We start from the raw sequence: 57,671 nt of genomic DNA on the forward strand, positions 1-57,671 counted from the left end.
GCCGTATAATCACAAAAAAGGTCGGTTTATACCTTTTTTGACAAACTCGAAGCGATGAGCGAGCCTCTGCAAGGTGTTAAGTCGCTATGAGTGGGTTTCTCATAGAGACGAGCAGAGAGAGAGCCATCGCCGTATAATCACAAAAAAGGTCGGTTTATACCTTTTTTGACAAACTCGAAGCGATGAGCGAGCCTCTGCAAGGTGTTAAGTCGCTATGAGTGGGTTTCTCATAGAGACGAGCAGAGAGAACCATCGCCCCTTAAAAGAGAAAAAAGGGAGGTTTGTCGAGGACGCTGAAAAAGTATCTCGAAGAAGCGCAATGGCTCCGCACGTTACACGCCTTTCTATGAGAAACCCACTCTTAGCCAGGCTTTTAAAAGAGGGTAACGGCTCTGCGCATTGCCTAAGGACCGATGAAAAAGGAATCCCCCTTTTTTATCGGTCTCGGTTTATACCTTTTTTTGATATACTCGAAGCAAGGAGGTGTAGCGTGAAAAAGAAACTAATTATTAGTTCAGCTAGTATCGTAGGTGCTATCTTTTTGTCATTTATTATTTATTTTCTTATTTTACTAGTTGGAAATTTTGTCATTGATGATCAAAAACTTGTAATGAATAGAACAACTTCACTTGTTAATCAGCAAGGAGAAGTTCTTACCCAACTTTTTGTTGAAAATAGAGAGCTTGTCTCAATTCATGATATACCTGAGCATGTCCAACAAGCATTTATTTCTGTAGAAGATAATCGCTTCTATGAACATCAAGGGATAGATCCTAGATCAATTGGTAGAGCGTTATATCGAGACATATTAGCAGGTGCAAAGGTTGAAGGGGGAAGTACAATTACTCAACAACTTGCGAAAAATGTCTTTCTAACGAATGAGAAAACAGTTCTTAGAAAAACAAAGGAAGTTCTCATTGCTATGAATTTAGAACGAAGATACAGTAAAAATGAAATATTAGAAATGTATTTGAACCGCATTTATTTTGGGCATGGTGCTTATGGGATTCAGGCAGCTTCAAAAATGTATTTTAACAAAGATGTACAAGAGTTATCTGTAGAAGAAGGTGCGTTACTAGCCGGCTTGCCAAAAGCGCCTAACTCGTATTCGCCAATTACGAATCCTGACAGAAGCAAACAAAGGCGAGATCTTGTATTGACTTTAATGGAGAGACAAAATAGTTTAAGTGCCGAAAAGGCAAAGCACTTACGTGGAAAAACTGTTGTTGTTGATCATAATAAAATCTCGGAAAATGAGGCATATTTGACCTATATTGATATGGTACTGGATGAAGCCCGAGAAAGGTATCATTTGACGAATGAAGAGGTGTTAACAGGGGGCTATCAGATTATCGTTCCAATGAATAAAGAAGTTCAAGAACTAACCTTTCATAAAATGCAGGATGATGAGTATTTTCCTGATGCTAATCATGATGCAGAGGCAGCGATCGTTCTGCTTGATAATCAAACAGGTGGAGTGATAGCTGTTCAAGGTGGAAGAGAATACGTTAGAAAAGGGATAAATAGAGTAAATGTAAAGCGTCAACCTGGTTCTACTATTAAACCACTAGCTGTGTTTGCTCCTGCCCTTGAACAAGGTTATTATCACCCCTATTCATTACTGGTGGATGAATTAATTGATTACGATGGTTATACACCAAGGAACTATGATGGAGCGTATACTGGGGAAATAACGATGTATGACGCGATAACTCATTCATCTAATGCGCCGGCAGTTTGGCTGCTTAATGAAATAGGAATCGATGAATCTGTTCAAGCTTTATCACGTTTTGGTATTGAAACAGAAGACAGTGGCTTGGCCATTGCATTAGGTGGAATGACAGAAGGGGTTACTCCACTTGAACTAGCTGCTGCGTATAGAACTTTTGCCCATGAAGGTGAAAGAATTTCCCCTTACTTTATAGAAGCAATTTATGATGAGAACGGACAAGAGTTACCTGCTCAAAATAGGTTGAGAGAAAAAGTGATAACTCCTCAGACTGCTTGGTATATAACAAGAATGCTTGAGTCAGTTGTCAAAAGTGGGACTGCTAGTATAGGTGAATTCGATACTTCTTTAGCAGGGAAAACAGGGACAACGTCTTACCCGGAAGTTGAAGGAGGCGTGATGGATGCCTGGTTTGTAGGTTACACGCCAAATGTTGTGGGGACTGTATGGATGGGATATGATGTTACATCAACAGAAAGATACCTTCAAGGTGGAAGTGCCTACCCGACTGTATTGTTTAAAGATATCGCTAATGAGTTGCCTAGCTCAATGCGTAATACAGCTTTTGTGAAACCCGGTGTGGCTGAAGAACTTCCCCCACCTGTTGAACTTCCGGAAATTACTGATTTAACAGCTACTTTTTCTATGGGAGGACGGGGATTAGCAAGTATTCTTCTCAATTGGGGTGGATATGATGATGAGAGAATTTACTATCATATTTATGAGAAGACTGATGAAGGAAAGGAACACCTCGCAACAGTTGTTGGACAAACGCAATATTTTATTAGCAGCTCCAACCCGTTCTCTACAAGGGAATTTGAGGTTGTTCCATATGATACAACTAGAAAACAAGAAGGAGATCCTTCTAATGTAGCAGAAGTGAAATTTCAGTTTGGTATTCATTAAAAGGGTGTCTTAGAAAGGTCTAAGACACCTCTGTCTGTTATCTATTGTTGAGATAGTAAGTTAGATTAATGAAAGAGTCGATCTTTTATCCACATATTTTAAATGGAGTGTACACATCTTTCATAATCGCAGCGTTATCGACAGCAAATTTACAACCGATCTCACGGTAACATTCATCAAATTTATGACAGTTTAGATTATTGGCTATACAGGGCATAATTCGGTCATTATAGTTAAAGTTGAATAAAAATGCATTTCAAAACGTATTCGAGTAGAATAGGTAATAGCGTGTTTAAAATTAATAACTATGCACTAACTTTAGTTAAGTAAGAAGGAGTGGCAGAATGAATCAACGTACATTTAACGATACCTTTTTAAAAGCTTGTAGAGGAGAGACTCATGACCATGTGCCTGTATGGTATATGAGACAAGCAGGTAGATCACAACCCGAATATAGGAAGATAAAAGAAAAATACTCGCTTTTTGAAATTACACATCAGCCGGAGTTATGTGCTTATGTGACTAAGTTACCCGTTGATCAATACAACAATGATGCAGCAATCTTGTATAAGGATATTATGACACCATTACCAGCAATTGGTGTAGATGTTGAGATCAAGTCAGGAATTGGTCCAGTTATTGATAATCCTATTCAATCGTTGAAAGATGTCGAGGGATTAGGGAAGATTAATCCTGAAGACGATATTGCTTACGTGTTAGATACCATTAAATTACTTCGTGAGCAATTAACAGTTCCATTAATCGGGTTTGGAGGTGCTCCATTTACCTTAGCGAGTTATATGATTGAAGGTGGACCTTCTAAAAATTACAATAAAACAAAAGCCTTTATGTATGCCGAACCTGAAGCTTGGCATTTGTTAATGGATAAACTTGGTGAAATGACCATTACATATGTGAAAGCACAAATAGCTGCAGGAGCTCAAGCGATACAGATCTTTGATTCATGGGTGGGAGCTTTAAATGTTGCTGATTATCGTATGTTTGTAAAACCGATTATGAATCGTATATTTACTGAATTAAAACAAACAAATGTTCCATTAATTATGTTTGGAGTCGGAGCAACTCATCTAGCAAATGAATGGAACGATTTGCCACTTGATGTTGTTGGACTTGATTGGCGCTTGTCAGTTCAGGAAGCTAGAGACTTAGGGATTAAAAAGACCGTACAGGGGAACCTTGACCCGGCCATTTTATTAGCTCCATGGGATGTTATTGAAGAACGTGCAAGAGCGATCCTAGACCAAGGAATGAAAAGTTCAAACTTTATCTTTAACTTAGGGCATGGAGTATTTCCAGAGGTCAAACCTGAAACACTAAAGAAGTTAACAGCGTTTGTACACGATTATTCAATGAACAAGTTGTAATTTGAGGTGAAAACATGACGAAGAAAAAAATCGGCCTACTTGTAATGGCATATGGTACACCGAGAAAGAAAGAAGAAATTGAACCGTATTATACTCATATTCGCAGAGGAAGAAAGCCTTCAGAAGAAGCGCTGAAAGATCTCACAGAGCGTTATGAAGCGATTGGTGGGATAAGCCCATTATCAAAGATTACTGAGGATCAAGCATTTGGACTTGAAAAGCAACTAAATAGTGAATTTGAGGATGTAGAATTTAAGGCTTATCTAGGTTTAAAGCATATTGATCCTTTTATTGAGGATGCAGTGAAACAAATGAAAGAAGATGGTATCCAAGAAGCTGTCAGTCTAGTGTTAGCACCTCACTTTTCTACATATAGTGTAAAGTCATACAATGGACGTGCGCAAAAAGAGTCAGAAAACGTCGATGGCCCGAAGATTTATAGCGTTGATAGTTGGTACGATGAACCTTCATTTATTGAATACTGGGTTAAACAAGTGAAGAAAACGTTTGAAAAAATAGAAGATAAAGATAAGTCCTGTGTGATTTTTTCGGCACATAGCTTACCTGAAAAAATCAAGGAAATGGGTGACCCTTATCCAGAACAATTGCAAAAAACCGCAGATTTAATCGCAAAAAAAGCTGGAATTAATCATTACACAATTGGGTGGCAAAGTGAAGGAAACACGCCAGATCCTTGGCTTGGCCCAGATGTTCAAGATTTAACAAGAGATCTTTATAAAGAGCATGGTTATACATCGATGGTTTATTGCCCAGTGGGGTTTGTTGCTGATCATTTAGAGGTTCTTTATGATAATGATGTTGAATGTAAGGTTGTGACTGATGAACTTGGTATTAACTACTATCGTCCTGAAATGCCGAATGCAAAACCGGAATTTCTTCAATGTTTAGCAACGGTTGTAAGAAAAAAGCTTGCAGAGAGTAGTGAAGGCTAGTGGAACGTAAAGAAAAAAGGATAGCAGTTATAGGTGGTGGCATTACGGGTCTCGCAGCAGCACATAAGCTTGAAAAAGCAAAGGCCTCTGGTGCCAACCTCACTTACGACCTTTTTGAGAAGGATGAAAAATTAGGTGGAAAAATCGAAACAAAGCGTGAGAATGGCTTCTTAATTGAGCTTGGCCCTGATTCTTATTTAGCCCGTAAAGACAGTATGACAAGACTTGCAAAAGAGGTTGGGCTAGAAAGTGACCTTATTTCTAATGATACGGGCCAGTCATATGTGTTAAAAGGTGAAAAACTTTATCCGATTCCGGGTGGAGCGATCATGGGTATTCCGACTGAAATTAAGCCGTTTATTTACACTCGTTTATTATCACCGATAGGCAAGTTGCGTGCTGCAGGAGATTTTTTCTATCCTAGAATCACTTCAAAAGATGAGGATATTTCTTTAGGTCATTTTTTCCGTCGCAGACTTGGAAATGATGTAGTCGATAGTTTGATCGATCCACTACTATCTGGAATCTATGCGGGTGATATCGATAAACTAAGTTTGAAGGCTACTTTTCCTCACTTTCAACAAGTTGAACAAAAGCATGGAAGTTTAATTCGGGGGATGAAACGTCCGGGGGCAAAACCCAAAAAAGAAACAGGTAAGAAAAAAGGAATGTTTCTAAGCTTTCGCAATGGATTGCAATCATTTGTAGATGCTATTGAAGCACAGTTAGAGTCGGATTCTATTCATAAAAAGAGTGGTCTGGTTCAAATACTGAAGCAAGGTAGCGAGTTTCAACTGCGATTTTCAAATGGTGAGACAGCTGTATATGATGATGTGATTATCACTACACCCCCAAAAGTCACAGCTGACCTTTTACGTGATTATCCATACTTTGCGTATTTAAGTGAAATGGAAGCAACTACTGTAGCGACAGTGGCGATGGCGTATAAACAAGATCATATAAAGAATGATCATCAAGGAACAGGTTTTGTTGTATCGAAAAAAAGTAATCATACAATTACTGCTTGTACATGGACAGATAAAAAGTGGGCACATTCGGCTCCAGAAGGCTATGCTTTGCTTCGTGCTTATGTAGGAAGAGCAGGAGATTCTGCAATTGTTTCACGATCGGATGAAGAAATATTAAGTGCGGTTCTATATGATTTAAAACAAATGATGACGATCGAAGGAGAGCCTGAATTTTTCTTCATAAAGCGTTGGCAAGAGTCAATGCCACAATATAATGTTGGTCACACATATAAGATGGAGAAAATTAAAGAGGATATTGCACGTAACTTACCAGGGCTTTACCTAGCTGGTGGAGGCTATGAAGGAATAGGCTTACCAGACTGTATTAACCAAGGTGAAGCGACTGTTGATAAAATTTTAGGAAATTAAGTTCCTGTCTTAGGTCAAAATGACAACACTATAGAAAAAGCCCGCTCAAAATATTTGAGCGGGCTTTTTCGCTTAATCATTTAAAATGTTATCAAGACGAGATGTGTCTACAAATCCATCTAGGTTAGGATCTTTATCCATAAATTTCAACTCATATGAAGCGTCTGCCCAAGCTTGTAATGCTTCTGGGTGAGTTTCTGTTGTAACGGCCATACGCTCCCAAGCATTTTCTAAAACTGTTTCCGGTAAACGGTTCTGTGTTAAATCATATAGATGATCATTAATGGTATTTAACGTATCTTCTGTATTTTCTTGAGTATAGTCTACAGCTTGCTTATGCCCACGCAAGACAGCATCTACAGCTTCCGGATTTTCTTCTAAGAAGCGTTTTGACGTAACGACAACAACACTTGCTAATTCTTCACCTAAAAACACATTGTTCCACTCTGTTACAACATTGGCATTAAGCTCTTCAACAAGGTAGGTTCCCCAAGGCTCTGGAGCTGCAGCTGCATCAATTTGTCCTTGCTCGAACATAGCTACCATATTTGCTGGTGCAATACGTGATTGGTGTTCAACTGTCCCACCTACACGGTTTGATTCAAGACCAATTTCTTTTAACATCATCTCAAGTTGAACATTGTGTGTGCATCCATTTCCAGGAGTACAAAATGATTTTCCATCAAAATCATCGAGTGATTTAATTCCAGAATCTTCACGAGAAACGATAAGCGTTGCGCCATTTGCAGCAGCGCCAAGGACAACGATATCTCCACCTGTTAAGAAGTAGTTAATAGCTGGACCAGGTCCAACATAACCAATATCTAAGTTGCCCGTTTCAAGTGCCTCGATAAAGTCATTCCCATTAGGATAGTGAGTATATTGAGCACCTCTTTCTCCTAATTCATCATCAAAATAACCCTTTTCCTTGCCGACAATAGCAGCAGCGTGGTCAAGGTTTGGAAAATAGCCGATTTTAACATCACTATCTGCGTCTGAACCACTTGTACTGCCTGCACCACATGCCGTTAATGTACCAATAACTAAGGCGATACCGGTTGCTTTTAACCATTTTTTCATCATGATCTCCCCTTTTTTAAAAATTACCTAATTAACTACAGTTGCTTATTTTGCATAGCCCCAACGGCTAAGTACTTTGCGCTCAATCGGATTAAAAATACAATATTCTACAATGAGACCAATAACAGCAATAATAATCATAATAGCAATAACAAGTTCCATGTTAAAGAAGTCACGTGCATCTAGTAATGTTCGACCTAGACCACCACTTCCAAGCAACTCTGCAGCCATTAGCGCACGCCAACCAAATGCCCATGATAAACGTACACCAGTTAGAGCAGAAGGAATGGAAGCTGGGATCATTACTTTCCAAATTAATTCATAGCCTTTGTACCCCATTGTTCGAGCTGCTCTAATAAGAAGAGGTTGGACGTTTTTAATCCCCATCCGAACATTCATCGTCATCGGCCACGTTCCACCAAGAATAATAACGAATAAAATAGCAGTATTACCACCTTGGAACATGACAAGTGCTAATGGGAGCCAAACAATACTTGGAACGGACTGTAAGGCAATTACAAGAGAGCCAAGCGTTTCATCGGCAACTTTTGAAGTAGCTAAGATAATACCAAGAAGTGCTCCGATAATAATTGCAAGGGCAAACCCGAGTCCAATACGTCCCAAACTCGTTGTCAGGGCAGCTGTTAAGATCCCTGTTTCGAAAAAACCTTTATACAACTCAACGAAAGAGAGGAGGGGAGATGGAAACATTCTTGTTCCAAAGACATCCAATCTATATATTATCTCCCATATCGCGATGAGAGCTGTAAAGAAGAGTAGCCTTCTGACTATGGTAATCATCACCCATTTCCTCCTTCATTACTTTTTCAATTTCACCAGCTAATTGCTTGCTGATTTCTTCCTCCAATTCAGCAAATGAATCGTCAGAGGGTTTTCTTGGGCGAGTTAGGGGAACATCAAAAATATTTAGAATCCCACCTGGTCTAACACCCATTAATACAATTCGATCTGATAGTAATATAGATTCACGTATGTTATGGGTAACAAAAATAATCGTTTTTCCTGTTTGTTCCCAAATAAATTGAACTTCCTTATGGAGCATGGAGCGTGTTTGCTCATCTAAAGCTCCAAATGGTTCATCCATAAGAAGGACTTCAGGATCCATCGCTAGTGCACGTGCAATGGATACACGCTGTTTCATCCCACCAGATAACTCATGTGGATAAGAATCAATGAATTTACTAAGATGTACCAGTTTCAGATAATCAATTGCTTTTTTTCTAGCTTCTTTTTTGCTATATCTTTTTTTGATAGAAAACATAACATTTTCGAGGACTGTCATCCATGGCATAAGAGCAGCTTCTTGGAAGACTACACCTCGATCAACACCAGGACCTTTTACTTTACGCTCTCCTACTAATACCGTTCCTTTGCTTGCTTGATCCAAACCAGCAATAATATTTAATAACGTTGATTTACCACAACCGGATGGCCCTAACAATGAAACGAACTCGCCTGACTTTACATGTAAATCAATGTTGTCAAAAACAGTATAGGAAGTTTGTTCTTGTTTATTTTCAAATGTCTTTCCGACATTTTCGATTTTAACTTCTGACATAGTACCCCTCCTTGCTGACATACAATAATTAGTAATTCATATCATTTTAGTTGGTTTTAGATGTTCTTAGTATATTTTCATCAGATGGATCTGTCAATCGTTTTCTTACATTTCCGAGTCGGTTAGTGAGGATTATGTCTGGTTTAGTTAAGAGGCATCCTTTCTACTATACTTAAGAGTAAGGTCTTAATCTAGGCAAAAAGGTGAAAATCGACCTTTTTCTATGTACTTGGGTTACTTTGTGGTAAGATAAGCCATGTAATTGACATGATCGAATCTTAATTTTTTACTAACGCAAGGGAGAGACTGAAATGGCTAGCCAATTAGATGTCTTAATGGCGCTTAGGCAAACGCGTCATGATTGGTTGAACGTTATGCAGTTAATAAAAGGGAATTTAGCACTTGGACGATACGATCGCATTGAAGAGATTATAGATCAGGTGACACAACAATCAATTTGTGAGAGCAAAATTTCAGAAATACAAGCTACTGATGTGGTTTATTTTCTTTTAACGTATAATTGGTTCAGCAGTAAAGTGAAATTAGAAATAGATGTAGCGGGTGAAGTTTTTTCTCTTAAAAAGGAAGAAGTTCGTTTGTTACGATTATGTGAGCAAATTACGGAGAAACTAACAGAAGAGAGTTCGACAGAATCAGAAAATCATTTGCTTGTTACATTTTTATTTACAGATGAAGAATGCAAAATAACTTTTGATTTTCAAGGAATGTTACAAATGAAAAGAGAAGAATGGCATCAATTTATTTCTGATTGGGAGCCAGATGTAAAGCTAGTTGAATTGAGAAACGATGAATGTGTATTAACTGCTAGTTTTGCAAGAAGTTGAGGTGAGTAGAATGTTTGTTGATAAGGTGAAAGTTTATGTAAAAGGTGGGGACGGGGGCAATGGCCAAGTTTCTTACCGTAGAGAGAAATACGTTCCAGATGGTGGTCCAGCTGGAGGCGATGGTGGACGAGGAGCTAGCGTTGTTTTTGAAGTAGAGGAAGGGCTACGAACGTTGATGGATTTTCGTTATAAGCGTCATTTCAAAGCACCAAGAGGTGAACACGGTAGGCCAAAAAACCAACATGGGAAAAACTCAGAAGATATGGTTGTCAAAGTTCCACCAGGTACGACCGTAATAGATGATGCGACTGGTCAAATAATTGCTGATTTGACCAAGCATGGGCAACGAGCTGTAATTGCAAAAGGGGGGCGTGGTGGAAGAGGTAACACTCGCTTTGCTACACCTGTTAACCCTGCTCCTGATATTGCTGAAAATGGGGAACCTGGTCAAGAACGTGATGTGGTACTAGAATTGAAAGTACTTGCTGATGTAGGATTAGTTGGTTTTCCAAGTGTAGGTAAGTCAACCTTGCTCTCGATCGTATCTGCAGCGAAACCCAAAATTGCAGATTATCATTTCACAACGATCACGCCTAATTTAGGGGTTGTCGAGACAGAAGATAGTCGTAGTTTTGTCATGGCTGATTTACCAGGTTTGATTGAAGGCGCACATCAAGGTGTTGGATTAGGTCATCAGTTTTTAAGACATATTGAACGAACGAGAGTCATTGTACATGTAATAGATATGTCTGCATTAGAAGGTCGAGACCCATACGAGGATTTTCTAATGATTAATGATGAGCTTAAGCAATACAATCTCCGTTTACTCGAGCGACCACAAGTTGTTGTCGCTAATAAAATGGATATGCCAGAAGCAGAAGAAAACTTACGGGTGTTCAAAGAAAAATTGAATGAAGAATACCCTGTCTTTCCGGTTTCAGCTGTTACGAAACAAGGACTTCGTGACCTTTTAATTACCGTTGCTAATAAGATTGAGGAAACACCAGAGTTCCCTCTGCATGAAGAAACGGAAGATTCAACGCGTGTTGTCTATCGTCATGAGAAAACAGAGGTACCTTTTACAATAACGAGAGCTGACGATGGTGCATTTGTACTTTCTGGTGCTGAGCTTGAACGCTTGTTTAAAATGACCGATTTTTCTCGTGATGAATCAGTTAAACGATTTGCTAGACAAATGCGAGGAATGGGTGTTGATGAGGCTCTTCGTGAAAGAGGAGCTAAAGATGGCGACTTAGTAAGAATCATGAAATTTGAATTTGAATTTATTGATTAATTTCAAATTCTGCAATACCACCGAGGAAAAGCTGTCTCTTTGGAAGAGACAGCTTTTCATTGTATAAAGACATTTCTTGTTGTCAAAAGGTTTCGCCAATTTTATAATGAGTATAGCTCTTCGTTGAAAGAAGGTGAATATGGAATGGAATCTAGGAAGTCATTTTATCTTGTTCGAGAGGATATGCTTACTGATGCGATGGAAAAAACACTGGCAGCAAAAGAGCTTCTTGAACTAGGAAAAGTGAAAAAGATTAATGAAGCTGTCAATAAAGTTGGGCTAAGCCGAAGTGCTTTTTATAAATATAAAGATGGGATCTTTCCTTTTCATAAGGTGATTAAAGAAAAAATCATTACATTATCAATTATTTTAGTCGATCGTTCTGGGTCTCTTTCGCAATTATTAGGTAAAGTGGCAGAGACAGGTGCCAATGTATTAACGATCAATCAGACGATTCCTTTGCAAGGAAGAGCGCATATGTCATTATCAATAGATACAGCCCCAATGCAACTTGATTTAAATCAGTTAATGGATTGGCTTGAAGGATTAGATGTCGTAGAAAAGGTTGAACTAGTTGGTACTGGTTCGTAGAAAGGAGTTTTCACATTGAAAATTGGATTTTTAGGTCCAAAGGGTACCTTTACAGAAATGGCGGCTAGAGGTTTATTTGAACAGGGAGAATTTATTCCATATCGAACAATTCCATCATGTATGGATGCGGTTAAAGAGGGAGAAATCACAGTCGCGGTTGTCCCTATTGAAAATGCAATAGAAGGTTCTGTTAATCTTACGTTAGATTACTTAATTCATAAGCAAAGGCTTCCGATTGTTGGAGGGATTACTGTACCAATCGAACAGCATTTCCTTCTTAATCCGGATAAGCCAGAGGAGATAAAGGTTGAGAAAGTGATCTCTCATCCTCATGCAATAGCTCAATGTCATGATTTTTTATTAAAGCATTACCCAGAGGCTGAATGGGAATATATGAATTCGACAGGAGCTGCAGCTGAATATGTCAAGAACAACCCTGAATTACCTATCGCTGCGATAGCGAATGAAATAGCAGCCGAAGAATATAAATTAAATACTGCACATAAAAATATACATGATTTCACTAATAATCGAACGAGCTTTGTTGTACTAAGCAAAGAATCCACTAAAATAACCTTTAGCAAAGGGAATCATGTAGAAGATAAAACAACATTGATGGTAACGTTGCCTTCAGATTATTCAGGGGCCTTGCACCAAGTGTTATCTGCTTTTTCTTGGAGAAAGCTCAATTTAACGAAAATTGAATCAAGGCCAACAAAAACAGGTTTAGGTAATTACTTCTTTATTATTGATGTTGAAGGGATAATGGACGATGTCCTCATTCCAGGTGTGAAATCTGAATTAGAAGCACTTGGTTGTGGTGTAGAAATACTCGGAAGCTACCCATGCTACAACCTAGCAAAAAGCAAAGTGAATGCATAAAGACAAACAGACCAGGCCACTTTTGGCTGGTCTTGTTTGTCGAAGCAACAGTAGTGTTTGCTGGTTACTTTTTAATCATTTAGTATAAAGCCTTTCTCATTTAACGCATTCACAGCTGCATCAATTTTGGCTTTGTTATCAGCTTCAATTACATGTAGGTGGACACCATCTGTTAATTCAGAAAGTAAGGAAGATTGAGTTCGCTCAAGTTTGTTACAAAAAGTTTCGACGTCTAGTCGAGTTGATAGCATAAGTGAAGCGCTAATTTCACCATAAATAGCATGTTCGACAATCACCTGTTGTACTGTAACACCATGATCTACTAAAATAAAGAGTTCTTCTTTTGTATGGTCAGGTGAATGTTTGCAGGCGATAATCTTTGAAACTCTCGGAGATGGATTATGTTTCATGTAGATGTATCCTTGTGCAGTAGCAATAATCGGGTGCTTTTTAGCTTTTAATATCGATATATCTTGAACGATCACTTGTCGACTTACATTAGCACGCTTCGCTAATTCACTGCCAGTTAAAGGTTCATCATGGTCTGTTAACCATTTAATAATGAATTCTCTTCTTTTTTCACCTAATATTTTTTTTTCGTCATTCACAATAAATCAAACCCCTTTTAAATCTAACAATACTTGTTTGAATGTATCAATAAAACGAATCACCTGCTCTTCTGTTGTCCAACGACCAAAGGTAATTCTAATGAGTTCATGTGCTTCGTCTCGCTTGCGTCCGATACTAATTAACGTACGCGGAGGCTCACTATCACCAACACGGCAGGCTGAACCAGTAGAAATAGCATACCCTTTTCTATTGCACTCAAGCATTGTTAATTGGCCCTCAACTCCTACAACCCGTAAACTAATATGAAAAGGCAGCCGACTACTAGGGTGCCCTTCAAAGTAAACTCTGTCATCATGTAAGAAAGCCTCGACAAACAAACGACGTAGTTCGTTTAATCTCTTCCTCTCGCTTGAAGCAAAAGGCTGGTATTCCTCAACAGCAGCGGCAAATGCAGCGATTCCAGGTACATTAACTGTACCAGCTCTGAAACCGAACTCGTGTGTAGTCCCAGGGAGAAATGGTTTCCAAGGAATCCTCTTATTCATATAAGCGGCTCCAACTCCTTTTGGTCCAAAGCACTTATGGGCACTCATGCTAATACTTGTTAAGAAATCAGTTGGAATAGGGATTTTGCCAAAAGTCTGGACACAATCACTATGAAAAAGTATATCATGCTTAGCGAGTAACTCACCAATTGCTTGTAAGTCTTGGATTGTACCTATTTCACTATTAGCATGAGCAATTGAAACTAAGACAGTGTCTTTTGTTAAGGTTGCTTCTAAGTCTTTAACAGTAACTTGTCCATAATGATTAACAGGAACATATAGAATCGTAAAACCAAACTGTTTTAAATAAGTCATCGCTTGTAAAACAGAGTGGTGTTCTCCTTTAGTTGTAATAATCGTTTTCCCTTTATGCATATGTGCAAATGCAAGTCCGGTTAAAGCTAGGAAGGTGGCTTCGGAACCAGAGCCTGTAAAGAAGATCTCATTTTTGTCTACATTTACAACATCTGCAATCGTTTTTCGACTTAACATTAAGATATCATCGCTTTCAAGTCCGCTATTATGCAAACTGCGACTGTTGGCAAAGAAATCTGTCGCAACCCGGTTATACGTTTCAAGAGCGTAAGGAGACATTGGAGTTGTTGCACTGTAATCGAAGTAAATCATTTTAGGACCCTCCTTCACTTTCGGAAAATTTCCATCATTTAATCAAAAAAAGCGCTTGTCACAACTCTTATTTTATGTAAAGATAAGTGACAAGACAACTGTAAATTGTATGGAGGAATGAAAATGGCTGATAAGGCAGTTGATGTCATCGTCATCGGAAGTGGGATTGCTGGTCTTATGACAGCTCATTTGCTAGCTGATCATATGAATGTGATAGTTATCACAAAGTCAGAACTAGATAGAAGCAATTCAAGTTGTGCTCAGGGAGGGATGGCAGCAGCCCTTAGTGAAGAAGACGATTGGAAAATTCATTTAGCTGACACTTTAAGGGCTGGTCAGGATCATCATAATTACAGTCATGTGCAAATGTTAGTAAAGCGAGCGCCGGCCATTGTTCAAACGCTAAATGAGCTAGGGGTACCATTTGATAAAAATGAAGATGGATCCATTGTTTTAGGAATGGAAGGTGCTCATCAAAAAAGGCGTATTGTCCATGTTAATGGTGATAAAACAGGTCAAGCTTTTACAAAGGCATTAATCAATGCAGTTTCAAATAGAATTACGATTTTAGAAAATACAATGGTTACAAAACTTCTGAAAAATGAAGGGAGAATTATTGGAGTACAAACCGAAAAAGAACGGATTTATGCAAAATCAACCGTTCTTGCAACAGGTGGAATAGGCCAATTATATTCTCACACTTCAAATGTTGATGAAGCAACTGGAGATGGCTTAGCACTTGCATTTCGCGCTGGAGCAACATTAATCGACATGGAATTTATTCAGTTTCATCCCACCTTATTAAAGGTTGAAGAAAATACGGCCGGATTAATAAGTGAAGCGGTCCGTGGTGAAGGGGCTCAGCTTATAGATGAGACTAACTCAAGGATAATGAAAAAGTATCGATTAAAAGAATTAGAATCAAGAGACACCGTTAGTAGGGAGATTCACCGATCATTAGAAAAAGGCAAGCAGGTCTTTTTAGATTGCCGTACCATTGATAATTTTTCACGGCGTTTTCCTGGGTTAACAGAGAGATGCGAACAAGCTGGAATTAACCCAGCTGTCACTCCTCTTCCTGTTGTCCCTGGTGCTCACTTTATTAGTGGAGGAATAGAGACTGACTCTTATGGACGAACGTCACTAGAAGGTCTTTATGCAGTTGGTGAAGTTGCATGTACAGGAGTTCATGGAGCTAATCGTCTTGCAAGTAACTCTTTATTAGAAGGTTTAGTTTTTGCTGAACAAGTTGCAAAGCATATTTCTGAGGCTAAATCCACTCTAAAACTAGCAAGGGTTTCAAAAGAAAAATTGATAACATTCTCGTTAAAACTTAGTTTACCTAATAAAGAAGAGATTAAACACTATATGACAAAATATGTTGGCATAGAAAGAGATCAACAAGGTCTCGAGGAAATGAAAAGGTGGTTAAATTCCTACATGCCATATTCCAGTCAAGTTGAATTGAATGATACACGTGACATGATTGAAGTTAAAAATATGTTGGTTGTCGCAGCATTAATAACAGAAGCCGCACTTCAAAGGACAGAGAGCAGAGGGGGTCATTACCGAAGCGATTTCTCAAGTCGTGATGACTCTAATTGGTTAGGTAACTATATTGCGCTTTCTAAAAGTAGAAGATCAGTAATTGTCGAGAAATCAAGAAGTCAACTATTAATGGAACATACCTAGGGGGAGAGGGAATGAACAGTTTAGTAGTAAAAAAACAATTGGAGAGTTTTTTTATTGAAGACATTGGCGAGGTCGACGTTACAAGTGAATCTGCTATATCACAAGAAGCTTATGGGAAAGCAAAAATTATTGCTAAAGCAACAGGAGTGATGGCAGGAGCCGAAATATTAGCAATTGGGTATGCCATTTTGAATTCAGATATTACTGTTCATGTCCTCGTGAAGGATGGAGAAGAATTCCAAAAAGGTGACACCGTTGCAACGTTACAAGGGAAGGTAAAAGACTTATTAGCAGGTGAAAGAGTACTATTAAATATTTTACAACGGATGTCAGGGATTGCAACGGTAACACGAACGGCTATTAACACATTAGACGATCAATCAATAAGAATTTGTGACACTAGAAAAACGACACCAGGTTTACGTATTTTTGAAAAATATGCAGTTCGCTGTGGTGGAGGATATAATCATCGCCGAGGGTTAAGTGACGCTGTTATGTTAAAAGAAAATCATTTGCTTGCTAGTGGTGGAATCACGAAGGCTGTTAATACTGTCCGAGCTCAAGTTGGCCATATGGTAAATATTGAAGTGGAAACAACGAATAGAGAAGAAGTATTAGAAGCGATCGAAGCGAAAGCAGACGTTATTATGTTTGATAATGCGACTCCTGAAGAAGTAGAAAAATATGTTCAATTAGTTCCAGACGGAATTGTTACCGAAGCTTCTGGAGGAATTAATCTTGATAGTCTTGCTGCATTTGGTGGGACAGGGGTCGATTATATATCGTTAGGTTTCATAACACATTCAGTAAAAGCTACAGATTTAAGCTTTTTACTAGAGGAGGGTTTTGAAAGATGAATTTTCTAGAAAAGCTTTCAACAATAGAACGTTTACCAGAACACTACCAAGAAATGTCCATTGATGAGAAACGGAAACGAATTGCTGAAGTGAAACGACAACTTGGAAATCGTTTGTTTATCCCTGGCCATCATTATCAACGTGACGAAGTGATCGAATTCGCTGATGTTACCGGTGATTCTCTTCAATTAGCGCAATTATCAAAAGCAAATAAAGAGGCAGAGTACATTGTTTTTTGTGGAGTTCACTTTATGGCTGAAACAGCAGATATGCTAACGTCTGATCACCAACATGTTATTTTGCCAGATCTTAAGGCAGGGTGTTCAATGGCAGATATGGCTGACATTGAACAAACGGAACATGCGTGGGTGGAGTTGGAAAAATTGTTTGGTGATACGATTTTACCTTTAACCTATGTCAATAGTACTGCAGCAATTAAAGCTTTTTGTGGTAGAAATGGTGGTGCAACGGTTACATCTTCTAATGCGAAATCAATGGTCGAGTGGGCATTTACGCAAAAAGAGCGACTTCTTTTTCTTCCTGATCAACATTTAGGACGAAATACGGCATTTGATTTAGGTATCAAATTAGAGGAAATGGCTGTATGGGACCCGATATCACGTGAACTTATTTATGATGGTCCTATAGAAAAGATTAAAGTAATACTTTGGAAAGGACATTGTTCTGTACATGAGAAATTCACAGTTGGACAAATAGAAGAATTACGGAAAGACTCTCCTAATACAAATATTATTGTTCATCCAGAATGTACATTTGATGTCGTACAAGCAGCTGATTTTAATGGTTCAACACATTATATTATTGAAACGATCAAGCAGGCTGAACCAGGAACGTCTTGGGCAGTTGGTACAGAAATGAACTTAGTGAATCGTCTTTCGAAGCAATATCCAGATAAAAACATCTTTTCGTTGAACCCTACGATGTGCCCTTGTCTTACTATGAACCGAATTGATTTAGATCATTTACTTTGGTCCTTAGAAGAATTAATTGAAGGCCGCCTTCATCATCCAATTACGGTAGACAAACAAACAACTAATGAAGGAAATTTAGCTTTAAAAAGAATGCTCGAACGCCCATCATAATGATGGGTTTTTTCTTTATAGATAGGCATAAACCTATTTTTTCCGACATAAGTTGTTCTGAGCCCCCTGAAATTTTAGGATTTTTCAATTTTCTTATTTTGTTCTAAAGCAATGATTCGTGTCAATTCGCCTACTTACACATAGGATGTAGGGAACGGTAAGAGGAGGGAAAGAAAACGTGAAAATTCATATTGTCCAGAAGGGTGACACACTTTGGAAATTAGCAGAAAAGTATGGTGTGGATTTCGAACAGCTGAAAGCAGCAAATACACAACTCTCCAATCCAGATATGATCATGCCAGGAATGAAAATTAAAATACCTACTGGCAGTGTCCCGGTGAAAAAAGAAATGCCAAAGGCACCAGTAAAAGAGGAACCGATTGTAAAGAAAGAGGCACCAAAGGCACCGGTAAAAGAGGAACCGATTGTAAAGAAGGAAGTACCAAAGCCTGTCGAAAAAGCACCAATGCCTGAAATGCCGAAAATGCCTGTAATGCCACAACAAATGGTTCAACCAACAAAAAAAACACATGTTGATTATAAGTCTTATGAAACCAATATCAACTTTTACAAGCCTCAGGTTAAAGCAAAAAAGGAAATGCCAACCGTTCATAAGCCACCTGTGGAGAAGAAAGTTGAACCCAAAAAAGAAGTAGTAAAACCCAAAAAAGAAGTTAAACCTAAAAAAGAACCTTATGTACCACCGAAAAAAAAATATGCACCAAAACCACAAGTAAAGCCAATGCAACCAAAACAATATGCACCAAAACCACAAGTGCAGCCAATGCAACCAAAACAATATGCACCAAAGGTACCTGTGCAACCAATGCAACCAAAACACTACACACCCAAAGTACCTGTGCAACCTAAAATGTATCAACAATATCAGCCAATTAGTCCATTAATGCCAGGCTGTGGACCATCAATGCCTTTTACGGGACCTCACTATTCTCAGCCAGCACCAACCTATAGTGCGCCTGGATCGATGCAGGGTTATCAGCAACCGATGCCACAGCAGCCAATGCCACAACAACCAATGTCGCAGCAACCGATGCCACAACAGCCAATGTCGCAGCAACCGATGCCACAACAGCCAATGTCACAGCAACCAATGCCACAACAGCCAATGTCACAGCAACCAATGCCATTCTATCCGGATCAACAATCTTATCAAGCACCTCACCAAACGATGCCGTTTTATCCTCAGACTCAATCAATGCAGCACCCTACAATGGGATCAAGTGGGTGTTGTGGGCCATCGCAACCAATCATGTATGGTCCTAGTGGGAACGTGAGACCTATAAGTGAATATGAACAACAACCAATCAATGGCTATCATGAATCAGATGATTATGATGATTAATATGGAAGAGTAAAAGCAATTATAAATGTCCCCTACTACTATCAGCAGACTGTCTGTCGTTAAATTTGGATAGTATGCAAGGGGACAGAACTTTTAATAACTTGACTGTTTTTTTGTGATGGAACGTTAACCAAGAAGTAACAGTGTAAAGAAAGCCCCGACTAGCCAAGATAATTGGTGAAAGGGGGAATTAAAAAATGAAAAAAATCGCAATGTCAGTAGCAACAGCAACGATGCTTTTAGGTGGTCTTGCTGGATGTGGTGTAGATAACCAAGCAACAGATATGGGAGCAAATCAACAAACAGGTATTCATGCACAAGATATGCGTGGTGGAGGAGCTACTACAGGACGCCACCAAGGGGAAGGTCCTATAACTGATATGATGACACCTGATCGTGGTGCAGGAACTACAGGTTATGGTGGAGTAACAGGTCAAGGACAAGCAGGACGTACAGGTAATGCACTTCATCGTGGCGAAGCGTTCGGTGGAGCTGGACAAGCTGGTGGCCAAGGACTATTTGGAGGCAATAACCAAGTAGGTCAATATGGTGGATTGTTTAGAGGGCAAGAACGAGGAGGAACATGGCTTGGAGGACAAGACCATGTAGGTACTGCAGGTGAAGGGCAAACACGTACTCACCTAAACAACTTCCAAACTCGTGGAACAGGTAACACTGGGATGTTCGGTACTCATGGAACACAAGGTACTCAAGGAATCACAACTCGTCAAAGAACTGATGATCCTGGAATGGGACGTGCTGGATTAACTCGTCAAACTCCACGCGATGGAATTCATGCAACTGATCGAGGAACAGGGCGAGCTGGGTTAACTGGTGGAAATCGTCCAGGAATGGTTGACGAGGACGGAATATTACGTGGTAGAGCTCGACAAGGAACTGGTGCTTTAGACGTTACTCAAGGACATCGTCGTCAAGGTGTAACAAATCAAGCAACACGTGAGCATGGGAATGTAAAACAAGGCACAAGAGCACAAACTGAACGTGGTAACCGTACGGGAGTTAACCAAGGTCAAGGTGCTCAAGGTACTGTGAATTATCATAAAGATTATGATGGTAAAACAGTACAGCGTTTAACTCAACGACTTGAACGTATTGATGGTGTTGACGAGGCGCGCGTAGTAATCCATGATGATGACATTGTTGTAGGGATTACAGCAACAGATGATAAAGATGATGTAAAAGATAAAGTTGAAGATAAGGTGAAAGATTTAACAGATGATAAAGATGTAACGGTTGTTACTGATTCTGATGCAGTTGGTCGCATTCGCACAATGGATAATGAATTACGAACTGGAGCAGCTTTTGAGGAAGTTGGAGCAACCTTTACGGAAATGCTTCGCGATCTAGGCCGAGCTGCTGGTCGTCCTTTTGAACGTACACGTTAATAGTAAAAAAAGCAGTGGGGGGAAATAACCCTACTGTTTTTTAGCTTCTTTTGAAAAAATAGTAATGGATGAATATAACTATCAATTATAGGAGAAGATTAGCCTATAGTGGAAGTATTTATATATTTTTGATGGTGGTGAAGAGCTGATGCAATCAAGACGAACTCAGCGAAAAAGTATTTATTCATTACTTCTTAGCTTAGGTTTAGTGGTTTTTGGTTTTCTGCTATGGAATACAGCTGTTATTGAAGGAAGACAGGGAACAGAAGCAAAAAATCAAACTGAACAGTCGGAAGCATATGAAGTCATGGGACCTCAAACCATTGATGTTATTTTAGAAAGAGTTTATTTAGACGGTGAAACAAGTCAAGAACATATTCAAGAAACAATTTGGTCAATGGAAGATTTTTGGGCATTTTATCAAGATTGGAATTTAATTGATCAAAATGAAAATGAGATGGTGTTTAGAAAGGAAATTAATGATATCTCACCTTTATTAAAAGTAAATGGTTATTTTGGTATTACAGATGATGGCATCCTTTCTATTTATGAAGGTGACCCCAATGAAGAAAGGGTCATTCAGTCGTTTTTTCAGCTGGATACAACTAAGTTAAAAAGTCAGGAACATTCTGAGTTGAGAAAAGGAATACCAGTTCAAGACCTGCAACATTATGAAGAGGTATTGCAAGTATTTGGGCAATATAAATCAAAGCAAATATAAGCTAGAGGGGTGATTCAAGTTGGATCACCCTTTATTTGTGAATAGCTTGAAACAGAAAAGGGAAAAATCAACCTTTTTGGGTTAAGTCTATGCTAAAATAGAAATAAACGTTCGTATTTAGAAGGGGAGAAAGTTTTTGATTGAATATGTACATGGAATGTTAGTCGATATTGATACGCAATATGTGGTAATTGATCATAATGGGTTAGGATACCAAATATATTGTCCTAATCCATATCGATTCCAAAGCAAATTAAATGAATCAGTTCAAATTTTTACATACCAGTACGTTAGAGAAGATATCCTTCGCTTATATGGTTTTGAAACGAAAGAAGAAAGAGCATTATTCGAAAAACTTTTAAATGTTTCTGGAATTGGCCCTAAAGGTGCATTGGCAATTTTAGCGACGGGGGAACCGGAACATGTTGCCTATGCTATTGAAGAAGAGGATGAATCATTTCTTGTTAAGTTTCCGGGTGTAGGTAAGAAAACAGCAAGACAGATCATATTAGACTTAAAAGGGAAGTTAGAGGATTTTGCTCCAAATTTATTTAATCAAGCCGGAGTAACGGAAAGTAAAAACAATCATTTATCTAAAGGAAATGCTGATTTAGATGAGGCGTTTGAGGCATTGCGAGCACTTGGATATGTGGAAAAAGAATTGAAAAAGGTTCGCCCTCATTTAGAGGAAGAAGATATGACAACAGATGGGTATATTAAAAAAGCCCTTCAGCTGTTGTTAAACGGTTAGAAAACGGGGGGAAGAAACGTGGAAGAACGAATGGTATCGGCGGAGGAGCAAGGATTGGAGGACTCTATTGACCAGCGTATCAGGCCACATAAACTCCATCAATATATCGGTCAGAAGAAAGTAAAGGAAAATCTACAAGTATTTATGGAAGCGGCAAAAATGCGTGAAGAATGTCTTGACCACGTTCTCCTGTATGGCCCTCCTGGTCTTGGAAAAACAACACTATCTGGAATTATTGCAACTGAAATGGGTGTACAAATGAGGACTACTTCAGGACCTGCCATTGAGAGGCCTGGAGATTTAGCGGCTATTTTAACGGCACTTGAACCAGGTGATGTACTTTTTATCGATGAAATTCACCGTTTAAATAGGATGGTTGAAGAAGTTCTATACCCGGCGATGGAGGATTTTTGCCTTGATATAGTTATCGGTAAAGGACCAACTGCCAGGTCAGTTAGATTAGATTTACCACCGTTTACACTTGTAGGTGCAACGACGCGTGCGGGGATGTTGTCGGCCCCACTAAGAGATCGTTTCGGTGTACTCGCAAGATTGGAGTATTATACGGAGGAAGAATTAGCGATCATTGTGAATCGAACAGCTGAAATATTTCAAACCGAAATAAATAAAGAGGCAGCTTTAGAAATTGCAAGAAGGTCTAGAGGAACCCCTCGGATTGCTAATCGACTATTACGTCGAGTACGAGATTTCGCGCAAGTAAAAGGAAACGGTTCAATTACACTTGAGATCGCCCAAGATTCCCTCGAACAATTGCAGGTAGATCGATTAGGACTTGATCATATTGACCATAAATTATTATATGGGATGATTGAGAAATTTCGTGGTGGCCCAGTAGGTCTTGAGACCATCTCTGCGACGATTGGTGAAGAGCCGGATACGATTGAAGAAGTGTATGAACCTTATTTGCTTCAAATCGGTTTTATCCAACGAACTCCACGAGGGAGAATGGTGAGTCCCGCATGTTATGAACATTTTAATCTGGAGGTACCAAAGCAATGAGTACATTTCCGAAAGTTTTAATTGCAATCGGGGTAGTGTGTATCATTATTGGAGTGATTTGGCTTTTAGTTGGTCGATTTATTCCTATTGGCAAACTTCCAGGAGACATCATTATTAAGCGTGAGAATTCAACTTTTTACTTTCCTATTGTTACTAGTATTATTATTAGCATTGTTTTATCTTTGCTTTTCTTTGTTATCGGGCGCTTCCGCTAATAGTTGCATCGCGCTTAGAGTTTAGGTATGATAACAAAGATAAAAATGAAGAGTGGATACTTATAAAAAAGGTGAAAAAATATGAATGTAGATCAATTTGATTTTCAGTTGCCAGAAGAATTAATAGCTCAGACGCCGCTTCCAGACAGGACGGCGTCTCGTTTACTTGTCCTCGATCGGAAAACGGGAGAAACAAAAGATCGGAATTTTTTATCGATTATTGAGGAGCTCAACGAGGGAGATTGTCTAGTACTAAATGATACACGTGTGCTTCCTGCAAGGCTTTTTGGGGTGAAGAAAGAGACAGGTGCAAGTATAGAGGTTCTTTTATTAAAACAGCTTGAGGAGGACCAATGGGAAACATTGGTTAAACCTGCGAAGCGAATTAAAGTTGGATCTGTAATTGAGTTTGGTGATGGGCTTTTAAGTGCGACATGCATTGGAGAAGCTGAACATGGTGGAAGAATTTTAAAGATGGATTATAAGGGGATCTTTCACGAAGTGTTAGACGAGCTAGGAGAAATGCCTTTACCACCATATATTAAAGAGACACTGCCAGACCAAGAACGATATCAAACCGTTTTTGCAAAAAATCGTGGGTCTGCAGCAGCCCCGACAGCTGGATTGCATTTTACCAAAGAGTTACTTCAAAAAATTGAAGAAAAAGGAGTCCATATTGCTTTTATTACGCTCCATGTTGGTCTTGGAACGTTTAGGCCTGTTAGTGTGGAGAACATTGAAGAGCATGAAATGCATGCCGAGTTTTATCAAATGAGTGCCGGTACTGCGAGGCTTTTGGAAATGGTTAGAAATAACGGAGGACGAATTGTTGCCGTTGGAACAACTTCTGCGCGAACTCTTGAAACAATTATGAAAGAGCATGGGCATTTTCAGGAAGCTTCAGGTTGGACTTCGATTTTTATTTATCCAGGGTATGAGGTTCGAGGGTTTGATGGATTATTAACTAATTTCCATTTACCTAAATCAACCTTAGTTATGCTCGTTAGTGCGTTTGCTAGTAAAGAGTATGTACTAGCTGCATACAAACATGCAGTAGAAGAGAAGTATCGTTTCTTTAGTTTTGGAGATGCGATGTTCATAAAATAGAAGGAGGATTAGGATGACAGCAATAACGTATGAGCATATAAAAACGTGTAAGCAATCCGGGGCAAGACTTGGGCGAGTTCACACACCTCATGGTACGTTTGAAACTCCAATTTTTATGCCTGTAGGTACACTTGCGACGGTAAAAACAATGAGTCCAGAAGATCTTTATGATATGAATGCGCAAATCATTTTAAGTAATACATATCATTTGTGGTTAAGGCCTGGTCATGATATTGTGAAAGAAGCTGGTGGTTTGCATAAATTTATGAATTGGAATCGCCCAATTTTAACAGATTCTGGTGGATTTCAGGTCTTTAGTTTAAGTGACTTGCGTAAGATAGAAGAAGAAGGTGTTCATTTTCGTAACCACCTTAATGGGGACAAGTTATTTCTTAGTCCTGAAGGAGCAATGGAAATTCAAAATGCTCTAGGATCAGATATCATGATGGCTTTTGATGAATGTCCACCATATCCAGCCGAGTATGACTATATGAAGAAATCTGTTGAACGGACAAGCCGTTGGGCTGAACGTTGTGTCAAAGCGCATGCACGTCCGAAAGATCAAGGTCTATTTGGAATAGTTCAAGGTGGGGAATATGAGGATTTACGTAAACAAAGCGCGCAGGACTTAGTATCATTAGATTTTCCAGGTTATGCGATCGGTGGTTTATCTGTTGGAGAACCTAAAGACGTGATGAACCGTGTGCTTGAATTTACAACACCTCATTTACCGGAAAATAAGCCACGATATCTAATGGGAGTAGGGTCTGCGGATTCACTAATTGACGGTGCAATTCGTGGAATTGATATGTTCGACTGCGTCTTGCCAACTAGAATCGCACGGAATGGGACATTGATGACGTCAACAGGCAGATTAGTTGTTCGTAATGCTAAATATGCTCGTGATTTTAGACCGTTAGATGAGAATTGTAATTGCCATGTTTGTCAAAATTACTCAAGAGCTTATATTCGTCATTTAATTAAGTGCGAAGAAACGTTTGGATTTAGACTCACATCTTATCATAATTTATATTTTCTGCTAAACTTAATGGAGCAAGTTAGACAGGCGATACGAGAAGATCGGTTACTGGACTTTAGAGAAGAGTTTTTTGAACAGTATGGTTTTAATAAACCGAATGCGAAAAACTTCTAAGTAAATTTCATAAGCAGCTTTTCTTGAAATGTCTAGATATATAGTTAGTATCATTGTACAATCTTTTTAGGAGTCTTTAACAGCTATTTTATTAATGAAAGGGGGGAAACAGATGGAACTTTTTGGAACGTTACTTCCGCTAATTTTAATGTTTGCGATTTTCTACTTCTTACTTATTCGCCCGCAGCAAAAGAAGCAAAAGCAAATTCGCGAAATGCATAGTGCGCTGCAACGTGGTGATAAAATTGTCACGATTGGTGGGTTACATGGTACCATTGATGCAGTGGATGAAGAGACAGTTGTTATTCTAGTTACTGATAATCGAAAGCTCACTTTTGACCGTGCAGCTGTTCGTGAGATTGTTAATCCGGATTGATTTGGTACATAAGAAAGCGCAGCGATGTTCGCTGCGCTTTTTTTTAGGATTTATTGCTGCTAAGGTTAACACCGATAATGCCTCCAATGGCAGCGGCAACCATATAACCAACATGATAAAGATACTGCTCATTAGTGAAGCCTTGGTTGTAACCGAGGTACTGAATTAAGAAAGTTAAGACAGAGAAGAGAATAGCTGTAGTAGCTCCTGCTATCCAGCCTTTTTCTTTTGCTTTTGCTCCTGATATGGTCCCCCCAAAAAACATTGCAACAAACGCTACAACTGTAATGAGCCAACTGACAGAATGCTCCGTTAAAGAAGTGAAAGATAATACAATAGAAACAACTAAGCTGAACGATAAAGCGATAATCAGAATGGATGTTAGGCCAAATAATACGGCCGGAAAAAAACCACGGTAGGTCAATATAAACTCTCCCTTCACTTATAATAAATTCCACCTTACTAAAGCTTATTCAGGCTTGTATAGAATAGACTCAAAATTTGATTAATTTAAAACAGACAACAGATTAAGTCTTCAATTAGTTGTTTGTGCAATAACTGTCGTAAACTGGCTTCTTTTAGGACAGTCTCCGAAATGGACATGTTTTTTTGAGGCTTGTCATAGGATGGTAGTAATGAGCGCGCGCGGAATAGGGTTATAGAAAAAAGCAGAAAAGACCGTTTCCGTAGCCTCGGGATCATGGGGGGAGAGGAGTACAGACATGGGGGTAACCTTAGCTTTAACTATTTTTCTTTTCAGTTACTTTTTCATCATTACAGAAAAATTAAATCGAGCTGTTATTGCCTGCTTTGGTGGTGTGCTCATGCTTGTATTTGGTGTGTATGAAATAGACTCTGCTTTTTTACATCATATCGATTGGCATACGATCACACTTCTTTTAGCAATGATGATTTTAGTCTCGATAACGAGCCAAAGTGGCTTTTTTGAGTATGTAGCTGTGTCATTAGCTAAGTGGGTTAATGGGCATCCAGTTGCGCTGTTGATTGTGATTTCAACTCTAACAGCATTCGGTTCAGCGTTTCTCAATAATGTTACAACAGTTTTATTAATTGTACCAATAATCTTCACGCTCACTTCTTTACTTAAACTTCCTGCAGTACCATTTTTATTAACGATTGTTATGGCATCCAATATCGGAGGTACGGCAACGTTAATAGGGGATCCACCTAACTTGATGATTGGTCAAGCTGTAGAGCATTTAACTTTTAATGATTTTTTAATCCATCTAAGTCCTGTAGTTATTATTATTTTTGCTGTTGTAATGGCTGGACTTGTGGTTTTGTATCGGAAGCAATTAGTGGTAACGAGAAATGACCAAGCAAAGCTCTTAGCGATCAACCCAACTACATATATAAAGAATCGAAAACTCCTGATTAAATCAGTATCAGTCTTGACACTGACAACAACAGGTTTTATTATTCAACCTTTTCTTCATGTCGAATTGACGAGTATTGCAATGGTTGGTGCACTTTTACTTATGTTAATTACACATGAAGAACAAGATATGGAGGAGGTCTTTCGTTCTGTAGAGTGGGTGACACTCTTTTTCTTTATTGGCTTATTTATGCTTGTTGGTGGCCTAAAGGAAGTCGGGATTATCGACGAAATAGCGAAGTCCATCATTTACTATACAGAAGGTGATTTGCCTAAGACGGCTCTCTTTATATTGTGGGGATCAGGTATTTTATCAGGATTTGTTGATAATATCCCGTTTGTTGCAGCGATGATTCCAGTTATTCTGGAGTTTCAGGAGTTTGGAATGAGCAACCTAGACCCTTTATGGTGGGCGCTAGCATTAGGTGCTTGTTTAGGAGGTAATGCAACGATTATTGGTGCAACTGCCAATGTAATTGTTGCTGGGATGGCTGTGAAGGCGAAACATCCATTTAGTTATTTAGAATTTCTAAAAGTTGGTTTACCGATTGCGCTTTTGTCATTTGCAATTTCTACTGTATATTTGTACGTTCGTTACCTTGCTGACTTTATGTAGAGAAAAATACCAAAAGCTACAAATCATGTGTTTCTTCTCCCTTGGTCATACTAACCATTAGACATCAATAGGGTCACAGGGAGGAGTATACGATGGATTACATGACAATCATGCTGCGAACAATATTCATCTACTTCATTATTCTCTTTGTGCTAAGGTTTATGGGGAAACGTGAGATAGGGCAGCTGTCTGTATTAGACTTTGTTGTTTCCATTATGATTGCAGAGCTTGCTGTAGTATCAATTGAAAATATCGAAGTTCCGATGATGTATTCAATCATTCCAATTGTTATTTTGTCAGTTATTCAGATTGGACTGGCGCTTGTTTCATTAAAGAACAATCAATTACGTAAATTAATTGATGGAAAACCATCCGTATTAATAAATGAAGGAAAGATCGATGAACATGAAATGAGAAAGCAACGATATAACTTTGATGATCTCCTAGTACAATTAAGGCAAAATAAAATAAACAAATTATCAGATGTGGAATTTGCTATTTTAGAACCATCAGGTAAATTGTCAGTAATTGAAAAACATGAAGAACATGATGATAGCTATGTTCCGAAATTGCCTTTACCGTTAATACTGGATGGAGAGATTCAACATGAACATTTAGAACAAATAAAACAAACACAATTGTGGCTTCGCCAGCAAATGCGTAAATTAGGGTACCGAGATATTAAAAAGATCTCCTACTGTGCATTGAAGGACCGAGATACTTTTTTTGTTGATTTAAAAGATGAAAAGTAACCAAGCTTGGATTTTCTAGAATAAGGAGAATCCAGCTTGGTTTTTTGCTGTTGTTAAACGTAGTTCATTTAAAGGGAAGGTTGGAAAGGAAAGAAAAGAGAAGAGAAGGACTCCAGAGAATGGAGAATCCTTCTTTTAGGTGGAATTATTTACGATTTAGGAATGAAAGTGTTGATCCATTTTCCAATCACGGGTATACGGAGTGCTTCCTCATTTTTTACTAACCCAAGTAATAACATAAGAGCACTATAGAAAATCACTGTAATACTAATTGAGAGTAAGGTTTGCCATAGTTGAGACAAGGAAGTAAATGCAAAATTCATTAATAGATATCCAATCCAAGTAGATGCAGCGATTAAAATGATGGATTTGACAATCATTTTGGTTTCGATTGTAAAGCTGATTGTTTTCGCAACTGATGCAAAATGAAGTAACGTAACTAATACGAAGCCAATTACAACGGCAAGTGCCGCCCCCATTATCCCTAATTCAGGCCTAGAGGCTAGGACAAAGATGGCAGCCATTTTGATTACTGCACCAAATAGACTGTTCATCATCGCAGCTTTAGCTAAATCTAAGGCTTGCAAAGCCGCTTGCAAAGGACCTTGAAAATACAGGAAGATACTAAAAGGAGCCATAAGTTTTAAATAGGTTGCCACAGTAGGGGCACCGTACATCAAATCCATAATTGGTTCAGCATAAACATATAAAATAACTGCTGATACTCCTCCTGAAAGAAGAGCTAATCGCAATGCTTGATTTAAACGATGATGGATCGTTTTATAGTGTTTTCGGGCAGCGGCCTCACTAATAGCAGGGACAAGTGAGACTGAAAGTGAGTACGTTATAAAGGTAGGTAACATTAAAACTGGAATAACGAAACCTGCAAGTTCTCCATATTGCCTTGTTGCCATAACGGTGGCAACACCAGCGAGGGCTAAGCTCTGAGCGACAATAATAGGTTCAAAAAATAAAGAAACCGATCCGATTAAGCGACTTCCAGTTGCAGGTAATGAAATGGCCATTAAATCTCTAAATGTTTGTTTACCTTCTTTTGCATAAGAGAAAAATTGTTTGCGAACACGGAAGCGTTTGTTCTTTTTAAACATGTATATCATAAACAACAGAGATGCAAGTTCGCCTATTACAACTGAAGCCATCGCGCCAGCGGCAGCGTATTCAACCCCCATTGGTAAAAAAGCGCTGGTCATTACGGCAACAAGAACAATTCTGACTACTTGTTCAATTACTTGTGAAAAAGCAGTTGGTTTCATATTTTGTCGTCCTTGGAAATAGCCACGCATAACTGAAGAAAGAGCGACAATTGGTACAATTGGTGCAATAGCAACAAGTGGATAATATGCTCTTGCATCGGTTAAAAGTGTATTTGCAATAAAAGGAGCAAAGCTAATCATGGCAATTGTAAAGATAATACTGAGAAGACTTGTAATTGCAAGAGAAACAACAAGGATTCGTTTAATTCTTTGACTGTCTTTTTTCGCTTCGGCTTCTGCAACTAATTTTGAAATTGCTACAGGAAGGCCTAATTGGGTTAATGTGATGACTAGAAGCAATGTCGGAAAAGCCATTTGATAAAGGCCGACCCCTTCAGCCCCCATGATCCTAGCAACTACAATTTTATTCACAAAGCCTAAAAATCTTGTGATAAGACCGGCGATAATTAGTATGAGTGCCCCTTTAAGAAATGTTTGCTTCGTCATGTATAGTCCCTACCTTCATAAAAAATGATGGATATTTCGCGCTATTATTTATATGCTTAATAGTGGGTCAAGCATGACAAGTACTTCCAGATTCAATTCAACTTTGGAGGGGCGGATACAGTGAAAGAATCGATTCAAGAGTTTGTTTTTGAACATTTTGGATTTTTACCACCTGAATTAATCGTTGTTTTGATCTCGGCTTTACCTATCTTGGAGTTGCGTGGAGGGATTCCTATTGCGCATCAACTTGGATTGTCCATTTGGGAGGGATTGTTTTATGCGATAATGGGGAATTTGCTACCAATTCTAGCAATCTTATTATTGTTTCAACCAATTAGTAAATGGCTATTAAGATTTGAAATTTACAGGAGTATTTATGATTGGTTGTACAATCGAACGATGGAAAAGAGTGACAAGGTTGAAAAGTTTGGTGCGTTAGGTCTGATTTTATTTACGGCAGTACCACTACCGACTACCGGTGCTTACTCAGCGAGCTTAGCTGCGCTTCTTTTTTTCATTCCATTTAAATATGCTTTTTCAGCTATTGCTACAGGGGTAGTTATTGCAGGCATTGGTATAGGGAGCATTATGTATTCAGTTTTTTAAAGGGGGAAGGACAGTGGAAAGACAGCAATTTGAGATTTGGCGTAGCGATGTTAAACCAGCTATTGATAGTAAAGTTGATGAGCTTCATATGCTTGGCTATGATCGAGTTAATGAGGATGAAGTGTGGGAGTGCGTTTTATATCAATTAAGGAAAAAGAAAGAATTTATTCATATACACAGCTTTGTTAATGAACTATTGACCTTAAAGCCGCAAACATTTATGACTTGGTTGACCGTAAATGCATATAAAGACCCTACTGACTGGTTTTCTGAAATGGAAAGCTAATCAAGTGATGGTTTGTTCTTAATTATTTTCCTCAATTCGTAATATTTGTTTACTAGCCTCCTTTTGAGTGAGCTCAGAGGAGGCTTATGTGCTAGGAGTATACGCAAAGATAATTTTTTATTTTATCACCTAATATAGGAGTTAAAGCGTGTTTCCAAAGCACGGTTCTAGCATAAATTGACAGAGATTTTCTATAAAAGATATAATGGAGCTATTGTGTCTGTGAAGAACAAAATAGTCTGTTTCATGAAGGAGGCAGAAAAAGAGTATGGTGAAAAAAGGAAGGATTTTTGCTTTTTTCCTTATAGTTGCTATTCTAGCAGGGGTTATAAGTACAACCGTTATGGGGGTAGCAAAGGAAATTAAGCTAGGTCTTGACCTTCAAGGTGGATTTGAGATTCTTTATGAAGTCAAACCGGCTCACGAAGGTGATGTGATTGATAATGAGGCACTTCGAGCAACAGTGAGTGCTCTTAACCAACGGGTTAACGTTTTAGGAGTTTCGGAACCGAACATTCGTATTGAGGGGGATGACCGGATTCGTGTTCAACTAGCTGGAGTTGCAGACCAAGCAACGGCTAGGGAGTTACTCGCTACCGAAGCTAGCTTGACGATACGAGATGTTCATGACGAGATCTTAGTAGATGGGGCTGATTTACGTCAAAATGGGGCTAGTTCCTCGTTTCATCCGGATACAAATGATCCGATTGTAACATTAACATTAGAAGATGCACGTCAAATGGAGGAAGTTTCTAGAGAGATGCTAGCAAGACCTCCGGCAGAGAACTTACTCGTTATGTGGCTGGACTTTGAAGAAGGGGTAGATTCTTATGTCGAGGAAGCTTTAAAAGCAGATCCTAAATACCTCTCTGCGGCAACGGTACGAGAAATTATTTACTCTAACACAGCAACGATAAGTGGGAACTTTACGCTTGAAGAAACCCAATTCCTCGCTGAAGTGTTAAATGCAGGTGCGCTTCCTGTTCAACTTGAGGAAATGTATTCTAATTCTGTTGGTGCTTCTTTAGGGGAGCAAGCGATGGAGAAGACGGTTTATGCAGGTTTTATTGGTGTGGCGTTCATTTTTGCTTATATGCTTTTCTATTATCGCTTTATGGGCATAATTGCTGTAGTTACACTTAGTGCATATATTTATATTGTATTGCTTGTGTTTAATTGGATGAATGCCGTGCTTACATTACCAGGAATTGCAGCACTTATTTTAGGTGTTGGGATGGCAGTTGATGCGAATATCATTACATATGAGCGAATAAAGGAAGAGATAAGGTCAGGAAAATCGATTATGTCTGCCTTTAAAGCGGGTAGCCGTCGATCGCTGTCAACGATTCTTGATGCCAATATCACAACGATTCTAGCTGCAACTGTATTATTCTCTTATGGGACGAGCTCTGTACAAGGTTTTGCTGTGATGTTAATTGTTAGTATTCTAACAAGCTTCCTTACGGCGGTCTACGGTACAAGGCTGTTATTAGGACTATGGATAAATAGCCGTGCACTTAATAAGAAGCCCCGTTTGTTTGGTGTGAAGGAAGGTGAAATCAGTGAGCTTTAATTTCCAAAATAAAGAAATAGATTTCGTGAAGCACCGGAAAAAGTTTTTCGCCTTCTCAGGAATTTCTACACTTGTAGGGATCATATTATTGCTTACACTTGGACTAAATCTCGGGATAGACTTTGAAAGTGGTTCGAGAGTTGACTTGCTTTCTTCTGAACCATTAACAGAAGAAAGAGTAATGGACGACTTTGAGCAAATAGGGTTTACACCTGATGATGTCCAACTTGCAGGAGATAATGCTGAAATGGCGAGTGTTGGTTTCATTGGTGTATTAAACCCAGATGAAATTAATGAAATACAAGCATTTTTTGCAAATGAGTACGGACATGAACCGAGCGTAAGTACAGTCGATCCGATCATTGGCCATGAACTTGCGCAAAATGCATTAATTTCTGTATTAATTGCTTCAGTCGGTATTATCATTTACGTGACAATACGATTTGAGTTATTATACGGTCTCGCTGCCATTGTTGCTCTACTGCATGATGCATTCTTTATTATTGCGGTATTTAGTTTATTGCAAATTGAAGTAAATGTACCATTTATTGCAGCGGTGTTAACGATCGTAGGTTATTCGATTAATGATACGATTGTAACGTTTGATCGCATTAGAGAGAACATGAAGCTAGCTAAACGGGTAAAGGGGTTTGAAGATTTAGCAAGAATTGTTAATACTAGTTTGGTTCAAACGTTAGCTCGTTCAATTAATACTGTGTTAACAGTTGTATTTGCAGCATTAGCGATATTTATTTTCGGTGGTGAAGCGATTCGTTCCTTTGCGTTTGCCTTGTTAATTGGGTTAATAGCAGGAACTTACTCATCGATGTTCCTTGCATCCCAGTTATGGTTGGTTTGGAAGGTAAAGCAATTGAAAAAGAAAAAGTTCAAGTCCCAGCAGCAACCTGAAGGAGAACCAACGACTTAAGAAAGAGTGGCCGTGTCGCTCTTTCTTTTTTGCTTGGAAAACTAGAATGTTCTTATAAAAATGAATGAGTGGATTGTTTGATGGTAAAATAAGTACAGTAGATTTTTCGTTATACGATAATATGACCATGATAAAGTAGGTGTTGGTGTGTCTGAAGCAGATGTGCGATATCGGAAAGTTAGGTTTGCTGCATGGGTGGGAATTGTTGGTAATATTGTTTTAGCAATTTTAAAAGCGGTTATTGGAGTAATGGCAAACTCTCGAGCGTTAGTGGCGGATGCAGTTCATTCTGCTTCCGATGTTGTCGGCTCAGTTGTCGTTTTAATTGGAGTACGTGCAGCGAAGTTACCTCCTGATCGTGACCACCCATATGGGCATGGGAAAGCGGAGTCTGTGGCAGCAATTATTGTTGCTGTATTGCTATTTATTGTTGCTTTTGAAATCGCACTTGGTGCTTTTCAATCATTTTTTGAGCCAGTTGTAGTACCTAAGATTATTGCTATATATGCAGTGGTATTTTCAATTGTTGTAAAAGAATTAATGTTTCGCTATAAGTATCAATTGGGTAAAAAGTATAAGAGCGAGGCATTAATGACAGATGCATGGCATCATCGTTCAGATGTGTTTTCTTCTTTTGCTGCTTTAATTGGGATTGGTGCAGCAATACTTGGAGGACACTTGAATGTTTCTTGGCTAGTTTACGGTGACTCAATTGCTAGTGCATTTGTTGCGATACTTATTGGTAAAATGGCCTGGACACTCGGAAAGCAATCCATTCACAATGCCCTAGATCATGTTCTTCACGAAGAAGATACAGTTGAGATGAAAAAGGCAGCAGCAAATGTTGAAGGAGTACTTAATATTGATGAGTTTTTTGCAAGAGAACATGGTCATTATGTCATCATTGATATTAAAATTGCTGTTGAGCCTACTATTACGGTTGAGGATGGTCATGCAATTGGAAAGCGCGTAAAAGCTAGGCTGCTGGAAGAGAAAAATGTTCATGATGTGCTCGTTCATATTAATCCTTATAAAGAACATGGGAAGAGAAATGGAAAGGAGTAAAAATGAATGAGAGGACAATGGAGTTTAATTCTTGGTTTAATTGCAGCTGTCATTATCGCGATTTTTGCCGTTATTAATGTTGAGGCAGTGCGAGTTAATTATTTATTTGGAACAGCTGAATGGCCTTTAATCCTTATTATTTTAGGTTCAGTTTTAATGGGGGCAATCATAGTTGGAGCAGTTGGGATGGTTAGGATTTACCAATTGCAAGCTGAGATTAAACAATTAAAAAAAGGGAAACATCCAGGTAAAGGTGACCAGTTGAATGAAACTGGTAAAGAGGCAGACCAAAGCATAAATAATGAGGAAGTTCCCCTAAAAAACACTGGAAAATATCAGTCTGATGAAAAGAGTGACTGAACATTGTAACCCCTTGAATGCTCCTGTATAATGGATTATTCAAGGGGTGTTTCTATGTTAAAACCAAAAGCAAGATGGAGAGTGAAAGAACAAGCATCCAATCGCGTAGATGAGTTAGTGAGTGAGTTAAACATTGCTCCTTTAGTAGCTACTCTCCTTATTAATCGAGGAATAGACACGGTAGAGGCGGCAAAAAGGTTTTTAAATAAAGAAGAAATGGTTTATCATGACCCATTTTTATTAGATGATATGGAACAGGTTGTGACGAGGATTCGTGCTGCAGTCGAGCGCAATGAGCGAATTCTTATTTTTGGTGATTATGATGCAGACGGTGTAAGTAGTACAGCAGTTATGTACTTAGCCTTACAATCTATAGGAGCTAAGGTAGACTATTATATACCAAATCGTTTTACGGAAGGTTATGGACCTAATGAGCCAGCAATTAGACAAGCAAAAGAGGATGGATACGGCTTAGTTGTCACGGTCGATACGGGGATAGCTGCCGTTCATGTTGCAAGTGTCGCAAAAGAAATTGGGCTTGATTTTATTGTTACGGATCATCATGAAGCGCCACCGGTTTTACCAGATGCATATGCAATCGTTAATCCAAAGAAACCTGGATGTCCTTATCCTTTTAAAGGTTTAGCAGGTGTTGGAGTCGCACTTAAAGTCGCCCAAGCGTTACTTGGCAGAGTGCCAACTGAATGGTTAGATATTGCTGTAATTGGAACCGTTGCAGATTTAGTACCACTTGTTGATGAGAATCGGTTGCTTGTTATGGAGGGCCTTTCTGTTCTTCAATCAACAGCAAAGCCTGGCCTAATCGCTTTAAAGAAAAAGTGTGGGTTGGAGTCACAAGTTATACAAGCAGATCATGTTGGATTTGGAATAGGTCCGAGAATTAATGCCGCAGGGAGGCTTGATTCTGCAGACCCTGCTGTTGACTTGATTTTATCGGAGACAGCTGAAGAAGCAGAACAATTAGCAACAGAGATTGATTATTTAAATAAAGAACGTAAAGCAGTTGTTAGTGAAATTACCGAAGCAGCCATTGAAGTGGTAGAACAACACTATCCTCCTGCAGATAACGATGTTTTAGTGATTGCTGGTGAGAACTGGAACGCAGGTGTGATTGGTATTGTTGCTTCTCGACTCGTTGAACGTTACTATAGACCAACTATTGTATTAAGTATTGATAAAGAAAAAGGCGTTGCGAAGGGTTCGGCGAGAAGCATTGAAGGTTTTGATATGTTTGAAGAACTATCTAAAAGTCGTGATATATTACCTCACTTCGGTGGTCATCCAATGGCGGCCGGATTAACAATGAGCATGAGTGATTTAGATGAGTTGCGAAAAAGATTGAACGAGCAAGCGAAAGAAGTGCTAACAGAAGAAGACTTTAAACCAGTAACGGCGATTGATTTAGTGGCACGTGTTGATGAGGTATCTGTTGCAGTTATAAAACAACTAGAACAACTTGCTCCCTTCGGTGTTCAAAATCCAACACCGAAAGTTTTATTGGAAGACGTTCAGTTAGATCAAATAAGGAAAATCGGTAGCGATGCGAATCATTTGAAAGTGAGCTTTGCAGGGAACGGAGCCGTGCTAGATGGAATTGGATTTCATCTTGGTTATTTATTAGATGAAATCACTCCACATGCCAAAGTTTCAGCGGTCGGGACCCTTTCGCTGAACGAATGGAATGGGCATGTGAAACCACAACTAATGATTGATGATATCGGTGTATCAAAGTGGCAGCTATTTGACTGGAGAAGCATTCAAAAAACTAGGCTCATTGAACGGCTTAGAACGTTACCGGATGAGAAAAGGGTTTTGGTTTCATTTAAAAAGGAAACGCAGACAGCGCTGACTCTTGAGAATGAGCCGGTTATTCATGTGAGTGAAAGAGAAGCAATCGGAGATTTATCAGATCGATATGTTGTATTACTAGATATTCCATCTAATCGTGACCAATTAAAAATACTTTTTGCAAATGATGGACAACCTAGTCGCATATATACAGTTTTTTATCATGAAGAAGACTCTTTCTTTTCGACTAACCCTAATCGTGAGCAATTTAAGTGGTATTACGCATTTCTTTTAAAAAGAAAATCGTTTAATATAAGGAAGCACAGCGTGGAATTAGCTAAGTACAAAGGGTGGTCAAAAGAGACAGTTTCGTTTATGTCACAGGTGTTTTGTGAACTTGGTTTTGTTACAATAAATGATGGCATGATTAACGTGGCGAATAATCCAAAGAAGAAAAGCTTAGATGAATCTGAAACTTATCGTAAGAAACAAGAGTTAGCAAGTATCGAAAATGACTTTGTTTACTCTTCGTATATCGATTTAAAGCAATGGTTCGATCAAATTCTAGAACTTGCTGATGAAAAGATGATCAAGGAGACGGTGTAAAAATGGATTTTAAAAAGTATATTGAGATTGTAGAAGACTATCCAAAAAAAGGGATTCGCTTTAAAGATATTACGACCCTAATGCAAGATGGGCCTGTTTATAAACAAGCGATTAATGAAATGGCAGATTTTGCTCGTGACAAAAATGTTGATATTGTAGTAGGACCTGAAGCTAGAGGTTTTGTAATCGGTTGTCCAATTGCCTATGCTCTAGAAGTAGGGTTTGTCCCTGTCAGAAAGGCAGGAAAGCTTCCACGTGAAGTCATCTCTGTTGATTATGGATTAGAATACGGCAAAGATAGTTTGACGATCCATAAAGATGCAATCAAAAAGGGGCAACGTGTCTTAATTACTGATGATCTACTAGCAACAGGAGGTACCATCGAAGCGACAATTAAGATGGTTGAGGAGCTAGGTGGAGAAGTGGTTGGAATTGCTTTTATGATAGAACTTGGATATTTAAATGGACGCGATAACCTAGGAAATTACGAATTGTTTTCATTAATGACTTATAATTAAGTCTAGTGTTGAAGAGGGTTGCTTGTGTAGTGTTAACGCAGATCATCCCTCGCTTATTAGGACTTAAAAAGATGCATGAGAAAACGTAAGTTACTTAAAGATTAGTGAAGAAGCCTTCTTTTTCACTAATCTTTTTGTCTTTTGCTCTTTACATAGTTCAGAAACTTACCCATAATATAAAGAAATATTGAATCGTAAAAAATAGGTGATTCCATGACGATAGATCAAGTATTAGAAAAGGCAAGTCAGTATCTCAACGAGAGTGATGTTGCCTTTTTGAAAAAGGCATACGAATACGCAGAACAGGCTCATGAAGGACAGTACCGTAAATCAGGTGAGCCCTATATTTTACATCCAATTCAAGTTGCGGGAATTATTGTTGAACTTGAACTTGACCCTAACTCTGTTGCAGCAGCATTTCTACATGACGTTGTTGAAGACACTGATGTAACAGTAGAGGATTTAACAGAAGCGTTTAATGAACAAGTTGCGATGCTTGTTGATGGTGTAACTAAATTGAAGAAATTTAAGTACAAATCAAAAGAAGAACAACAGGCAGAAAACCACCGAAAAATGCTTATTGCAATGGCAAAAGATATTCGGGTTATTTTAATTAAATTAGCAGATAGACTGCACAATATGCGTACGTTAAAGTTTATGCCACCAGAAAAGCAACGTGTCACATCAAATGAGACTCTCGAGATTTTTGCTCCTTTGGCACATAGGCTTGGGATTTCAACAATAAAGTGGGAGTTAGAAGATACGGCACTACGCTATTTAGATCCACAGCAGTATTATAGAATTGTTAACTTAATGAAAAAGAAAAGAGCAGAACGGGAAAAATATTTGTCTGAAGTGATGGAAACCATTAATGTACACCTAAAAGATGTTCACATTAAGGCTGAACTATCGGGTCGTCCAAAACATATTTACAGTATTTATCGGAAAATGGTTCTGCAAAATAAACAGTTTAATGAAATTTATGATTTACTAGCTGTTCGAATTATGGTGGATAGTATTAAAGACTGTTATGCAGTACTTGGAGTCATCCATACATGTTGGAAACCTATGCCAGGTCGTTTTAAGGACTATATTGCTATGCCTAAGGCAAACATGTATCAATCTCTTCACACAACGGTTGTCGGCCCATATGGTGACCCACTTGAAGTGCAAATTCGGACGGAGGAAATGCACAGGATTGCAGAGTTCGGGGTAGCGGCGCATTGGGCTTATAAAGAAGGAAAAGATCTATCTCAAAATAAAAATTCATTTGAAGATAAACTGAACTGGTTCCGTGATGTAATTGAGTCACAAACTGAAACAAATGATGCCCAAGAGTTTATGGAATCTTTAAAAATGGACTTATTCTCTGATATGGTTTTTGTGTTTACACCAAAAGGGGAAGTTATTGAATTACCAGCAGGCTCTGTTCCGCTTGATTTTGCGTATCGAATTCACAGTGAGATTGGCAACAGGTGTATTGGAGCAAAAGTAAATGGAAAGATGGTTCCACTTGAACATCGGTTAAATACTGGCGATATTGTCGAAATTTTAACGTCAAAGCATTCTTATGGACCAAGTCAAGATTGGTTGAAAATTACAAAGTCTTCGCATGCAAAAAATAAAATTAAGCAATGGTTTAAAAAAGAGCGCAGAGAAGAGAATATCGACAAAGGTCGAGAGTTAGTGGAGAAAGAAATTCGAGCACTTGATTTTGAGCCGAAAGAAGTGCTGACGAATGAAAATATCGCTGAAGTAGCCAACAAGTTTAGTTTTGCTGGTGAAGAAGATATGTTTGCTGCAGCTGGTTACGGTGGGATTAGTGTAAAGCAAATTGTTAATAGGATGACAGAAAAATTAAGAATGCAACAAGACCAAGAGCAAGAAGATAAATCATTAGTTGCTGCCTTATCTGAAGTACAAACTTATCGTCCAAAGAAGAAAGTAAACTCTGGAGTACGTGTAAAAGGAGTCGATAACCTTTTAATTCGGTTATCTCGCTGCTGTACACCTGTTCCTGGTGATGACATTATTGGTTATATCACAAAAGGAAGAGGAGTTTCTATTCATAGAGCTGACTGTGCGAATGTTCAAAATGAAGATGCGCAAAGTCGCTTGTTACCTGTCGAGTGGGAAGGGGACAGGCAACAAAGCAAGTCTTATAATGTTGATATTGAAATAACAGGATATGATCGAAATGGGCTTTTAAACGAAGTGCTACAAGTTATCACGGAATCTAGAACGGTTATTAATGCCGTGTCAGGTCGTTCGGATCACCGTCAAAAAGTAGCAACGATTCACTTAACGATTTCAATTCAAAACATTGATCATTTACACAAAGTTGTTGAAAAAGTAAAACAATTGAATGATATTTATTCGGTTCGAAGAGTAATGCATTAGAGGTGAAATATGCGAGTTGTTCTGCAACGCACTAAAAGTTCAAGTGTTAGTGTTAACGGTGAAATTGTCGGGAAAATCGGAGCGGGCTTAACGCTTCTTGTAGGGATTACTCATGAAGATTCCATTGAAGATGTACAATATGTTGCCGATAAAGTGGTGAACCTTCGTATTTTTGAAGATGAAGAAGGAAAGATGAACCATTCACTGCTTGAAGTGAATGGTCAAATACTTTCCATTTCTCAATTTACTCTTTATGGTGATTGTAAAAAAGGCAGAAGACCTAACTTCATGTATGCAGCTAAACCTGATGTGGCAAAGGAACGCTACGATCAATTTAATAACGCATTGCGATCAAAAGGCATCGACGTCCAAACAGGTGAATTTGGTGCCATGATGGATGTATCACTAGTCAACGACGGTCCAGTAACACTGATTGTAGAGTCATAAAGAAAAAGGCCGCTTTTGCCTTTTTCTTTATGACTAAAGCGATGAGCGAAGCCGCTGCGTGTTTTAAGCTTAATAGGAGTGACCTTCTCCTATTAAGCGTGCATCGAGCGAAGCCATCGTATTTCAAGCAAAAAAAGGCCGCTTTTGCCTTTTTCTTTATGACTGAAAAAAAATAATCCATCTCAAGGTAAGTTTTTCTCCTAATTTGGGCAAAATAAGAGAAAATAACTTTGGAAGGATGGAAAAAAATGCGCTCAAGTATGAAGCAGCAGTTACACCATCATCGACTGCATCCATTATTTAATGTTGATTATCATAGTTTTGTGGAACGTGAAAATCAGCACACGAACCTAGAGCTCGCTAGTGAATTTGGATTGTCTTTACGTGATGTAAAGTTATTAAAGAATAAGATGAATCGTAATTAGACTATTGACAGGTTACGTGAACATTCGTATGATTATAATCAATTAATATTTAACTATTCCGAGGAAGAGGCACAGTAATTAAGGGTACAGATATAAAGAGAGGAGAGGTCGTGGCTGAGAGCCCTCCATATTTGTCTTAATGAAAGAACACCTCTGAGGAGTTTTTCTGAACGTATTTACTATTAGGAAAAAACGTATACAGGCGTTAACTGTTTAAAGAGGAAGCAATACGTTGCTTCAATTAGGGTGGCACCACGGGTATAAAACTCTCGTCCCTGATGAACTATTCATCAGGGACGAGAGTTTTTTGTCTTATTTGAATGGAGTAGCCAATCCTAAGTTAAAATATTTTTAAATTGCTAGATGTTTGGAGGAAGTAGTATGAGTATACAAATCCCGCGAGGTACGCAGGATATTCTGCCAGGTGAAGTCGAGTTATGGCAGTACATTGAAGAAAAAGCAAAAGATGTTTGTCGTAGATATAATTATCATGAGATTCGAACACCTATCTTTGAGCACACAGATTTGTTTCAACGTGGGGTGGGCGATACGACTGATATTGTCCAAAAGGAAATGTATACATTCACAGATCGTGGAAACCGAAGTTTAACATTACGGCCTGAAGGTACTGCTGCTGTTGTGCGCTCATATGTTGAGCAAAAGATGTACGGCCAGCCGAATCAGCCTACGAAACTTTTCTATAGTGGTCCAATGTTTCGCTATGAGCGACCTCAATCTGGACGTATGCGCCAATTTGTTCAATTTGGTGTCGAAGCGTTAGGTAGCGATGATCCAGCAATTGACGCAGAGGTGCTTGCACTTGTGATGAGTTTGTACGATGAATTAGGGTTGTCAAATCTAAAATTAGTCATCAATAGTTTAGGCGATAAAGCAAGTCGAGAAGCTCACCGTCAAGCTCTTATTAACCATTTTAAACCTAGCATTGGTGAATTTTGTGAAGATTGTCAAAATCGTTTAGAGAAGAACCCGTTACGTATTTTAGATTGTAAAAAAGATCGCGATCACCCATTAATGGCTAATGCGCCATCTATCCTTGAGTACTTAAATGAGGAGTCAAGTACATATTTTACTCAAGTAAAGAAATATCTAGACAAACTAGGGATTTCATACGTAGTGGACCCGACATTGGTAAGAGGTCTCGATTACTATTACCATACGGCGTTTGAGATTATGGCTGAAGGTGAAGGATTTGGTGCCATCACAACCTTATGTGGTGGAGGTCGTTACAATGGATTAGTTGAAGAGATCGGTGGTCCTTCAACGCCAGGAATTGGTTTTGCCTTTAGTATAGAACGGGTCATTATGGCATTAAAAGCACAAGAGCAAAAGGCATCTGTTGCTCCGACATTAGATTGTTATCTTGTTTCTTTGGGAGATGCTGCTAAAGAAAAAACAGTTGAACTCCTATATCAACTTAGAAAAGCAGGAGTAAGTGCCGATAAAGATTATTTAGATAAAAAAATGAAAGCACAGTTTAAGGCAGCAGATCGTCTTAAAGCTCGTTTTACAGCAATCCTTGGAGAAGATGAGCTTAACGCAGGGAAGATTAATGTGAAAGATATGGAAACAGGACAACAGGAAGAAATAACGTTAGAATTATTTATTAACTATATAAAAGAGAAAACAGTTGGAGGTAAGTAAGATGATTGGGAGAACACATCATTGTGGAGTACTAAGAGAAGAACATGTTGGGCAAAAAGTACAATTGAAAGGCTGGGTTCAAAGACGACGTGATTTAGGACAGGTTATCTTTTTAGATGTTCGTGACCGTTCGGGAATTGTTCAAGTTGTTTTTAATCCAGAAACAAGTGAAGAAGCACTCACTGTTGCCGAACGTGTAAGGAATGAATATGTAATTGAACTTGAGGGAGAGGTTGTTGCAAGAGATCCACAAACTGTTAATGATAAGCTTGCAACAGGACAAATTGAAGTTCATGTTCATAATTTGAGCATCTTAAATGCTTCGAAGCCACTACCATTTCAAATTGAATCTGATACAGATGCATCCGAAGATGTTCGTTTGAAATATCGTTATCTTGATCTTCGACGCCCAGATATGCAAGAGACATTTAAATTACGCCATCGCACAACTAAATTGATTCGTAACTTTCTTGACGAAGAAGCGTTCATGGAAATTGAAACACCAATGTTAACGAAAAGTACACCCGAAGGAGCACGTGATTACCTTGTTCCAAGCCGTGTACACCATGGTGAATTTTATGCTTTACCACAATCACCACAGCTTTTTAAACAGCTATTGATGGTTTCAGGATTCGAGCGTTACTATCAAATCGTTCGTTGTTTCCGCGATGAAGATTTACGTGCTGATCGTCAACCTGAATTTACACAAGTCGATATTGAAACATCGTTCATGGATAAAGAAGACTTACTTGCAATGACTGAGAAGATGATGGCTAAAGTTATGAAAGAATTAAAAGGTGTAGAAGTACCTTTACCTTTACCTCGTTTAACTTATGATGAAGCAATGAATCGTTTTGGTTCAGATAAGCCTGATCTTCGTTTTGGAATGGAGCTAATTGAGCTGTCTGATGTAGTGAAAGACTCTGAGTTCAAAGTTTTCCAAAGTGCACTTGCAAGTGGAGGTGTAGTTAAAGGCTTAAACTTAAAAGGGGGAGCAGACAAGCTTTCACGCAAGGAGATTGATGCTTTAACTGATTTTGTCAAACAGTATGGAGCAAAAGGGTTAGCGTGGTTAAAAGTCGAGGAGGAAGGACTTAAAGGTCCAATTGCAAAATTCTTTGATGGTGAAATTGTAACTTCGCTTAAGGAAGCGCTAAATGCTGAAGTCGGTGACTTGTTATTCTTCGGTGCTGATAAGAAGCAAGTTGTTTTTGACAGCTTAGGGGCGCTACGCCTTAAGTTTGGTAAACAATTTGACTTAATCGATCAAAATCAATTTAACTTCCTTTGGGTTGTTGACTTCCCTCTAGTTGAGTATGATGAAGAAGCGAAACGTTACGTAGCTCTGCATCATCCATTTACAAGTCCTGTACAAGAAGATCTTGAACTTCTTGCAACAGATCCAGGTAGTGTACGTGCAAATGCATATGACCTAGTTTTAAATGGTTATGAGCTTGGTGGGGGATCGCAGCGTATTTACCAAAGTGATATCCAAGAACAAATGTTTAAAGCGCTCGGCTTTTCTGAAGAAGAAGCACGTGAACAATTTGGTTTCTTATTAGAAGCATTTGAATTTGGAACACCACCACACGGAGGTATTGCTTTAGGTTTAGACCGTCTTGTAATGCTGTTAGCAGGTCGAACAAATTTACGTGATACTATTGCTTTCCCGAAGACTGCGAGTGCGAGTGACCTATTGACGAACGCTCCAGGTGAAGTTAGTGTTGAACAACTTATTGATTTAAATTTATCTATTATCGGCAAAAAATCTGAAAAGGTTAATGTGTAAATATTGACTGTTTGATTAGATTCATGTAAGATCACGATAACTAAAATAAACTAAAAAAGTAACTTATCCAGAGAGGCGGAGGGAACTGACCCGATGAAGCCCGGCAACCTTTTTGCACGCCAGCAAAAAAGGTGCTACTTTCAGCAGGATGTATACCATTCTGAAAGATAAGTAAAGGCAGAAAAACCTTTCCTTATTTGGAAAGGTTTTTTGTTTTTTTATAGGAGGAGAAATAGGATGATACGAGTAGGTTTAATAGGTTTTGGAACAGTTGGAAGAGGTGTCTTGGAACGATTTGAACGAACAAACGAACAAGTCAAGCAATTGTTAGGGCAAGAGGTAGTTGTCTCAGCAATTTTAGTAAAAGACCGGCAAAAAAAGAGAGCTTTAAAGATCGAGGCATCGATAACTACTAGTTGGGAAGAGTTCTGTCAGGCTGCTAACTTTGATGTTATCTTTGAAGCTATCGGTGGGGTTGAACCAGCCTTTTCCTATACCTCCTATTGGTTAAAAAGAGGTGTACCAATAATAAGTGCTAATAAAAAATTAGTTGCTGAAAAAGGTGAAAAACTGGAAGAGCTTGCAGCTACTCATGATACATACTATGGATATGAAGCAGCAGTAGGGGGAGGCATTCCTATAATTAATGCATTAAAAGGAACGCTTTCTACAACACCTATTAGCAGAGTTTCCGGAATATTAAATGGTACGACCAATTATATGTTGACAGAAATGATTGAAAACAAACGAAGCTTTACCGATGTATTACAAAATGCCAAAGATCTTGGTTATGCTGAAGCTGACCCAACTGATGATATCGAAGGCTTTGATGCGTGGTATAAAATCCGGATTCTCAGCCGGCTATGTTTTGGTGTTTGGCCGAAAGTAGAACAATTTAGTCGCGAGGGAATAGCAAGTATAGAAGATTGGCATGTTGAAGTAGGTGAGCAATTAGGCTTTAAATTAAAGCTCATCGCTGAGGCATGGAGAAACGGTTCTGAAATAAAAGGGAGGGTAACACCTGCTTTCCTAGGAGAGGGAGAGCCATTAGCGAGCGTAAAAGGTGTGACGAACGGGATTTCGATTGAAGGGCTCTCAGTTAACCAGCTTCTTTTTATCGGTCCGGGAGCCGGAAAAGAAGCAACTTCCAACAGTATGGTCGAAGATTATATTTTCCACAATCGTTTGTCTCGACTAAATAGAGATTCGAAGGCGTATGAAACGTATGAAGCTGAACCGTCTGCCTATGCTTTACTATTTTTTAATCATCAAAAGAGGCCAGAGGCATTGCAATGGGCGAAGGATTTCCAGGTATCAATAGTCGATACTTTTTGGCATGAAGAAGGGGAAGGGTGGATTATCGCCAATAGTCATGCATCATCATTTATGCAGTATCCGATTTATGGTGATATTAAAACAAAAACAGCTAAACAGCTGGTGCATTAACGTAAATCAGGGCGTTCTGATTTTAGCTTTTTATAGGCACTTACTAATGAATAGGCATCCTCTTTAATGTAGTAAGTTCGAACACCTCTGTTTGTATGTAAATAAAGAAACCCCATTGCGTTCTTTTCGGGCTTTTTCCGGTAAGAAATATCTAATATCTCGGTAAGAGAAAATGTATCATCTTTGATCATCAATTGATTATCAAAAAGCTTTATATGAAATGAAGTTTCAATATAGCGTTTTTCTGTCCAACCAATTTCTTGGCGAATTTCAACACATTTTTGAGTGGCGAGTAAATTCATTAAAGGCATCCTTTCTATCTACAATTGTACTGTAGATAAGTTTACCACAGAGGTGGGCTAATAAAAAACACGAACAATAGAATGAATAGTTTGAAAATTCATTGACTTACAACATGTAATTTGTTAATATATTTTTAAACAAGTAAGAACTCCTAAAATGCACGTGTACATTTTTATTTTGAGCCAACATATTATTTATGGGAGCTTGCGTTAGAGATAGGAGGACATGCCTGAAGGAAGGAAGTCTGATTATTTGTACAGAGCACCCACCTGCGAGAGCGCAGGTTCAAAATAATAAGTATTACGACATTATTGGGATTCTTACTATATAAAAGCAATCTACAACTTTTCAAATAGAGAGGTTGTTTTTTTGTTGTATTGTCGAATTTTTGACTATACTAGTAAAAAGGATTTTATTGTATTAGCAGTTTTAGTAGGGTATTAATCGCTTAGACTTTTATAAATTGCTATGGTATAGTCAATTCCGACAGTATGTTTGGAGGGAGTAAAAGGGTATGTTGCATCAATTTTCTAGAAATGAATTGGCCATTGGTCATGATGGATTAGATCGATTGAAAAATAGTACAGTTGCTGTGCTTGGAATTGGAGGGGTAGGCTCTTTCTCAGCCGAGGCTTTAGCGCGTTCTGGAGTTGGCCGATTAGTGCTTGTGGACAAGGATGATGTTGACATCACGAATGTCAATAGACAAATACATGCTTTGCTATCAACGGTTGGTAGGCAAAAAGTTGAGCTAATGAAAGAACGCATCGAGGATATAAACCCAGAATGTGAAGTTATCGCACTAAAAATGTTCTACACCGAAGAAACTTATGAACAATTTTTTAGTTATGGTTTAGATTATGTAATCGATGCAAGTGATACAATCAGTTATAAGATTCACTTAATGAAGCAATGTTTAGAACGGAAGATTCCGATTATCTCAAGCATGGGTGCTGCAAACAAAATGGATCCTACACGACTTCGTATTGCTGATATTTCCAAAACAAGTCATGATCCAATTGCGAAAGTTGTCCGAACGCGTTTACGTAAAGATGGGATTAAAAAAGGTATAGAAGTTGTCTACTCAGATGAACAACCAATTAAAATTAGAGAAGAAATTAGACAAGAAATTGTGTCAGAAGCGGCTGAACAAGGAAGCATTCGAAAGGCAAAAATGCCACCTTCTTCCAATGCATTTGTCCCTTCTGTAGCAGGACTTATAATGGCTGGACATGTTATTACAAATTTGTTATCAGAAATCGAGATTAACAGGTAATGTTTCTAGGTGAAATTGCGTAGATATTGAGACGTTGATGATCTGAAAAAGAAATGTAAGAGCTCTGGTATTCTATACCGGAGCTCTTTTTCACTATAATATTTAGCTAAGTTACTTTGCTAATTTCTCTAAATTGCCGTTCTTGTCCATTTTAAACGATGCAGCCGATAGCGATTCCTCATCCTCGAGAATAGCCATACGTCTAGCACGGTTCATAATTTGAATAAGAGATTGGTAATCCTCTTCAATAATACTATTATCTTGTTTAATCTTTTGTAATTCTCGCTCTAATTCAGCGTTACGTGATTCAAGTTCCTGTTTTTCTTTTACTAACCTTTCATTTTCACGTTGTAAAGTAGATGATTGAGCGTTCGTATGCATAAGTGTCTGTAGGTAATCAATCACAGACGCTAATGACATCTCACTATCTAGTGATTGATTTATACGTTCCATTGCAGGTTGAGGTGCCCACATTGGTCGCATTTGAGGATAGTAGGCATAGGAAGCTGCACGTTTTCTTTCTTTTCTTTCCTTTTTTGCTTCGGCAATTTGGTTCATGTAACGGTTCCGAACTACGGCATTCCAGCGAAATCCACAAGCTGCAGATGTCCGATTCAACTCGTCTCCAACTTCATCAAATGCGCGCAATTGTGTACTGCCTTCTTTAATATGTTTCAGAACGGTTTCAGCTAGTAATACATCATCTTCATGTGACCAAGCGTCTTGTCTTATTTTCATCTAAGTTCAACTCCTTGAGATTTTTTATCTAATTGGTAACAATTGTAACCAGATAAAAGAATCTTTATACAAGGGTGATAGAAAAAGGGAAAAGATTCACATATTGATGTTAATTAGTTAAATAGATTTAAAAAGCTTCACGAGGAGAGTTCACGCTTTTTAATTAATCTAAAAAACTATTTTATTGGGTGATGAGAGAACAGAAGAAATAGAGATTGATACTTTAGTTAACTAGCTCAATCTCTGTTAAATTATTTAGTTGATAATCGTTCATAAATGTCGGCTAACGCTTGTTCGAATTTACCAGTACGTTTTGGTTCATAATAACTTTCATTTTTTAACTTGTTAGGTAAATATTGTTGCTTCACCCAACCATGGTCATAGTCATGTGGATATTTATAATCTATACCTCGTCCAAGTTGCTTTGCACCTTGATAGTGAGCATCCTTTAAATGTTTCGGTACATCGCCGATGATTCCTTTACGCACATCTGCTAGAGCGGAATCAAGTGCTTTATAAGCAGAGTTTGATTTGGGAGACAAACATAATTCAATGACGGCATTGGCTAACGGAATTCTCGCTTCTGGAAGACCAAGACGTTCTGAAGCTTCTATGGCAGAAAGAGTTCTTGAACCGGCTTGTGGGTTAGCTAAGCCAATATCTTCATAGGCAATTACGAGTAATCTTCTGTTAATACTTACTAAGTCACCAGCTTCAATCAATCTTGCTAGGTAGTGAAGAGCCGCATCGACATCACTACCTCTTATCGACTTTTGGAAAGCAGATAGTACATCGTAATGAGCGTCCCCATCCTTATCGTGTTGAAAACTTTTCTTTTGAATGCAGGCTTCGGCAGTTGATAAAGAGATGATCCTCTCTCCATGTTCATTTGGAAATGTCGACAAAATTGCTAATTCTAAGCCATTTAGAGCAGAACGCACATCTCCACCACAAGCAAGAGCTAAGTGAGTTAAAGCTTCATCGCTAATAGTAATATTTTCATGGCCAAAACCATTTGTCTCATCACTTAGCGCTCGCTTAAGAGCTTCTTTTATATTTTCAACCGTTAGCCTTTCGAGTTCAAAGATTTGACAGCGACTGCGAATGGCAGGATTAATTGAATGAAAAGGGTTTGCCGTAGTTGCGCCAATTAAGATTAGTAGTCCATTCTCAAGGTAGGGCAACAAAAAATCTTGTTTTCCTTTATCAAGACGATGGACTTCGTCTAAAATTAAAATGAGTTGGCCATGCATCTTAGCTTCTTCGACGGCAATTTCCATATCTTTTTTATTGTGTACGACAGCGTTAAGCATTTTTGAATGAGTGCCTGTTGAACCAGCTATTGCACTTGCAATCGATGTTTTTCCTATGCCAGGTGGTCCGTATAAGATCATAGAGGATAGCTGGCCAACATCAACCATGCGTCTAAGTAGGTTACCTTCGCCAATTAAATGTTGTTGGCCAATAACATCTTCGACCTTTTTTGGCCTCATTCGGTAAGCGAGTGGTTGCTTTTTCATGTTTCTACCTCTCTTCTTAAATTGCTATTGTAAGTGTAATAGATGTTGCGCTAAAAACCAACTCTCCTTAATTAGACTTGTGTAAGTGTCTAGCCACCAAAACTGAAGAATTTCATGCTATAATGGCAAAGAATTATAAAGGGAGAAGGGATTTCTCTTGGGGAGAGTAGAATATAAAAATACAAGACGAACTTTGGTTATTCGTTGGAGTACATTTCTAATTGGGTTAATGGTTATGTCGCTTGGTGTTGCAATGATGATAAGAGCAGAGCTAGGCGAGGCCCCGTGGGATGTGCTTCATATAGGACTGACTAGTCAATTTGGGTTAACGGTCGGAACTTGGTCTATTCTTATGGGGATTGTTGTCCTAAGTATAACGGCTCTTTTAATGAAGGCGTGGCCACAACTCGGGGCTTTTATGAATATGATTTTCATTGGAGTTTTTATCGATTTATTTTTATGGTTGCTTCCAACACCTGCGAATATGTTATTCCAATATGTTATGTTAGTGGCAGGAATCATCATAATTGGTTATGGAATGGGGATCTATATTGCACCAGGGCTCGGAGCTGGTCCACGGGATAGCCTAATGCTCGCATTGCAAACAAGAACTGGTTGGAAAGTTCAACATGTAAGGGTCATTATGGAGGTGATTGTATTGGGTATAGGCTGGCTTCTGGGAGGTACAGTTTTTATCGGCACACTTCTATTTTGTTTCGGGATTGGAGCAGTTGTAGGTAGAACATTGCCACAATGTCAACGTGTATTTGAAAATATAATGAAAAGAGGGAAAAGCGATGAAAATATCAACGAAGGGTCGTTACGGACTTACCATCATGATGGCATTAGCTAAACAAGATGGAGAAGGTCCGGTTTCTCTGAAATCAATTGCAAAAGAATATAAATTATCTGAACACTATTTGGAACAGTTAATTGCCCCTTTGCGTAATGCGATGCTTGTAAAAAGTGTACGTGGAGCTTATGGTGGTTACATGTTAGCAAAAGATGCTAAGGAGATTACAGCTGGTGACATTATTCGTGTATTGGAAGGGCCAATTAGCCCTGTTGAAGTAATGGATGATGAAGAACCGGCAAAACGTAATTTGTGGATAAAAATCCGTGATGCGGTTAAGGATGTACTTGATAACACAACGCTTCATGATTTAGCTAATTATAAAGATGCAGGAGATCAAGAATATTACATGTTTTATATATAGGTAGATACAAATCATTACGAGTCTAAGCAACTCTGATAGAGAAGGTGAAAAAAATGGAGATAATATACGTCGATCATGCAGCCACATCTCCACTTCACAAGGATGTGATCGATGCGATGATGCCATATTTTCAAACTTACTTCGGCAATCCATCAAGCATACATCAAGTTGGACGACAGGCGAGGCAAGCGCTAGATGAAGCTAGGGGGCAAATGGCTAAGCTGCTTGGTGTTAGCGACCAGACACTAATTTTTACAAGTGGTGGGACAGAAGCCGATAATTTAGCGATATTAGGGTATGCTCTTCAACATGAAAGTCAAGGGAAGCATATTATCACCTCTGAAATTGAGCATCATGCTGTTTTACATGCGTGCCAAGAGCTTAAAGAACGTGGTTTTGAGATTACATATCTCCCTGTAGATGAAACAGGAAGAGTCAAGCTGGAAGATGTACAAGGAGCTCTACGTGATGATACAATTCTCGTTACGTTAATGTTTGGCAACAATGAAGTTGGAACGATTCAACCAATAAAAGAAATTGGGGAATTGTTAAAAGAACATCAAGCTGTCTTTCATACAGATGCAGTTCAAGCATGTGGCGTCGTTGAAATAAATCTTCAAGAACTTCCTGTTGATATGCTTTCTATTTCTGCTCATAAAATTAACGGACCTAAAGGGATTGGAGTTCTTTATTCTAGAGAAGGAATTAAACTAAAGCCTGTCCTTTTTGGTGGAGAACAAGAACGGAAGCGCCGAGCAGGTACGGAAAATGTTGCGGCTATCGTAGGTTTTGCTAAGGCTTTTGAAATTGCTACTCATTCTATCGTACAAAAACAGAAGCAATATCAACGATACGCTCAAATCCTGATTGATACTTGGTTAAAAGAGCAAGTGAATTTTAAAGTGAACGGTCATCAAGATGAACGTTTACCTCATGTATTAAATGTAAGCTTTCCTGGTGTAAATATTGAGTCTTTATTAATGAACCTCGATCTAGCTGGAATCGCTGCTTCAAGTGGATCGGCATGTACAGCAGGTTCAATTGAGCCGTCTCACGTACTTGTAGCTATGTTTGGTGATGAAAGTGAACGGATTCAGTCTGCAATTCGCTTTAGCTTTGGGCTAGGGAACACAGTAGAAGAGTTGGAAAAGGTAGCACTTGAAACGGCTAAAGTTGTAAAGAGGCTTGGACAGCAGGAAGAGTTTATCAACTAGAATCGAAGCCAAGGGTGGTGAAAGAATTGGAAAAACGTCCAGAAGAAACAAGAGTGGTTGTTGGAATGTCTGGTGGTGTTGATTCATCAGTTACAGCGTTGCTCCTTAAAGAGCAAGGTTATGATGTGATTGGGATATTTATGAAAAACTGGGATGATACTGACGAAAATGGATTTTGTACTGCGACAGAGGATTATGAGGATGTTATTCGGGTTTGCAATCAAATTGGAATCCCTTATTACGCAGTGAACTTTGAGAAACAATATTGGGACAAAGTTTTTACTTACTTTTTAGAGGAATACAAAGCTGGTCGAACTCCAAACCCTGACGTTATGTGTAATAAAGAAATAAAGTTCAAGGCTTTCTTAAACCATGCTCTTTCTTTGGGAGCTGATTATGTAGCGACAGGACACTATGCAAGGGTAGAGGAAAGAGATGGACAATACTTTTTAATTCGGGGTGTTGATGAAAATAAGGATCAAACGTATTTCCTGAATGCATTGTCTCAAAAGCAACTTTCTAAGACAATGTTTCCGATTGGAGATTTGCCGAAAAAAGAAGTGCGTAAGCGTGCTTTAGATGCAGGGCTTGCCACAGCTACGAAAAGAGACAGTACAGGTATCTGTTTTATTGGCGAGCGTAATTTTAAAGAGTTCTTAAGTGAATTCTTACCTGCGCAACCTGGTGACATGGAGACGGTAGATGGTGAAGTGAAAGGACGTCATGACGGTCTTATGTATTATACACTTGGTCAAAGACAGGGACTTGGTATCGGTGGTGCAGGTGAGCCTTGGTTTGTCATTGATAAGGATTTAGATCGTAATGTGTTAATTGTTGGACAAGGGTATCATAACGAAGGGCTTTATTCTGAAGGGCTTGATGCAATTGGGGTAAACTGGATTGTAAATACCTTTTCCAAAGAAAAAGAGTTTACGTGCACAGCTAAGCTACGCTATCGCCAAGAAGATCAAAAAGTTACGGTTTTTCCAGGAGAAGATGGAAAGGTGCGTGTGTATTTTCATGAAAGACAACGCGCGGTTACACCGGGACAAGCTATTGTTTTCTATGATGGCGAGGTTTGTATAGGTGGAGGAACAATTGATCATGTGATTAAAAAGTGGGAAAATGCCTAATTGGTATTTTCCTTTTTCGATGTAAAATGTAGATAGAAAACAAGGAGGAGCAATATGTTGAATGAAAAAGGGATTGCATTAATGAATGAAAAGAAATATGAAGAAGCTGCGCAAGTTTTTAATGACGCAATTGAGGAAAATCCTAAAGACCCAACTGGATTTATTAACTTTGGTAACTTGCTCGGTTTACTTGGAGATTATGAACGAGCATTGACTTTTTTCGATAAGGCAATAGGACTTGATGAGCACGCAGCAACTGCTTATTACGGGGCTGGAACAATATATTATAAGCAGGATCAGTTTGAAGAGGCTGCAAAAATGTTTAAACAAGCATTAATTGAAAAATTGGATGAAGCAGATGTTCACTTTATGCTAGGAATGAGTTATTACCAGCTTGGAGCGCTTCCTCATGCATTAGCGTCGTTTAAGCGTACAGTAGAACTTCAACCAAAAGACATTGACGGTCTCTTTCAATATGGATTATGCTTAGCTCAATTAGAATATATTGATGAGGCAATTACACAGTTTGAGCATGTCGTTGAACTTGATGAAAGCCATGCAGATGCCTTTTTTAATTTAGGGGTGGCTTACGCCTATAAGGAACGTGCTTCTGATGCGTTAGCTGCATTTGAACAAGCACTAGTTATCCAGCCAGATCACGCGTTAGCTGCCAATGGAAAGAAAACTATTGAACAAGCCATCAAGTAAGGATGATGACATGTGAAAGAAGAATCGCTCTTTCCCAATGAGGAGAAAACAATAGAACGAGGATACATTAAAGGAAACGTGAGTCACATTGTGTTTCGTAATGAGGAAAATTTTTATACAGTAGCCCTTATCCATGTTCAACAAACAAATGAAGACATTAAGGAAAAGAAACTAACTGTCGTTGGGACTCTTCCCAAGTTAGAAGCAGATGAAACTTTTTTGTTTTTTGGACAACTAATTGACCACCCAAAATTCGGTCTCCAATACCAAGTAGAACAATTTAGAAGAGATTTACCACAGACAAAACATGGCATCATTCAATATTTAGCAAGTGGACGCTTTCCGGGGATTGGAATAAAAACAGCTGAAGCAGTCGTTGGTGTACTTGGTGAACGCGCTATAACTAGGATTGTTGAAGATCGAACGGTCTTGTCGGAAGTCCCCAAATTAACAAAAGAGAAAGCAGATTCACTCTATCAACAGCTCGTTGACCAGCAAGGTGTAGAGCAAGTGCTTATGACGTTGTCTAAACATGGTTTTGGTGTTGAGCTTGCTATGAAAGTTTATCAAGCATATGGGTTACAAGCACTTGATATTATTCAAACGAACCCGTATCAATTAATTGCTGATGTGGAAGGGATAGGCTTTAGAAGAGCTGATCTGCTTGGAGCAGCAATTGGAATCACGGGAAAACATCCAGATCGAATTCGAGCAGGGGTCCTTTATTTGCTGCAAGAACTTTGTCTGCAAGAGGGGCATGTATATCTCAAAAAGGATATCCTGATCCCTCATGTGGTGTCACTGTTGTCTTCTTACGATTGCAAGCTTGAAAGTTCTGAAGTGGAAGGACAAATTTTATTGATGCAAGAAGAAGGAGATATTTGTACAGAGGATGATCGAATTTACATGAAGTCGCTTTTTTTCGCCGAAAAAGGAATTGTATCAAGTGTTCGTCGTTTGCTAAGTCAAGAAGTGGATGAAGAATTTCCTGAAGCTGAATTCTTAAAAGCATTAGGTCAATTAGAGGAAGAGCAAAAATTAGAATATGCACCGTCCCAAAAAGAAGCCATTCAAACTGCACTATCATCACCACTTATGATTTTAACAGGGGGACCTGGAACGGGAAAGACGACGGTAATCAAAGGTATTGTTGAACTTTATGCTAGGCTTCATGGAGTTTCTCTAGATGAAAAAGCATATACAACAAGTAACCCTTTTCCGGTTTTACTTGTTGCACCAACGGGGAGAGCAGCGAAAAGAATGAGTGAAGCGACTGAACTTCTAGCTACGACAATTCATCGATTACTCGGTTGGAAAGGTGGATCGGGAGGGTTTGATAAAGGAGATCATGAACCGCTTGAAGGAGAACTTCTCATTGTAGATGAAAGTTCAATGGTTGATATTTGGTTAATGAATCAATTATTAAAGTCTGTCCCAAAAGGTATGCAAGTAGTGCTTGTAGGAGATCAAGATCAACTCCCTTCAGTAGGTCCAGGACAAGTATTACGTGATTTTCTTGATTCGACAGTTATTCCGACAGTTCCATTAGTTGATATATATCGTCAAGCTGAAGGGTCGTCTATCATTGAATTAGCACATAGCATGAAACAAGGAATCATGCCTGCCAACCTACTTGAACCTCAGGCAGATCGTCGTTTCTTCCCATGTAAAGTGGATCAAGTTAAGCAGGTTGTATCACAAATATGTGAGAATGCTATGAGAAAAGGTTATACAGCAAAAGAAATCCAAGTGCTAGCTCCTATGTACAAAGGAAGTGCCGGAATTACTGAATTGAATACAATGCTTCAAGATTTGTTAAATCCTAAAACAGACCAAAGACGCGAAATTGGTTTCGGGGATGTTGTATATCGAACCGGTGATATCGTGCTGCAACTGGTTAATAATCCTGATGAAAATGTATATAACGGCGACAGAGGTGAAATAGTCGCGATTTTTTATGCGAAAGAAAATCAAGAAAGACAAGATCAATTGGTCATTTCATTTGATGGAACAGAAGTCGTTTATTTAAAAAAAGATTTAAATCAGATAACCCATGCGTATTGCTGTTCGATTCACAAAGCTCAGGGAAGTGAATTCCCGATTGTGATCATGCCTGTCGTAAGAAATTATGCAAGAATGTTGAGACGGAATTTACTATATACGGGAATCACACGTGCTAAACAATTTTTATTGTTATGTGGAGACCTCAAAGCGTTTCATACTGCAATTACTCAAAAAGATGACATAAATAGAAATTCTATGTTGCAGGAAAAGTTGCAGGAATTGCCAATAAGTAATGGGAACAGTCAACCAACATAATAAGTATAAAATCGCCACACACTAACGTTAATTAAAAAAGGTGGCGATTTCTTTGCGTACTTTTTCAACAGTCGAAGGACTACCTGTTATTTCAATTTCTTCTGGCAAAGAATGTGGGCATGTATTGGACCTGTTTTATGAGGAAGGTTCTGTTACTGGTTTTCTTGTAGATCCAAATGGGTGGTTTCAAAGGCATCTTTGTTTACCTTTTGAACACATTGCAAGTATTGGAAATGATGGGGTGATGGTAGAGGACCAAAACGCCTTGCATCCTATTACGAAAAAGGAAAAAGATGTATTTCATTTAAAACATGGAAAGCATCGTCTTCATGGCATTGCTCTCTTAACAGCTGAAGGGGAAAAATTGGGCCTTTTAGAAGATGTATACTTTCATGAAGAAGTGGGCACGATTGTAGGGTATGAAGTGACAGAAGGGTTGGTCGCTGACCTAGTGGAAGGGCGAAGAGTCGTTAAAAGCAACTCTACGTTAACCATTGCTGGGGGGCGTGCCATCCTAAATGAATAAAAGCTCTGAAAAAAGTAAAGGGACCTTCTTCAGTTTTTGATTGTGGCTATTGAAAAAGGGAACGACTTTTTTCAGCAGCTGTGAAGGGAGTCTTTTTACCATGCAGTGTCCAAATTGTAAGAGCAAAGATATTGGAAAAATCGGGACAAATCAATACTATTGTTG

The 57,671-nt window shown here is 38.7% G+C and carries 55 protein-coding genes, 1 other RNA gene, 1 riboswitch and 1 other annotated feature (1 of these 58 running past the window's edge); of the genes, 46 read left to right on the plus strand and 10 right to left on the minus strand.

Annotation, left to right across the window (positions count from 1 at the left end):
* Window positions 1-490: 490 nt before the first annotated feature.
* The 4 genes from AC1FXZ_RS12005 (at window position 491) to hemY (ending at window position 6,370) form a co-directional block, all read left to right on the plus strand.
* Window positions 491-2,635, plus strand: coding sequence for a transglycosylase domain-containing protein (locus AC1FXZ_RS12005; RefSeq protein ID WP_480053900.1), 2,145 nt, complete (start codon window positions 491-493; stop codon window positions 2,633-2,635).
* Window positions 2,636-2,979: 344 nt separating this feature from the next.
* Window positions 2,980-4,020 carry a uroporphyrinogen decarboxylase gene (gene hemE / locus AC1FXZ_RS12010; RefSeq protein WP_480053902.1) on the plus strand — a complete coding sequence of 347 codons (1,041 nt, stop codon included), beginning with the start codon at window positions 2,980-2,982 and terminating at the stop codon, window positions 4,018-4,020.
* Between the two features lie 14 nt (window positions 4,021-4,034).
* Window positions 4,035-4,973 carry a ferrochelatase gene (gene hemH / locus AC1FXZ_RS12015; protein WP_480053904.1) on the plus strand — a complete coding sequence of 313 codons (939 nt, stop codon included), beginning with the start codon at window positions 4,035-4,037 and terminating at the stop codon, window positions 4,971-4,973.
* Window positions 4,973-6,370 carry a protoporphyrinogen oxidase gene (hemY, locus tag AC1FXZ_RS12020; protein WP_480053906.1) on the plus strand — a complete coding sequence of 466 codons (1,398 nt, stop codon included), beginning with the start codon at window positions 4,973-4,975 and terminating at the stop codon, window positions 6,368-6,370. The genes hemH and hemY overlap by 1 nt, the downstream gene beginning before the upstream one ends.
* Window positions 6,371-6,442: 72 nt before the next feature.
* Here hemY and AC1FXZ_RS12025 read toward each other — a convergent pair whose 3' ends face one another.
* Genes AC1FXZ_RS12025 through AC1FXZ_RS12035 form a run of 3 tightly spaced genes read right to left on the minus strand, consistent with a single transcriptional unit; the run spans window position 6,443 to window position 9,029 of the window.
* Window positions 6,443-7,450, minus strand: a complete 1,008-nt coding sequence (locus tag AC1FXZ_RS12025; RefSeq protein ID WP_480053908.1) for an aliphatic sulfonate ABC transporter substrate-binding protein — start codon at window positions 7,448-7,450, stop codon at window positions 6,443-6,445.
* Window positions 7,451-7,495: 45 nt separating this feature from the next.
* Window positions 7,496-8,251, minus strand: a complete 756-nt coding sequence (locus tag AC1FXZ_RS12030; protein WP_480053910.1) for an ABC transporter permease — start codon at window positions 8,249-8,251, stop codon at window positions 7,496-7,498.
* Entirely contained in the window at window positions 8,184-9,029 is an 846-nt protein-coding gene (locus tag AC1FXZ_RS12035) for an ABC transporter ATP-binding protein (protein ID WP_480053912.1), read from the minus strand. The genes AC1FXZ_RS12030 and AC1FXZ_RS12035 overlap by 68 nt, the downstream gene beginning before the upstream one ends.
* 311 nt (window positions 9,030-9,340) lie before the next feature.
* Here AC1FXZ_RS12035 and AC1FXZ_RS12040 point away from each other — a divergent pair, with 311 nt between their 5' ends.
* The 4 genes from AC1FXZ_RS12040 (at window position 9,341) to pheA (ending at window position 12,641) form a co-directional block, all read left to right on the plus strand.
* A complete protein-coding gene (locus tag AC1FXZ_RS12040) occupies window positions 9,341-9,874 on the plus strand; it encodes a Spo0B C-terminal domain-containing protein (RefSeq protein WP_480053914.1) in 534 nt (177 codons plus the stop codon).
* A gap of 10 nt (window positions 9,875-9,884) precedes the next feature.
* Window positions 9,885-11,168 carry a GTPase ObgE gene (gene obgE / locus AC1FXZ_RS12045; protein ID WP_480053916.1) on the plus strand — a complete coding sequence of 428 codons (1,284 nt, stop codon included), beginning with the start codon at window positions 9,885-9,887 and terminating at the stop codon, window positions 11,166-11,168.
* A 144-nt stretch (window positions 11,169-11,312) separates the two neighbouring features.
* Window positions 11,313-11,759, plus strand: a complete 447-nt coding sequence (locus AC1FXZ_RS12050; RefSeq protein ID WP_480053918.1) for an ACT domain-containing protein — start codon at window positions 11,313-11,315, stop codon at window positions 11,757-11,759.
* Between the two features lie 15 nt (window positions 11,760-11,774).
* On the plus strand, window positions 11,775-12,641 hold the full coding sequence (gene pheA, locus AC1FXZ_RS12055; protein WP_480053920.1) for a prephenate dehydratase: 867 nt from the start codon (window positions 11,775-11,777) through the stop codon (window positions 12,639-12,641).
* A 71-nt stretch (window positions 12,642-12,712) separates the two neighbouring features.
* Here pheA and AC1FXZ_RS12060 read toward each other — a convergent pair whose 3' ends face one another.
* A complete protein-coding gene (locus tag AC1FXZ_RS12060) occupies window positions 12,713-13,249 on the minus strand; it encodes a 3H domain-containing protein (protein ID WP_480053921.1) in 537 nt (178 codons plus the stop codon).
* 6 nt (window positions 13,250-13,255) lie between these two features.
* Window positions 13,256-14,383 (minus strand): IscS subfamily cysteine desulfurase, encoded by a 1,128-nt coding sequence (locus tag AC1FXZ_RS12065; protein ID WP_480053923.1) that lies wholly within the window; start codon window positions 14,381-14,383, stop codon window positions 13,256-13,258.
* A 123-nt stretch (window positions 14,384-14,506) separates the two neighbouring features.
* Between AC1FXZ_RS12065 and nadB the strand changes: the two genes are divergently transcribed.
* The 12 genes from nadB (at window position 14,507) to yajC (ending at window position 26,147) form a co-directional block, all read left to right on the plus strand.
* Entirely contained in the window at window positions 14,507-16,075 is a 1,569-nt protein-coding gene (nadB, locus tag AC1FXZ_RS12070) for an L-aspartate oxidase (RefSeq protein ID WP_480053925.1), read from the plus strand.
* An 11-nt stretch (window positions 16,076-16,086) separates the two neighbouring features.
* The gene (nadC, locus tag AC1FXZ_RS12075) at window positions 16,087-16,932 is read left to right on the plus strand and encodes a carboxylating nicotinate-nucleotide diphosphorylase (protein ID WP_480053927.1); all 846 of its coding nucleotides are present in this window, start codon (window positions 16,087-16,089) and stop codon (window positions 16,930-16,932) included.
* Window positions 16,929-18,035 carry a quinolinate synthase NadA gene (gene nadA / locus AC1FXZ_RS12080; RefSeq protein ID WP_480053929.1) on the plus strand — a complete coding sequence of 369 codons (1,107 nt, stop codon included), beginning with the start codon at window positions 16,929-16,931 and terminating at the stop codon, window positions 18,033-18,035. The genes nadC and nadA overlap by 4 nt, the downstream gene beginning before the upstream one ends.
* Before the next feature lie 178 nt (window positions 18,036-18,213).
* Complete coding sequence (gene safA, locus AC1FXZ_RS12085; protein WP_480053931.1) at window positions 18,214-19,398, plus strand: SafA/ExsA family spore coat assembly protein; 1,185 nt, start codon at window positions 18,214-18,216, stop codon at window positions 19,396-19,398.
* Window positions 19,399-19,595: 197 nt separating this feature from the next.
* Complete coding sequence (locus tag AC1FXZ_RS12090) at window positions 19,596-20,804, plus strand: YhcN/YlaJ family sporulation lipoprotein (RefSeq protein WP_480053933.1); 1,209 nt, start codon at window positions 19,596-19,598, stop codon at window positions 20,802-20,804.
* A 148-nt stretch (window positions 20,805-20,952) separates the two neighbouring features.
* The gene (locus AC1FXZ_RS12095; protein ID WP_480053935.1) at window positions 20,953-21,525 is read left to right on the plus strand and encodes a BofC C-terminal domain-containing protein; all 573 of its coding nucleotides are present in this window, start codon (window positions 20,953-20,955) and stop codon (window positions 21,523-21,525) included.
* A 136-nt stretch (window positions 21,526-21,661) separates the two neighbouring features.
* Window positions 21,662-22,276: a Holliday junction branch migration protein RuvA gene (gene ruvA, locus AC1FXZ_RS12100; protein ID WP_480053937.1), complete on the plus strand. Its 615-nt coding sequence runs from the start codon at window positions 21,662-21,664 to the stop codon at window positions 22,274-22,276.
* Window positions 22,277-22,294: 18 nt separating this feature from the next.
* Window positions 22,295-23,296: a Holliday junction branch migration DNA helicase RuvB gene (gene ruvB / locus AC1FXZ_RS12105; protein WP_480053939.1), complete on the plus strand. Its 1,002-nt coding sequence runs from the start codon at window positions 22,295-22,297 to the stop codon at window positions 23,294-23,296.
* Complete coding sequence (locus AC1FXZ_RS12110; RefSeq protein WP_480053941.1) at window positions 23,293-23,511, plus strand: DUF2905 domain-containing protein; 219 nt, start codon at window positions 23,293-23,295, stop codon at window positions 23,509-23,511. The genes ruvB and AC1FXZ_RS12110 overlap by 4 nt, the downstream gene beginning before the upstream one ends.
* Window positions 23,512-23,592: 81 nt before the next feature.
* Window positions 23,593-24,618, plus strand: coding sequence for a tRNA preQ1(34) S-adenosylmethionine ribosyltransferase-isomerase QueA (queA, locus tag AC1FXZ_RS12115; RefSeq protein ID WP_480053943.1), 1,026 nt, complete (start codon window positions 23,593-23,595; stop codon window positions 24,616-24,618).
* A gap of 13 nt (window positions 24,619-24,631) precedes the next feature.
* Window positions 24,632-25,771, plus strand: a complete 1,140-nt coding sequence (tgt, locus tag AC1FXZ_RS12120) for a tRNA guanosine(34) transglycosylase Tgt (RefSeq protein WP_480053945.1) — start codon at window positions 24,632-24,634, stop codon at window positions 25,769-25,771.
* A 112-nt stretch (window positions 25,772-25,883) separates the two neighbouring features.
* Entirely contained in the window at window positions 25,884-26,147 is a 264-nt protein-coding gene (gene yajC / locus AC1FXZ_RS12125; RefSeq protein WP_480053947.1) for a preprotein translocase subunit YajC, read from the plus strand.
* 43 nt (window positions 26,148-26,190) lie between these two features.
* On the opposite strand, the gene AC1FXZ_RS12130 is transcribed toward yajC, so the two are convergent.
* Window positions 26,191-26,589 carry a TIGR04086 family membrane protein gene (locus AC1FXZ_RS12130; RefSeq protein WP_480053949.1) on the minus strand — a complete coding sequence of 133 codons (399 nt, stop codon included), beginning with the start codon at window positions 26,587-26,589 and terminating at the stop codon, window positions 26,191-26,193.
* Window positions 26,590-26,869: 280 nt separating this feature from the next.
* Between AC1FXZ_RS12130 and AC1FXZ_RS12135 the strand changes: the two genes are divergently transcribed.
* Together AC1FXZ_RS12135 and AC1FXZ_RS12140 are read left to right on the plus strand one after the other, a co-directional pair.
* Window positions 26,870-28,159 carry an ArsB/NhaD family transporter gene (locus tag AC1FXZ_RS12135; RefSeq protein ID WP_480053951.1) on the plus strand — a complete coding sequence of 430 codons (1,290 nt, stop codon included), beginning with the start codon at window positions 26,870-26,872 and terminating at the stop codon, window positions 28,157-28,159.
* A gap of 92 nt (window positions 28,160-28,251) precedes the next feature.
* Complete coding sequence (locus tag AC1FXZ_RS12140) at window positions 28,252-28,911, plus strand: DUF421 domain-containing protein (protein ID WP_480053953.1); 660 nt, start codon at window positions 28,252-28,254, stop codon at window positions 28,909-28,911.
* Between the two features lie 149 nt (window positions 28,912-29,060).
* Here the strand turns inward: AC1FXZ_RS12140 and spoVB are convergent, their stop codons facing one another.
* The gene (spoVB, locus tag AC1FXZ_RS12145) at window positions 29,061-30,632 is read right to left on the minus strand and encodes a stage V sporulation protein B (protein ID WP_480053955.1); all 1,572 of its coding nucleotides are present in this window, start codon (window positions 30,630-30,632) and stop codon (window positions 29,061-29,063) included.
* A 120-nt stretch (window positions 30,633-30,752) separates the two neighbouring features.
* Here spoVB and AC1FXZ_RS12150 point away from each other — a divergent pair, with 120 nt between their 5' ends.
* The 14 genes from AC1FXZ_RS12150 to AC1FXZ_RS12215 all read left to right on the plus strand — a co-directional run bounded on the left by AC1FXZ_RS12150 (window position 30,753) and on the right by AC1FXZ_RS12215 (window position 46,552).
* Window positions 30,753-31,238, plus strand: coding sequence for a COG2426 family protein (locus tag AC1FXZ_RS12150; protein ID WP_480053957.1), 486 nt, complete (start codon window positions 30,753-30,755; stop codon window positions 31,236-31,238).
* A gap of 13 nt (window positions 31,239-31,251) precedes the next feature.
* A complete protein-coding gene (locus tag AC1FXZ_RS12155; RefSeq protein WP_480053959.1) occupies window positions 31,252-31,524 on the plus strand; it encodes a post-transcriptional regulator in 273 nt (90 codons plus the stop codon).
* A gap of 268 nt (window positions 31,525-31,792) precedes the next feature.
* Window positions 31,793-33,097, plus strand: a complete 1,305-nt coding sequence (secD, locus tag AC1FXZ_RS12160; protein WP_480053961.1) for a protein translocase subunit SecD — start codon at window positions 31,793-31,795, stop codon at window positions 33,095-33,097.
* Window positions 33,087-34,025, plus strand: coding sequence for a protein translocase subunit SecF (gene secF / locus AC1FXZ_RS12165; RefSeq protein ID WP_480053963.1), 939 nt, complete (start codon window positions 33,087-33,089; stop codon window positions 34,023-34,025). Before secD ends, secF begins: the two co-directional genes overlap by 11 nt.
* A 147-nt stretch (window positions 34,026-34,172) precedes the next feature.
* Window positions 34,173-35,090, plus strand: a complete 918-nt coding sequence (locus AC1FXZ_RS12170; protein WP_480053965.1) for a cation diffusion facilitator family transporter — start codon at window positions 34,173-34,175, stop codon at window positions 35,088-35,090.
* 6 nt (window positions 35,091-35,096) lie between these two features.
* Window positions 35,097-35,450 carry a LapA family protein gene (locus AC1FXZ_RS12175; RefSeq protein ID WP_480053967.1) on the plus strand — a complete coding sequence of 118 codons (354 nt, stop codon included), beginning with the start codon at window positions 35,097-35,099 and terminating at the stop codon, window positions 35,448-35,450.
* 54 nt (window positions 35,451-35,504) lie between these two features.
* A complete protein-coding gene (gene recJ, locus AC1FXZ_RS12180) occupies window positions 35,505-37,865 on the plus strand; it encodes a single-stranded-DNA-specific exonuclease RecJ (RefSeq protein ID WP_480053969.1) in 2,361 nt (786 codons plus the stop codon).
* 2 nt (window positions 37,866-37,867) lie between these two features.
* Window positions 37,868-38,383: an adenine phosphoribosyltransferase gene (locus tag AC1FXZ_RS12185; RefSeq protein ID WP_480053971.1), complete on the plus strand. Its 516-nt coding sequence runs from the start codon at window positions 37,868-37,870 to the stop codon at window positions 38,381-38,383.
* Between the two features lie 213 nt (window positions 38,384-38,596).
* Window positions 38,597-40,783, plus strand: a complete 2,187-nt coding sequence (locus AC1FXZ_RS12190) for a RelA/SpoT family protein (RefSeq protein WP_480053973.1) — start codon at window positions 38,597-38,599, stop codon at window positions 40,781-40,783.
* Window positions 40,784-40,792: 9 nt separating this feature from the next.
* Complete coding sequence (gene dtd, locus AC1FXZ_RS12195) at window positions 40,793-41,230, plus strand: D-aminoacyl-tRNA deacylase (protein WP_480053975.1); 438 nt, start codon at window positions 40,793-40,795, stop codon at window positions 41,228-41,230.
* 248 nt (window positions 41,231-41,478) lie between these two features.
* The gene (locus AC1FXZ_RS12200) at window positions 41,479-41,655 is read left to right on the plus strand and encodes a hypothetical protein (protein WP_480053977.1); all 177 of its coding nucleotides are present in this window, start codon (window positions 41,479-41,481) and stop codon (window positions 41,653-41,655) included.
* Window positions 41,656-41,707: 52 nt separating this feature from the next.
* Window positions 41,708-41,935: a binding site (T-box leader), on the plus strand.
* Window positions 41,936-42,036: 101 nt separating this feature from the next.
* Entirely contained in the window at window positions 42,037-43,317 is a 1,281-nt protein-coding gene (gene hisS, locus AC1FXZ_RS12205) for a histidine--tRNA ligase (protein WP_480053979.1), read from the plus strand.
* 1 nt (window position 43,318) lies between these two features.
* Window positions 43,319-45,106, plus strand: a complete 1,788-nt coding sequence (gene aspS, locus AC1FXZ_RS12210) for an aspartate--tRNA ligase (RefSeq protein ID WP_480053981.1) — start codon at window positions 43,319-43,321, stop codon at window positions 45,104-45,106.
* A gap of 60 nt (window positions 45,107-45,166) precedes the next feature.
* Window positions 45,167-45,280, plus strand: a riboswitch (SAM riboswitch).
* Window positions 45,281-45,343: 63 nt separating this feature from the next.
* Entirely contained in the window at window positions 45,344-46,552 is a 1,209-nt protein-coding gene (locus tag AC1FXZ_RS12215; protein WP_480053983.1) for a homoserine dehydrogenase, read from the plus strand.
* On the opposite strand, the gene AC1FXZ_RS12220 is transcribed toward AC1FXZ_RS12215, so the two are convergent.
* The gene (locus AC1FXZ_RS12220; protein ID WP_480053985.1) at window positions 46,549-46,854 is read right to left on the minus strand and encodes a hypothetical protein; all 306 of its coding nucleotides are present in this window, start codon (window positions 46,852-46,854) and stop codon (window positions 46,549-46,551) included. The genes AC1FXZ_RS12215 and AC1FXZ_RS12220 overlap by 4 nt on opposite strands.
* Before the next feature lie 146 nt (window positions 46,855-47,000).
* Between AC1FXZ_RS12220 and ssrS the strand changes: the two genes are divergently transcribed.
* Together ssrS and AC1FXZ_RS12230 are read left to right on the plus strand one after the other, a co-directional pair.
* A non-coding RNA gene (gene ssrS, locus AC1FXZ_RS12225) (6S RNA) lies at window positions 47,001-47,177 on the plus strand.
* 192 nt (window positions 47,178-47,369) lie between these two features.
* Window positions 47,370-48,131: a tRNA threonylcarbamoyladenosine dehydratase gene (locus AC1FXZ_RS12230; RefSeq protein ID WP_480053987.1), complete on the plus strand. Its 762-nt coding sequence runs from the start codon at window positions 47,370-47,372 to the stop codon at window positions 48,129-48,131.
* Between the two features lie 111 nt (window positions 48,132-48,242).
* Here AC1FXZ_RS12230 and AC1FXZ_RS12235 read toward each other — a convergent pair whose 3' ends face one another.
* Together AC1FXZ_RS12235 and AC1FXZ_RS12240 are read right to left on the minus strand one after the other, a co-directional pair.
* Window positions 48,243-48,869 (minus strand): RsfA family transcriptional regulator, encoded by a 627-nt coding sequence (locus AC1FXZ_RS12235; protein ID WP_480053989.1) that lies wholly within the window; start codon window positions 48,867-48,869, stop codon window positions 48,243-48,245.
* A gap of 251 nt (window positions 48,870-49,120) precedes the next feature.
* Window positions 49,121-50,389: a replication-associated recombination protein A gene (locus AC1FXZ_RS12240; protein WP_480053991.1), complete on the minus strand. Its 1,269-nt coding sequence runs from the start codon at window positions 50,387-50,389 to the stop codon at window positions 49,121-49,123.
* Between the two features lie 157 nt (window positions 50,390-50,546).
* Here AC1FXZ_RS12240 and AC1FXZ_RS12245 point away from each other — a divergent pair, with 157 nt between their 5' ends.
* The 8 genes from AC1FXZ_RS12245 to AC1FXZ_RS12280 all read left to right on the plus strand — a co-directional run.
* A complete protein-coding gene (locus AC1FXZ_RS12245; protein ID WP_480053993.1) occupies window positions 50,547-51,242 on the plus strand; it encodes a YczE/YyaS/YitT family protein in 696 nt (231 codons plus the stop codon).
* Complete coding sequence (gene cymR / locus AC1FXZ_RS12250) at window positions 51,187-51,606, plus strand: cysteine metabolism transcriptional regulator CymR (protein WP_480053995.1); 420 nt, start codon at window positions 51,187-51,189, stop codon at window positions 51,604-51,606. Before AC1FXZ_RS12245 ends, cymR begins: the two co-directional genes overlap by 56 nt.
* Window positions 51,607-51,659: 53 nt before the next feature.
* A complete protein-coding gene (locus AC1FXZ_RS12255; protein ID WP_480053997.1) occupies window positions 51,660-52,820 on the plus strand; it encodes a cysteine desulfurase family protein in 1,161 nt (386 codons plus the stop codon).
* Window positions 52,821-52,846: 26 nt separating this feature from the next.
* Window positions 52,847-53,953, plus strand: a complete 1,107-nt coding sequence (gene mnmA, locus AC1FXZ_RS12260; protein ID WP_480053999.1) for a tRNA 2-thiouridine(34) synthase MnmA — start codon at window positions 52,847-52,849, stop codon at window positions 53,951-53,953.
* 54 nt (window positions 53,954-54,007) lie between these two features.
* On the plus strand, window positions 54,008-54,661 hold the full coding sequence (locus AC1FXZ_RS12265; protein ID WP_480054001.1) for a tetratricopeptide repeat protein: 654 nt from the start codon (window positions 54,008-54,010) through the stop codon (window positions 54,659-54,661).
* A gap of 12 nt (window positions 54,662-54,673) precedes the next feature.
* Window positions 54,674-56,980 (plus strand): SF1B family DNA helicase RecD2, encoded by a 2,307-nt coding sequence (recD2, locus tag AC1FXZ_RS12270; protein WP_480054003.1) that lies wholly within the window; start codon window positions 54,674-54,676, stop codon window positions 56,978-56,980.
* A gap of 52 nt (window positions 56,981-57,032) precedes the next feature.
* Window positions 57,033-57,506: a PRC-barrel domain-containing protein gene (locus AC1FXZ_RS12275; RefSeq protein WP_480054005.1), complete on the plus strand. Its 474-nt coding sequence runs from the start codon at window positions 57,033-57,035 to the stop codon at window positions 57,504-57,506.
* Window positions 57,507-57,606: 100 nt separating this feature from the next.
* Window positions 57,607-57,671: the beginning of a hypothetical protein gene (locus AC1FXZ_RS12280; RefSeq protein ID WP_480054007.1), read on the plus strand. 124 nt of this gene lie beyond the right edge of the window; 65 of the gene's 189 nt are visible here — the first part of the coding sequence; the start codon lies at window positions 57,607-57,609; its stop codon lies off the right edge, out of view.

It is taken from the genome of Halalkalibacter sp. HAAS-P014, assembly GCF_056619965.1.

What these genes read in the sequence shown, in the direction of transcription:
- hemE (WP_480053902.1), top strand. Translation starts at nt 2,980, where the DNA reads ATGAATCAACGTACATTTAACGATACCTTTTTAAAAGCTTGTAGAGGA.
- hemH (WP_480053904.1), top strand. Translation starts at nt 4,035, where the DNA reads ATGACGAAGAAAAAAATCGGCCTACTTGTAATGGCATATGGTACACCG.
- AC1FXZ_RS12025 (WP_480053908.1), bottom strand. Translation starts at nt 7,450, where the DNA reads ATGAAAAAATGGTTAAAAGCAACCGGTATCGCCTTAGTTATTGGTACA.
- AC1FXZ_RS12030 (WP_480053910.1), bottom strand. Translation starts at nt 8,251, where the DNA reads ATGATTACCATAGTCAGAAGGCTACTCTTCTTTACAGCTCTCATCGCG.
- AC1FXZ_RS12035 (WP_480053912.1), bottom strand. Translation starts at nt 9,029, where the DNA reads ATGTCAGAAGTTAAAATCGAAAATGTCGGAAAGACATTTGAAAATAAA.
- AC1FXZ_RS12040 (WP_480053914.1), top strand. Translation starts at nt 9,341, where the DNA reads ATGGCTAGCCAATTAGATGTCTTAATGGCGCTTAGGCAAACGCGTCAT.
- obgE (WP_480053916.1), top strand. Translation starts at nt 9,885, where the DNA reads ATGTTTGTTGATAAGGTGAAAGTTTATGTAAAAGGTGGGGACGGGGGC.
- AC1FXZ_RS12050 (WP_480053918.1), top strand. Translation starts at nt 11,313, where the DNA reads ATGGAATCTAGGAAGTCATTTTATCTTGTTCGAGAGGATATGCTTACT.
- AC1FXZ_RS12065 (WP_480053923.1), bottom strand. Translation starts at nt 14,383, where the DNA reads ATGATTTACTTCGATTACAGTGCAACAACTCCAATGTCTCCTTACGCT.
- nadB (WP_480053925.1), top strand. Translation starts at nt 14,507, where the DNA reads ATGGCTGATAAGGCAGTTGATGTCATCGTCATCGGAAGTGGGATTGCT.
- nadC (WP_480053927.1), top strand. Translation starts at nt 16,087, where the DNA reads ATGAACAGTTTAGTAGTAAAAAAACAATTGGAGAGTTTTTTTATTGAA.
- nadA (WP_480053929.1), top strand. Translation starts at nt 16,929, where the DNA reads ATGAATTTTCTAGAAAAGCTTTCAACAATAGAACGTTTACCAGAACAC.
- AC1FXZ_RS12090 (WP_480053933.1), top strand. Translation starts at nt 19,596, where the DNA reads ATGAAAAAAATCGCAATGTCAGTAGCAACAGCAACGATGCTTTTAGGT.
- AC1FXZ_RS12095 (WP_480053935.1), top strand. Translation starts at nt 20,953, where the DNA reads ATGCAATCAAGACGAACTCAGCGAAAAAGTATTTATTCATTACTTCTT.
- AC1FXZ_RS12110 (WP_480053941.1), top strand. Translation starts at nt 23,293, where the DNA reads ATGAGTACATTTCCGAAAGTTTTAATTGCAATCGGGGTAGTGTGTATC.
- queA (WP_480053943.1), top strand. Translation starts at nt 23,593, where the DNA reads ATGAATGTAGATCAATTTGATTTTCAGTTGCCAGAAGAATTAATAGCT.
- tgt (WP_480053945.1), top strand. Translation starts at nt 24,632, where the DNA reads ATGACAGCAATAACGTATGAGCATATAAAAACGTGTAAGCAATCCGGG.
- yajC (WP_480053947.1), top strand. Translation starts at nt 25,884, where the DNA reads ATGGAACTTTTTGGAACGTTACTTCCGCTAATTTTAATGTTTGCGATT.
- AC1FXZ_RS12135 (WP_480053951.1), top strand. Translation starts at nt 26,870, where the DNA reads ATGGGGGTAACCTTAGCTTTAACTATTTTTCTTTTCAGTTACTTTTTC.
- AC1FXZ_RS12140 (WP_480053953.1), top strand. Translation starts at nt 28,252, where the DNA reads ATGGATTACATGACAATCATGCTGCGAACAATATTCATCTACTTCATT.
- spoVB (WP_480053955.1), bottom strand. Translation starts at nt 30,632, where the DNA reads ATGACGAAGCAAACATTTCTTAAAGGGGCACTCATACTAATTATCGCC.
- secD (WP_480053961.1), top strand. Translation starts at nt 31,793, where the DNA reads ATGGTGAAAAAAGGAAGGATTTTTGCTTTTTTCCTTATAGTTGCTATT.
- AC1FXZ_RS12175 (WP_480053967.1), top strand. Translation starts at nt 35,097, where the DNA reads ATGAGAGGACAATGGAGTTTAATTCTTGGTTTAATTGCAGCTGTCATT.
- recJ (WP_480053969.1), top strand. Translation starts at nt 35,505, where the DNA reads ATGTTAAAACCAAAAGCAAGATGGAGAGTGAAAGAACAAGCATCCAAT.
- AC1FXZ_RS12185 (WP_480053971.1), top strand. Translation starts at nt 37,868, where the DNA reads ATGGATTTTAAAAAGTATATTGAGATTGTAGAAGACTATCCAAAAAAA.
- AC1FXZ_RS12190 (WP_480053973.1), top strand. Translation starts at nt 38,597, where the DNA reads ATGACGATAGATCAAGTATTAGAAAAGGCAAGTCAGTATCTCAACGAG.
- dtd (WP_480053975.1), top strand. Translation starts at nt 40,793, where the DNA reads ATGCGAGTTGTTCTGCAACGCACTAAAAGTTCAAGTGTTAGTGTTAAC.
- AC1FXZ_RS12200 (WP_480053977.1), top strand. Translation starts at nt 41,479, where the DNA reads ATGCGCTCAAGTATGAAGCAGCAGTTACACCATCATCGACTGCATCCA.
- hisS (WP_480053979.1), top strand. Translation starts at nt 42,037, where the DNA reads ATGAGTATACAAATCCCGCGAGGTACGCAGGATATTCTGCCAGGTGAA.
- aspS (WP_480053981.1), top strand. Translation starts at nt 43,319, where the DNA reads ATGATTGGGAGAACACATCATTGTGGAGTACTAAGAGAAGAACATGTT.
- AC1FXZ_RS12215 (WP_480053983.1), top strand. Translation starts at nt 45,344, where the DNA reads ATGATACGAGTAGGTTTAATAGGTTTTGGAACAGTTGGAAGAGGTGTC.
- AC1FXZ_RS12220 (WP_480053985.1), bottom strand. Translation starts at nt 46,854, where the DNA reads ATGAATTTACTCGCCACTCAAAAATGTGTTGAAATTCGCCAAGAAATT.
- AC1FXZ_RS12230 (WP_480053987.1), top strand. Translation starts at nt 47,370, where the DNA reads ATGTTGCATCAATTTTCTAGAAATGAATTGGCCATTGGTCATGATGGA.
- AC1FXZ_RS12235 (WP_480053989.1), bottom strand. Translation starts at nt 48,869, where the DNA reads ATGAAAATAAGACAAGACGCTTGGTCACATGAAGATGATGTATTACTA.
- AC1FXZ_RS12240 (WP_480053991.1), bottom strand. Translation starts at nt 50,389, where the DNA reads ATGAAAAAGCAACCACTCGCTTACCGAATGAGGCCAAAAAAGGTCGAA.
- cymR (WP_480053995.1), top strand. Translation starts at nt 51,187, where the DNA reads ATGAAAATATCAACGAAGGGTCGTTACGGACTTACCATCATGATGGCA.
- AC1FXZ_RS12255 (WP_480053997.1), top strand. Translation starts at nt 51,660, where the DNA reads ATGGAGATAATATACGTCGATCATGCAGCCACATCTCCACTTCACAAG.
- AC1FXZ_RS12265 (WP_480054001.1), top strand. Translation starts at nt 54,008, where the DNA reads ATGTTGAATGAAAAAGGGATTGCATTAATGAATGAAAAGAAATATGAA.